Source organism: Rathayibacter sp. AY2B3 (assembly GCF_002931755.1).
GTDB lineage: Bacteria > Actinomycetota > Actinomycetes > Actinomycetales > Microbacteriaceae > Rathayibacter.
Map to the genome: position 1 here is coordinate 1 of NZ_PSUG01000023.1, position 56,431 is coordinate 56,431.

The following is a 56,431-nucleotide window of genomic DNA, read 5'->3' on the forward strand; positions in this document are numbered from 1 at the left end:
GATGGCCGACCTCGGTGAGCGAGCCGTCGGCGGACGTCGTCCCGTAGACGACCTCGACCGAGACGTCCTCCGGCGAGAGCTCGCCCAGGCGCACGCCCGCCCGCACGGCCAGCCGGTCCCCGCGCTGGGGCACCGCATCGATCCCGCCGGACTCGACAGAGGCCACCGCGACCCCGGGCCAGCCGGCGCGGACCCGCCGCTTCCACGCCGCCAGCTCCTTGGCCGGCTCGAAGTGGTCGGCGGCGACGGCGCGCCCGGCCTCGGCGGCCGGCGAGTAGAGCGCCTCGACGTACTGGCGCACCATCCGCTCGGCGGAGAGCTCCGGCGAGAGGGTCGCGAGGGTGTGCCGGATCGAGCGCACCCACCGCCGGGGCACTCCGTCGTGATCGCGCTCGTAGTAGCGCGGCACCACCTCGGTCTCGAGCAGCTCGTAGAGCGCCTCGGCCTCGAGCGTGTCGCGGGCCTCCGGGTCGAGCGCACGGTCGGAGGAGGGGATCGCCCAGCCGTTCTCGCCGTCGAAGTACTCGTTCCACCAGCCGTCGAGGATCGAGAGGTTGAGCGAGCCGTTGAGCGCCGCCTTCATCCCGGAGGTGCCGCACGCCTCGAGCGGGCGCAGCGGGTTGTTGAGCCAGACGTCGGTGCCCGGGTAGAGCAGCTGGGCCATCGCGATGTCGTAGTCCGGGAGGAAGACGATCCTGCGGCGCACGTCCGGCTCCTGCGCGAAGCGGACGAGCCGCTGGATCAGGCGCTTCCCCTCCTCGTCGGCCGGGTGGGACTTGCCCGCGATGACGATCTGGATCGGGTGCTGCGGGTGGGTGAGCAGCGCTCGCAGCCGCTCGGGGTCGTGGAGCATCAGGGTCAGCCGCTTGTAGGTCGGCACCCGCCGCGCGAAGCCGATGGTGAGCACGTCCGGGTCCAGCAGCTCGTCGAGCCAGGCCGGCGGGAGGCCGCCCGGATTCTGCTCGCGCCAGGAGCGGGCGGCCCGGCGGCGGGCGTCCTGCACCAGCTGCTCCCGCATCGCCCGGCGAGCGGCCCACAGCTCGGTGTCGCCGAGCGCCCCCGAGGCCCAGTCGGCCCGCGTCGTGTCGTCGGTGCCGAGCCGCTCCTCCGCGAGCCGCCGGAGGATCGGATCGGTCCAGGTCGCCGCGTGGACGCCGTTCGTGACCGAGCCGATCGGCACCTCCGCCGTCTCGAAGCCGGGCCAGAGGCTCGAGAACATCGAGCGGCTGACCTCGCCGTGCAGCGTCGAGACGCCGTTGGAGCGCTGCGCGAGCCGCAGGCCCATGTACGCCATGTTGAACGCCGTCCCGGAGTCCCCCGGCTCGGCGCCCAGCGCGAGCACGTCCTCGACCTGCACGCCCGGCAGCAGCTCCGTCGAGAAGTACTCCTCGATCATCCCGCGGTCGAAGCGGTCGATGCCCGCCGGAACCGGAGTGTGCGTGGTGAAGACCGTGCTCGCCCGCACCACCTGGAGAGCCTGATCGAAGTCCAGGCCCGCCCCGATCAGACCGGAGATGCGCTCCAGCCCCTGGAAGCCGGCGTGCCCCTCGTTGGTGTGGAACACCTCCGGAAGGACGCCTCCCGAGACCTCTGCCCAGAGCTCGAGCGCGCGGACCCCGCCGATGCCCAGCAGCAGCTCCTGCAGCAGGCGGTGCTCGCCCCCGCCGCCGTAGAGGCGGTCGGTGACGGAGCGGAGCGAGTCCTCGTTCTCGGGGATGTCGGTGTCGAGCAGGAGGAGGGTCACCCGGCCGACCTCCGCGCGCCAGACCCGGGCGTAGAGCGCGCGGCCCTCGGGGAGCGCCAGCACGATGCGGGCGGGCGAGCCGTCGGCGAGCCGGACGACGCGCAGCGGCAGCCCGTCGGGGTCGAGCGAGGGGTAGGACTCGAGCTGCCAGCCGTCGGCGGAGAGCTTCTGCGAGAAGTAGCCCGACCGGTAGAAGAGGCCCACGCCGGTGAGCGGCACGCCCAGGTCCGAAGAGGCCTTCAGGTGGTCGCCGGCGAGGATGCCGAGTCCGCCGGAGTACTGGGGCAGCGCCGCCGCGATGCCGAACTCCGGCGAGAAGTAGGCGATCGAGCGCGGGGCCGACTCCGCGAGCGACTGGTACCACCGCGGCTCGGTGCGGTAGCGCTCCAGCTCGTCGCGGAGGCGCCACGCCTCGTCGACGAAGCCCTGGTCCCCCGCCAGCTCGGCGAGGCGCTCCGGGCTCACCGCTCCGAGCAGAGCGGTGGGATCCGCTCCCCCGCGCCGCCACAGCTCGGGATCGACCCGCTCGAACAGCCGCCGGGCGGGCTCGTGCCAGGCCCAGCGCAGATTGCCCGCCAGATCGCCCAGAGCCGAGAGCTCGGGCGGGAGGACGGAGCGGACGATGAAGCGGCGGATCGCCTTCACGGCACCCCTCGACTCTCTGCGGACCCCGGAGCGCCCGGTCGCGGAGCACCGGGGCGGTCGCGCTCGGTCACCCTAGCGGACCCCGGCCACCGCGGATCGGCGGGACGCGGACCCGCCCCGACGCTCCGGGACGCGCTCCCCTGGTCCGTTCGCACAGGCCCGAGCGCGGGCGCAAGCGTCGTGTGCGAGCCGCCGCCGGTCGCTACTGTCGTGACGTGGCTCAGATACCTTTCGGCAAGGCTCAGAACGGCAAGGACGCACGGCGAGCGGGTCGCGGACGCGCACCCCAGGAGGCGTCGGCGCCTCCCGAGACGGCCGCTCCGGCGCCCGCTGCCGCCCCCGAGGCGACTCCTGCTCCCCCGGCGGCCGACAGCGCACCGGCCGCCCCGGTGACCGCCGACGCACCCGACGCGTCGCCGGCGCCCGCGACGACCGGCAGCGGCTACCGCGTCCGCGCCGAGCGCCTGCCGATCCTCGACCCGCAGCCGCGGCTCGAGGACGACCGCTGGCCCGCGAAGGCGTTCGTCGGCGAGGTCGTCCCGTTCGCCGCCACGGCCTTCCGGGAGGGGCACGACCTCATCGGTGTCGACCTCCTGCTGAGCTCGCCGTCCGGGTCCGAGTCGGAGCACCGCATGTCGCTCCTCGCGACCGGCACCGACCGCTACGGGCGTCTCGTGGCCCTCGACGAGGAGGGCGACTGGAGCTACCGGATCCGCGCCTACGCCGACGACTGGGCGACCTGGCTGCACACCGCCGAGGTCAAGATCCCGGCCGGCCTGGACATCGACGTCACCTTCGCCATCGGCGAGGGCCTGCTGCGCAGCGGCGCCGACGACGCCTCGCGGCCCGAGGGCGAGCGCGGCCTGCTCTCCGACACCGCCGCCCGCGTCGGCGACACCTCCCTGAGCGCCGAGGAGCGCCTCGCTGCGGCGACCGATCCCGCCGTCCACGGCGCGCTCGACGCCCGCCCGGTGATGAGCCTCAGCAGCGTCTCGGAGCCGCGCACCGTGCACGTGGAGCGCACCCGCGCCGGCGTCGGCGCCTGGTACGAGTTCTTCCCTCGCTCCGAGGGCGCGGTGCGCCACGAGGACGGGACCGTGACCAGCGGATCCTTCCGCACCGCGATCGACCGCCTCCCCGCCGTGGCCGCGATGGGCTTCGACGTGCTCTACCTGCCGCCGATCCACCCCATCGGCCGCTCCTTCCGCAAGGGCCCGAACAACACCCTCGACGCCGGCGAGAGCGACCCCGGCTCGCCGTGGGCGATCGGCTCGGCCGAGGGCGGGCACGACGCGATCCACCCGGACCTCGGGACCGAGGACGACTTCCGCGCCTTCCACGCCGCGGTCGAGGACGCGGGCCTCGAGCTCGCCCTCGACTTCGCCCTGCAGGCCTCGCCCGACCACCCCTGGGTGACCAGCCACCCCGAGTGGTTCACGACACTCCCCGACGGCTCGATCGCCTACGCCGAGAACCCGCCGAAGAAGTACCAGGACATCTACCCGATCAACTTCGACAACGACCCGGAGGGCATCCGCCAGGAGTCGCTGCGGGTCCTGCGCCACTGGATCGACCTGGGCGTGCGCATCTTCCGCGTCGACAACCCCCACACGAAGCCGCTCGACTTCTGGGAGTGGATCATCCACGAGGTCAACGCCGAGCACCCCGAGGTCGTCTTCCTCGCGGAGGCGTTCACGCGCCCCGCGATCATGCGCGCGCTCGGCAAGGTCGGCTTCCAGCAGTCGTACTCGTACTTCACCTGGCGCAACACGAAGGAGGAGCTCGGCGAGTTCTTCACGAGCATCTCCCACGAGACGGCCGACTACATGCGGCCGAACCTCTTCGTGAACACCCCGGACATCCTCACCGAGTACCTCCAGTACGGCGGCCGCTCGGCCTACAAGGTGAGGGCGGCCCTGGCCGCGACCGCGTCCCCGCTGTGGGGGGTCTACGCCGGCTACGAGCTGGTCGAGAACGTCGCTCGGCCCGGCGCCGAGGAGAACATCGACAACGAGAAGTACGAGTACAAGACGCGCGACTGGGCCGGCGCCGAGGAGTCGGGCCGCTCGCTGGCGCCGTACATCACGCGCCTCAACGAGATCCGGCGCTCGCACCCCGCGCTCGGGCAGCTGCGGAACCTGCACGTGCACGGCAGCGACGACGACGCGATCCTCGTCTACTCCAAGCACCTGCAGGCCGCGTTCACGGGCACCGGGACCGACGACACGATCATCGTCGTCGTCAACACCGACCCGCACTCGGCGCGCGAGACCACGGTCCACCTCGACCTGCCCGCGATCGGCCTCGACTGGAGCGCGACCTTCGAGGTCGAGGACCTGATCACCGGCGCCGTCTGGACCTGGGGCAGCGACGACTACGTGCGGCTCGACTCGTTCGTCGAGCCCGTGCACATCCTGAGCGTGAAGGCGGACGAGCGATGAGCGGAACCACTCCCGAGGGCACGAACCCCGCCGAGGAGGCGGGCCTCGGCGCGCACGCCGAGACGGTCCCGACGACGGGCACCAGCTCGGCGACCACCTCCGGCCACGGCGCGCACGTCGCCGACGCGGCGCCGGACGCTCCTCAGCACCCCGGAGCGGACGGCGAGAACGCGCGGAGCTACGCGGTCGAGACGGTCCCGGAGGCGCCGCAGCCGGTCGCGGCCGACGACGCCGAGGGCGAGGAGCCCGACGCCGACGAGGACGCGGTCTCCGCTCCGGTCGGCAGCGCCGCCGAGGACGCGGTCCACGACCACACGGACTCCGTCGCCGCCGACAGCGCCGCTCCCGTCGAGAGGACCGCCGGCAGCGTCGAGTCGACCGCGGATCCCGCGTCCGCCTCGGGCCCCGTCGACGGCACCGCGGCGATCGCGCTGCCCGACATCCCCGAGTGGGTGCTCCAGCAGCTCGCCACCGGCAGCAACGCGCTCCCCCACGACGTCCTGGGCCAGCACCTCGTCGCAGCGCCCGGGGTCTCCGACCCGGTGACGGTCGTCCGCGTGCGCCGCCCGCTCGCCGAGAAGGTCGCCGTGGTGCTCTCCACCGGCGCGCGCGTCGAGCTCAGCCACCTCAGCGACGGGATCTGGCAGGGCTTCCACGTCCTCGGTCCGCAGGCCTACACCGTCGAGGCCCGCTACGACGGCGGCGGCGAGTGGACCGCGGAGGACCCCTACCGCTTCTCGAAGACGGTCGGCGACTTCGACCTCTACCTCATCGGAGAGGGCCGCCACGAGCGGCTCTGGGAGGCGCTCGGCGCCCGCCACCGCGAGCACGAGGGGGTCTGGGGCACGAGCTTCGCCGTCTGGGCCCCGCACGCCCAGGCCGCTCGGGTCGTCGGCGACTTCAACGACTGGAACGGCGAGGGCCACTCCCTCCGCAACCTCGGCACGACCGGGGTCTGGGAGATCTTCGTGCCGGGCGTCGAGCCCGGAGCCTCCTACAAGTTCGACCTGCTGTCGCGCGACGGCCACTGGGTCCGCAAGGCCGACCCGATGGCCCGCGCCACAGAGGTGCCGCCCGCGACCGCCTCGAAGGTCCCCGTCTCGCACCACCAGTGGGGCGACTCCGGCTGGATGGAGAAGCGCGCCTCGGTCGATCCGCACACGCAGCCGCTCAGCGTCTACGAGATGCACCTCGGCTCCTGGCGTCCCGGACTGGGCTACCGCGACCTCGCGGACCCGCTGATCGAGTACGTCACCGAGCTCGGCTTCACGCACGTCGAGTTCATGCCGCTCGCCGAGCACCCGTTCGGCGGGTCCTGGGGCTACCAGGTCACCGGCTACTACGCCGCCTCGAGCCGCTTCGGCACGGCCGACGACCTCAAGTACCTGATCGACCGCCTGCACCAGGCCGGCATCGGCGTCATCGTCGACTGGGTGCCCGGGCACTTCCCCAAGGACGACTTCGCCCTCGCCCGCTTCGACGGCGAGCCGCTCTACGAGCACCCGGACTGGCGGCGCGGCGAGCAGATGGACTGGGGCACCTACGTCTTCGACTTCGGGCACACCCAGGTGCGCAACTTCCTCGTCGCGAACGCCCTGTTCTGGCTCGAGGAGTTCCACGTCGACGCCCTGCGCGTGGACGCCGTCGCCTCGATGCTGTACCTCGACTACTCCCGCAAGGAAGGCGAGTGGCTGCCGAACCAGTACGGCGGACGCGAGCACCTCGAGGCGATCAGCTTCCTCCAGGAGGTCAACGCCACGGCCTACAAGCTCCACCCGGGCATCATGATGATCGCCGAGGAGTCGACGAGCTGGCCCGGCGTCACCCAGCCCACCAGCTCCGGTGGCCTCGGCTTCGGGCTCAAGTGGAACATGGGCTGGATGCACGACTCGCTCGACTACATGGCGAACGACCCGCTCTGGCGCCAGTACCACCTGGGCGAGATCACCTTCTCGTTCGTCTACGCCTTCAGCGAGAAGTTCGTCCTGCCGATCAGCCACGACGAGGTCGTGCACGGCAAGGGCTCGCTGATCCAGAAGATGCCGGGCGACCACTGGCAGCAGCTCGCCAACGTGCGCGCCTACCTCGCCTTCATGTGGGCGCACCCCGGCAAGCAGCTGCTCTTCATGGGCCAGGAGTTCGGCCAGTACTCCGAGTGGAGCGAGGAGCGGGGTCTGGACTGGTGGATCCTCGACCAGCCGAGCCACCGCGGCCTCTGGAGCCTCGTCGGGCAGCTGAACCGCGTGTACCGCGACTCCCCGTCGCTCTGGGAGCTCGACCACGAGCAGTCGGGCTTCGAGTGGATCGACGGCGGCGCGGCGGCGGCCAACGTCGTCTCGTTCCTGCGGAAGGACAGCGAGGGGCGCCCCATCGCCGTCATCGCCAACTTCTCGGGATCGCCCGTGCACGGCTACCGCGTGAGCCTGCCCACGGCCGGCCGCTGGGAGGAGCTCGTCAACACGGACGCCGAGATCTACGGCGGCAGCGGAGTGGGGAACTTCGGAGCGGTCGAGGCGCGCGAGGAGCCGTGGGCGGGCCGCCCCGCGTCCGCCGAGCTGGTGCTCCCGCCGCTCGCCGTGCTCTATCTGCGCCCCGCCGACTGACCGGTCCCTGCACGGAAGAGGCCGCCCGCCGCGACGATCGTCGCGAGCGGGCGGCCTCTCGGCGTTCCGGCCGGGCTCAGTAGAGCAGGCCGGTGAGGCGCGCCCGCGCCTTGTTCACGCGCGGGTCGGTCTGGCCGACGATCTCGAAGAGCTCCAGGAGTCGCGCCCGGACAGCGGCCTTCCCGTCCGCGTCCAGTCGCGGGAACATCGAGAGCAGCCGATCGAAGGCGTCCTCGACGTGTCCGCCCGAGACGTCCAGATCGGCGACGGCGAGCTGCGCGTCGAGGTTCGACGGCTCGGCCGCGGCGGTCGAGCGGATGTCGTCGAGCGTGCGGCCCTGGAGGCGGGCCAGCAGCCGCACCTGGGCGAGCCCGGCGACGGCGAGGTCGTCGCGCGGGTTCTGCGCGATGGCGGTCTCGTACTCGGTGATCGCCGCGGCGTAGTCGCCCCGGTCGATCGCGTCGTAGGCCTCCTGGTGGTGCGGCGGCAGCGGCTCCGGCTCGGGCTCCGCGCCCTCGGCGGCAGCGGCTCCCTCCACCGGGACCGTGCCCGTGACGCCGTTCTGAGCGGCGAGCTGGAGGACCTGCTCGAGCAGGTCGCGCAGCTGCTCCTCGGCGACGAGACCGCTGAACAGGGGCACCGGGCGGCCGCCGATGATCGCGGCGACCGTCGGCACGGACTGCACCTGGAACGCCTGCGCCAGCTGCGGACTCGACTCCACGTCGACCCCGACGAGCACGAACGCGCCGGCGTACGAGACGACGACCTTCTCGAGCAGCGCGGTCATGCTCTGGCTCTGGTCCGACCAGGAGCCGCGCAGGTCGACGAGCACCGGCACGCGCGAGGAGAGCTGGACCACCTGGTCGAACTCGGCGTCGCCGGCGGTCAGCAGCAGCGGATTCGCGCCGGGCGCGCCTCCGGGAGCGGCGGGCGCGGCAGACGCGCCGGCCTCGGCGGCAGGCGGGGTCCGGCGGTTCACCAGCGACGAGAGGTCGACGGCGCCGCGGAGGTTTCCGGGCAGGGGCGGGACGGTGCTCACGGCAGCTGCACCACCGAGACGAGTCCCTGGCTCCATCCGAGCATCACGATCTTCTCCTCCGATCCGACGGGCGGTACGTAGAACAGCAGTTGGTAGCCGTAGGTGGTCTCGATGCCGGTCGTCGACTTGTCCGTGCCCAGCAGGGTCTGCGAGGCGCCGGAGGTCGAGACGGTCGAGCCCTCGGCGGTGGGGCGGACGGTCGACGTCTCGGCGATGCTCGCCGCGACGAGGGCCCCCGAGTCGTTCGTCGCGAGCGCGATCGTCGGCGACGTGCCGGCGGCGTTCGAGAACTCGATCGAGGCGGTGTCCGGCAGCGCCTCGCGGTCGGCGTTCTTCTTGTCGACGCCGACCTGGCCCCGGAGGGTGTCGCCGTCGGCCGCGAAGAGCTCGGCGTACTGGCTCGAGTCGCCGTTGGCGAGCACGTCCGCGTACGCGGAGCCGACCGTCTGCGGGGCGAGCTTCATCAGGCGCGAGTCCGGCGCGACGATCGACGTGCCGACGGTGACCGGCGCGACATCGGGGATGCGCGCGTTGGCCTCGAGCGAGATGGCGTAGTCGACCTTGTAGTCGACGCGCGGGCTCGCCTGGCTCATCATCAGCGCGATCGGGGCCTGGGTGGTGTCCGACGAGTTCTGCACGACGGCGGTCACGAGGCGCGGCCACGACTCCGTGTCCTGCGGGAGCACCAGGCTCACCGGGGAGGCCGGGATCGTCTGCGGCGGGTCGATCGTCCCGCCCTTGGTGACGACGTCGTAGTTGGTGGTGCGCTCCGTCAGCGCCTCGCCCTGGAAGCGCTCGGCCAGGATCCCGGCGTCCCGGGCGGCGTCGGCACGCGACGCGACGTCGGCGACCTCGGCGACGATGGCCTCCGCCTGCTGCGTGGTGACCACGGGCGTCGGCTCGGCCGAGACCGGCTCGGCCCCCGCGGTCGCCGTGGCGGACGCCGTCGGCGCCTCGCTCGCGCCCGCGGCCAGATCCGGCCAGTAGTCGGAGCTGCAGCCGGAGAGGAGGACGGTCGTCCCGAGGACGACGGGCAGCACCAGGGCCGCCCTGCGCCGCGAGGGTGCCGGCGACGCCGTGGAGGCCTGGATCCCGGCTCGCGGCCGGGGGCGGCGGGCCCCGCGCGGGATCCGGCCCTGCGGTCCCTTCCGACGCGGGCCGTGCTGGCGGCGCAGGTGGACGAAGGCCCAGATGTAGAGGACGAGTCCGAGCAGGAGGAACACGGCGCCTCCGAGGAGCAGCGGGCCGGCGAGGGGCGTCGCCGTGTCCACGGGCCAGCTGACCCGGACGGAGTCGGCGGCCGGCGCGGTGCCGTCGCTCGCGATGAGGATGGAGACGTCCTCCGGCACGTCGAGCGCCAGGGTCACGCTGCCGCTGCCCTCGAACTGCTCGAGCCAGAGGTCGGAGCCGCGGGGGTCGACGACGGCCGCATCGACGGTCTCGACGTCCGAGGAGAGCTGGACGCGCTCCCCCGTCTCCTCCGCGGAGGTGAGGGTGTCGTCGGCGCGCTCGTAGCCGATGGCGTCGTAGCTCGAACCGCCCACCCAGCCCAGCACGTCGGAGGTGGGGGCGTAGGCGACGACGAGGTCGCCGCCGCCCTCGACCGTGATCGTCTGGCGGCCCGGGTTGGCGCCCAGGGTGCTGCCGTCGATCACCGCGTAGGGAGCGGACGAGTCGAGCGCGGTCTCGGCGGTGAGGGACTCCGGAGGAGCCCAGACCGTCCGCTGACCGATGCCGAGCACGATCATCGCGGCAGCGATGACGGTGGCGATGATGGCGAAGACGAACCGCACGAAAGAACTCCTCCTGCGTTGCCGGATCGGGGTGACGGCCGGGGCCGGCTCGGGGTACGCAGCCGGACCGGGGCGCGACGGCAACAGACAAAGACAGTCCACGATAGCCGATGCCCTCGCTCCGATGCCCGGGAGAAGCCGAGAGTGCGGGCCGAGAGGCGCGCGGTGCGGGTGTCGCCCCGGCCGCGGCCTCCGCGCTGAATACACTTTCCGAGTGCCGCGAGCCCCACCGCGGTCCTGCTCTGAAGGAGACGACGTGGCGAACGACGAGGCCGAATTCACCCAGGTGTTCCGTGGCTACGACCGGGACGAGGTCGACAAGGCCGTCCAGGGCCTGCGCCGCGAGCTCATCCACTCGAACACCCAGGCGGCCGAGAGCGGCCGCGAGGTGAAGCGCCTCTCCTCCCGGATCGAGGGACTCGAGAAGGAGCTCCAGCAGGTCGGCACTCCCACCTACGCGGGCCTGGGCGCCAAGCTCGAGCACACCCTGCGCGTGGCCGAGGAGCAGTCCGAGCGGATCATCGCCCAGGCCGAGAACGACGCCTCCGCCCTGCGCCGCTCCACCCGCGACGACGGCGACCGCCTGCTCCAGGAGGCGCGCGACGAGGCCGAGCGCCTGGTGACCGAGGCGCGCCGCCGTGCGGACCGGACCCGCGACGAGTCCGAGGCGCAGGCCGCGGCGACGCTCGGCAAGGCCGCCGACGACCGCGACGTGATGACCCAGGACGCCGTCCGCGAGGCCGCCGCGATCCGCGGAACGGTGGCGACCGAGGCCGCCGAGACCCGCGCCACCGCCAAGCGCGAGGCCGCCGCGATCCGCTCCGAGGCCGAGCGCGAGGCCGCGGAGATGCGCGCCGTCGCCGCCCGCGAGATCGAGGTCGCCCGTGCCGAGGCCGCCCGTCTCGCTCAGGCCAACGAGCTCCTGCGGGCCGAGGTCGCCTCCGAGGTCGACCGGCTCCGGGCGGCCGTCGAGGCCGAGGTCGCCCAGGCCCGCGCTGCGGTCGAGGCCGAGGTGCTCTCGACCCGCGCCGCGCTCGACGCCGAGGTCGCCGCCGTCCGCGCCGAGGGCGCGCGCGAGATCGCCGACCAGCGCACGCGGCTCACCCAGGAGCGCGCCGAGGCCGTCGCCGTGCTCGACGCCGAGCTGGCGGGCCTGCGCGCCGCGTCCGCCGACGAGGCCGCTGCGCTCTCGCGCGAGGTCGAGCAGGCCCGGATCGACCTGGTGGTCGAGCTCGCCGCGCGCCGCGAGGAGGCCGACCGCGACGACCTGCTCCGCCACCAGGAGGCCGTCGCGCAGACGCAGCGCTACCTCGACGAGTCGAACCTGCAGCTCGCCGACGCCATCCGACGCGCGAACGACAAGCGCCTCGAGGCGGACGCGCTCCGCAGCGACGCCCTCGACGACACCACGCGACTGCGCCGGAAGGCCCAGGACGACTCCGACGCCCTCCTCGACGACGCGCGCGACCAGGCGCAGAAGCTGGTCGCGGACGCGGAGCGCCGCAGCCGAGAGCTGATGGACACCGCCGAGCGGCGCCTCGACGAGATCCGCACCGAGCGCGACGCGATCGCCGGCTACGTGTCCGGACTGCGCGGGCTCATCGGCCACATCGACGGGCTCGCGGACGACAGCGACGGCGACGACTCCGACGGCAGCGGCTCGGACGGCGGCAGCGGATCCGACGGCGGCTCGTCCGGCCGCTAGGCGGTCGCTGGGCGGTCGGGCTCAGCCGAGCTCGCCCGCCCACTCCGTCGGCAGCGGGGACGAGGCGGGCGCGACCACGCGCACGATCTCGTCGAGGACCCGGCGGGTCTGCGCCTCGCCGACCCAGAGGTGCTTCCCGCCCTCCACGGCCACGAGGTCCAGTTGCGGCACGCTCGCGAAGCGCTCGGCGGCCGCCTCGGGACGCAGGTAGTCGTCGAACTCCGGGACGAGCGCCACGAGCGGGCGGCCGTCCTCGCCCCAGGCGGCGACCTCCTCCGCGCTCGTGCGGTGCAGGGGCGGTGAGAGCAGGATCGCTCCCTCGACCGGGTGCTCCCTCCCCCACTTCAGCGCCAGCTCCGTCCCGAAGGACCAGCCGACCAGCCACGGGTGCGGCAGCCCGCGCTCCGCGACCAGCGTCATCGCGGCGGCGACGTCCGCGCGCTCGTCGGTGCCGTGCCCGAACGCGCCCTCGCTCGTCCCGCGCGGGGACGCGGTCCCGCGGGTGTTGAAGCGCAGGACCGCCAGATCGGCGAGGGCGGGCAGCCGAGCGGCGGCCTTCCTCAGGATGTGCGAGTCCATGAAGCCGCCGTGGGTGGGCAGCGGATGCAGAGTCACCAGCGTCGCGACGGGCTCGCGCTCCAGCGGCAGCGCGAGCTCCCCCACCAGGGTCAGCCCGTCGGAGGTGTGCAGCTCGACGTCCTCGCGGCGGGCGGGGAGGACGACGCCTCCGCGGATCTCGTGGGTCATCGTGCTCCTCGGATTCTCCAGCAGTGCGTGTGCCAGTGGCGGCGGCCGGCCAGGTCGGCCGCGTCGCCGAGGGCGCCGTCGGCGCGCCAGGTGACCAGGTGCGGCTGGCCGATGTCGATGGTGAGCCCGCAGCCCGGGCAGAGGTAGTTCTTCACGGCCCGTGCGGCGGAGACGGGCTGGACGTTCCACTCCCGGCCGGCGTGGGACTCGGTGCGCCGGAAGCCGGCGAGCATCTGCGAGAGGTCGCGCTGCTCGTCGTCGTCGTCTCGGCGGCTGCCCCGGGGTCTGTTGCTGCGCGGCATCCCCCCAGTCTAGGAGGCCGCCGCCGGGCCCCTCCCGTCAGTGGGAGCTGTCGTCCATCTCGAGCCGGGTCTCCTCGGCGTCGAGCATCAGCTGTGCCCGCCGGAGCGTCCGCGAGGAGTAGACGCCGCGCCCGCGGGCGTCCAGCAGCGCCTCCCGCTCGGCGAGCAGGACCGCCCGGCGCAGCCGCAGGTACTGCGCGTGCGGGCCGAGGGGCGCGTCCTCCGCGCGCCCGACCTGCTCCCACGCCACCTGCGAGCGCGTCAGAGTGTCGCGGCGCACGCGCTCGAGGACGCGCTCGCCCGCCTCGCCGTCGGGCAGCTCCGCCACCGCCTCGGGGAGGGCCTGGATGCCCGTGGCCGCGACCTCGTCGAGCAGCGTCGCGAGCTCGCGGCGGTCGGCCTCGCCGTCGGTGCCCTGGATGCCGGTGAGCCGGATCAGGGCGGGGAGCGTCGCACCCTGGAGGAGCAGCGTCACGACGGCGACGGTGAAGGCGATCAGGATCAGCTGGGAGCGGTAGGGAGTCTCGTCCGGCAGCGACTGGGCCGCGGCGAGCGTGACCACGCCGCGCATCCCCGACCAGGACAGGACGACTCCGCCGCGCCAGCCGAACGCCTCGCTCGTGGTCGCGGCCAGATCGGTCTCGCGCCGGAGGTAGAGCCGCTCCGCTCGCACCTGCCGCCGCCGGAAGCGCTCGTCGCTGGTGGCGCTGTTGCGCAGTCGCATGAGGCCCACCGCCAGGCGCCGGTTGATCCGCTCCGCCCGCCGACCGGAGCTGCGCAGCCACAGGAGCAGCGGCCACACGAAGAGGGTCCGCAGCATGATCAGGATGACCACCGTCGCCAGACCCAGCAGCACGGCGGTGCCCACTCCGAACTCGCCCGGGTTGACGACCCCCGAGACGATCGCCTTGATCTCGGCGCCCATCAGGAGGAAGACGCCGTTCTCGAGCAGGAACTGCGCCGTCCGCCAGTTCACCCGCTCGCTGATCCGCGACTGCGACGAGAGGAAGCGCGCGCTGTTGTGCCCCGTGTAGATCCCGGTGACCACGACGGCGAGCACTCCGGACGCGCCCAGCTCCTCGGCCGGGATGTAGGCCAGGAACGGCACGGCGAAGGACACGGCGGTGTCCAGCACCGGATCCCGCAGCTTCGAGCGCACGAAGACGGTGAGCACGCCCATCACCAGTCCGAGGGCGATCGCCATCAGGACGGAGTAGACGAAGAGGACGCCCACCTCGCCCACGTCGATCGCGTCGGTCGTGACGGAGGCGCCGACCACGGCCGCCGCGGCCGTCGCGGCCCGCAGCAGCACCAGCGCCGACGCGTCGTTCACGAGGCTCTCGCCCTCGAGCACCGTCACCAGGCGGGGCGGGAGTCCGAGCTTCTTGCCGATCGAGGTCGCCGCCACCGCGTCGGTCGGACTCACGACGGCGCCCAAGGCGATCGCCGCGGGCAGGCTCAGATCGGGGAACACGAGGTAGAGGAAGCCGCCGACCACGAGCGCGGTCACCACGACCAGCAGCACCGAGAGCCCGAAGATCGAGCGCAGGTTCCGACGGAAGTCGGTGAGCGGCACCTGGATGGCCGCCGAGTAGAGCAGCGGCGGCAGCACGCCCGCGAGGATCAGCTCCGGCTCGACCTCGATGTCCGGGACACCGGGAAGATACGACGCGCCGATCCCGATGACGACGAGGAGGAGCGGTGCGGCGATCCCGAGGCGGCTCGAGAACCGCGCGACGGTGACGACAGTGATGATCCCGACGACCCCGAGCAGCGCGTAATCCACGGCACCAGGGTAGCGAGACGCTCAGCCCGCCGGACGCGGTGCCGAGCGGAGGGGACCGATCAGTACCAGCCGACCGACTCGGAGTGCGCCCAGGCGCCGCAGGGCGAACCGTAGCGGCCGGAGATGTAACCGAGGCCCCAGGTGATCTGAGTGCTCGCGTTGGTCGCCCAGTCGGCGCCGGCCGTGGCCATCTTGCTGCCGGGGAGCGCCTGCGGGATGCCGTACGCGCCGCTGGATTTGTTCTCGGCGTAGACGTTCCAGCCGGACTCGCGGTTCCAGAGCAGGACGAGGCAGTCGTACTCGCTGTCGGCCCAGCCGCGCTGCACGATCATGTCGTACGCGATGGCCTTCGCCGAGCCGGGATCCGGAGCAGCGGCGCGCTGGACGGGAGCGGCGGTCTCGGCCTCGGCAGAGCCCGACTCCTCCTCGTCGGCCGTTGCGGAGGCGGTCTGCGTCTCGGTGGGGGTGGGCGTCGGGGTGGGAGTGGGCGTCGGCTTCGCCTCGGCGCCGAACGAGTCGCGCTGGACGGTCCGCTCGACGGCGTCCGCGACCACGAGCCGCTGTGCGGAGTCGCCGTTGAAGCGCGCCGGCGCCTGGTAGTACGGGGACGCGACAGCGCCGCTGGAGGGATCGACGACGTTCACCATGGCGAACGCGATCGAGGCCGTGAAGGCCAGCACCGTCACCGGGATCCGAGCCCAGGAGCGCCGCACCGGGGTCTGGTGCGGGACCGCCGGGCGACCGCTGGTGCGGTTCGCGGGCGTGTGGGCGACGGAGGTCTGAGGATGCTGAGCCACGATTACGAAAGCATAACGGACGATGACCTGATCGGCCAGCAGATCCGGCTCCGGTCAGCGGACCGCCAGCATGACGTCGACGACCGTGTCGAGCAGCAGGTCGACCTGCGCCTCGGCGTAGCCTCCGCGCTGCGGGGCGAAGGAGACGGTCCGCACGTCGTCGACGGTCAGCACCGATCCGTCGCGGAAGTAGCCCGAGATCCTGTCGGCGAAGGCGTCGACCTGGCGGATGTTGTAGCCCGTCGTGAGAGCGCCGGCCCGGGTGAAGCGCTCGCGGGGAGCACGGGCCAGCCGGTTCACGATCTCCTGGGCGGTCGCCCGCGCGTCGGCGAGCCACGCCTCCTCGCCCCGGGCCGCGATCGCGTACTGGCGCTCCCGCAGGGCGAAGGCGTCCTCGAGGCGCTCGAGCGCCGCATCGACGTGGGGCGCGGAGTAGCCGCCCTTGCGCAGGGTGAAGGCGGTGTGACGCAGGTCGGCGGCGCGCAGGTCCGCCGGCCCCCCGGAGAGCTGCGAGTAGGCCTCGCGCGCCGACGCGAGGAAGGAGTCGACCTCGGCGGTGTCGTAGCCGGGACGGGACTCGCGGGCTCGGGGGAAGGGAGCGGTCATCCCGACATCATGCCGCGCCGCGCGCCGGGAGCGGAATCGGCACGCCCCGGGAGGCGCCTGCTCAGTGGGCGAAGAGGAAGTAGAGCACGTAGGCCGCGGCGGCCGACGGCAGGATCGAGTCCAGCCGGTCGAGGACTCCCCCGTGGCCGGGCAGCCAGGAGCTCATGTCCTTGATGCCGATGTCGCGCTTGATCAGCGACTCCGCGAGGTCGCCGAGCGTCGCGGTGAGCAGCACCACGACCCCGAACACCGCGCCGACCCACCAGGGCTGGCCCAGCATCAGCAGGGCGAGCAGGACCCCGACGACGATCCCCGCGACGGCCGCACCGGCGAAGCCCTCCCAGGTCTTCTTCGGGCTGATCCGAGGTGCCATCGGGTGCTTGCCCCAGGTGAGTCCGCTCACGTAGGCGCCGGTGTCGACGACGATCACGAGCACCAGGAACGCGAACGCCCAGAGCTGGCCGCCGGGCTCGGCGACGAGGCGGATCGCGAAGGCGCCGAGGAAGGTCGTGTAGCCCTGGACGAACGCGCCGAGGCCGATGTCGAGGGCGAGGTCTCTGCGGCTGGAGGCCGTGCGCCGGAAGAGCTGCTCGCCCAGGCGCCAGATGCCGACGAGGACGGATCCGCCGAGGACCGTGGCCCACGCGGCGCCCAGGCCGCCGTAATAGGCGGCGGGAACGGCGACGACCGCGACGATCCCGGTCGGGATGCGCGGGATGTCGCGGCCGGCGTGACGCAGGGCGTTCGAGAGCTCCAGCGCCGCGAGCAGCACCACCACCCCCGCGAGCACCATGAAGAGCTCCTTGACCAGCAGCAGGCTGACGACCATCGCGCCGCCGCCGAGCAGGCCGATCGCGGTCGCGGACACGAGGTTCCGGCCGCTGCGCGCGGTCAGACGGTCGTTCGTCGCCTCGAGCTGGGCGCGGGTCGCCTCGAGCTGGCGCTCGACGTCGGCCCGGCCCTGCTGGGCACGCGCACGCAGCGCGTCGCGGGTGACCATCCGGGATCCCCGGGCACCCGGGACGTGCGGAGACGGTCTCTTCTCGCCGCCCTCGGGTCCTTCGGGGATCTCGGGCACCGCTACACCTCGAGCAGTTCGGATTCCTTGCGCTTGAGCGCCTCGTCGATCGCGTCGACGTGCTGCTTCGTGAGCGCCTCGAGCTCCTTCTCGCCGCGGGCGAGCTCGTCGTCTCCGACGTCGCCCTTCAGCGCGTCGAGGTCGTCCTTGCCCTTGCGGCGGATGTTGCGCACCGCGATCTTGGCGTCCTCGGCCTTGGTGCGGACGATCTTGACGAACTCCTTGCGGCGCTCGGCGGTGAGCTCGGGCAGAGTCACGCGGATGATCGTGCCGTCGTTGGTCGGGTTGGCGCCGAGGTTCGGCATGTCCCGGATGGCCTGCTCGATGTCGCGCAGCGAGCCCTTGTCGTAGGGCGTCAGGACGAGCGTGCGGGCCTCCTGGTTCTGCATCGAGGCGAGCTGGGACAGCGGCGTCGGGGTGCCGTAGTAGCTCACCAGCACCTTCTGGAACATGCCGGGGTTCGCGCGTCCGGTGCGGACCGTGGAGAAGTCCTCCTTGGCGACCTCGACGGCCTTGCCCATCTTGGTCTTCGCGTCGGCCAGTACATCCGAGATCACAGGGAGCTCCTTAAGAGAGGGAAGTGGTCAGTCTAGTTCGAGACGAGCGTGCCGAGCTCGGCGCCGCGGATGGCCTTCGCGACGTTGCCCGAGGGCTCCATGCCGAAGACCTGCATCGGCATGCCGTTGTCCATGCAGAGGCTGAACGCGGTGGAGTCGACCACCTTGAGGCCCCGCTGGAGCGCCTCCTGGTAGGTCAGCGCGTCGAGCTTCTTCGCGTCGGGGTTCGTCCGCGGGTCGGCGTCGTACACGCCGTCCACGCCGTTCTTGGCGACGAGGACCACGTCGGCGTGTGTCTCGAGCGCGCGCTGCGCGGCGACCGTGTCGGTCGAGAAGTAAGGGAGTCCGGCGCCGGCGCCGAAGATGACGACGCGGCCCTTCTCCATGTGCCGGATCGCCCGGCGGGGGATGTAGGGCTCCGCGACCTGCGTCATCGCGATCGCGGACTGCACGCGCGTCTCGGCGCCCGCCTGCTCGAGGAAGTCCTGGAGGGCGAGGGCGTTCATCACCGTGCCCAGCATGCCCATGTAGTCGGCCCGGCCGCGGTCCATGCCGCGCTGCGAGAGCTCGGCTCCGCGGAAGAAGTTGCCGCCGCCGACGACCACCGAGATCTCCACCTCGGTCGCGGCATCGGCGATCTCGCGCGCCAGAGCGCTGATCACATCCGGGTTCACGCCGAGCGTGCCGGCTCCGAACGCCTCCCCCGACAGCTTCAGAAGCACCCTGCGGCGCTTGCCCGTCGTCATCGCATCCGTCTCCGTCATGGACGTTTCCTCCCGTAGACCCGTACAAACCTATCCCGCGCGGAGCGGGCCCCGCGACCACGCCCGGGGCCGCGCCGGGCAGAACGAAGGGAGCCCGGGTCGACTGAACGACCCGGACTCCCCCCTGCAGTGCTGTTAGGCGCCGACCTTGAAGCGGGCGAAGCCCGACACGGTCAGGCCCGCGTCGCTCAGGACCTTGCTGACGGACAGCTTGTTGTCCTTCGCGTAATCCTGGTCGAGCAGGGCGACCTGCTTGAAGTACGCGTTCACGCGTCCCTCGATGATCTTCGGCAGGGCGGCCTCGGGCTTGCCCTCGCCGCGCGAGATCTCCTCGACGATGCGGCGCTCGTTGTCGACCTCGGACTGCGGCACGTCCTCGCGCGAGAGGTAGGACGGGTTCGCGAACGAGATGTGCTGGGCGACGGAGCGCGCGGTCTCGGCGTCCTCGCCCGCGTAGCCGACGACCACGCCGACCTGCGGGGGCAGGTCCTTGTTGGTCTTGTGGAGGTAGATCGCGAAGTGCTCGCCCGAGACGGAGGCCACGCGACGCAGCTCCACCTTCTCGCCGAGGATCGCGGCCTCGTCGTTGATGAGGTCGGCGACGGTCTTGCCGTCGGCGGGGGCCGCGAGTGCCTCCTCGACCGTGGTGGAGCCGGCGGCGACGACCGCGGCGAGCACGGCGTCGGCGAGGGCGATGAACTTCGTGCCCTTGGCGACGAAGTCGGTCTCGCAGGCGAGCTCGATCATCGTGGCGACGCCGTCCTTCTCGGCGGCGGCGACGAGGCCCTCGCTCGTGGAGCGGTCGGCGCGCTTCGCGTTGCCCTTGGCGCCCTTGAGGCGGAGGATCTCGACCGCCTTGTCCAGGTCGCCGTCGGCCTCGACGAGCGCGTTCTTCGTGTCGACCATGCCGGTACCGAGCTGCTCGCGCAGCGTCTTGACGTCAGCGAGGCTGAAATTTGCCATGTTCTCGGAACTCCTCTTGGTTCGGAAACCCTGTGGCGCCGTCACTCGCGGCGGCGGGCTCACGAAAGGAGCCCAGCACGCCGAGGTGACGGCGGTTCTTACTCGTGGTGAACGTGCACCGACCGAGCGGGGGCCGGACGACCGCGGGCGCGGCGTCCGACCCCCGTCACGGAACGGGGTGTCAGGCGGTGGCGGTCTCGTCGGTCGAGGTCGCGGTGGCCTCGGCCTCGTCGGTCGAGGTCGCGGCGGTGTCGGCCTCGGGGGCCTCCTCCGCGGCGGGGGTCTCGGCCTCGACGACGGCCTCGTCGGCGGTCTCGGCCTCGGCGTCGGCGACCTTCTCGGTCTCCGCGCCGGCCTGCTCGTTCGGCTCCTGCACGTCGGCGGCGGGCGCACCGGTGGAGAGCAGCTCCTGCTCCCACTCGGCCAGCGGCTCGACGGCGGAGACGTTGCCCTCGGCCTCGGGCTTCTGGTGGCGCTGGATGAGGCCCTCGGCCGCGGCGTCGGCGACGATGCGGGTGAGCAGGCTCACCGAGCGGATCGCGTCGTCGTTGCCCGGGATCGGGTACTGGACCTCGTCCGGGTCGCAGTTCGTGTCGAGGATGCCGATGACCGGGATGCCCAGCTTCTTGGCCTCGTCGATCGCGAGGTGCTCCTTCTTGGTGTCGACGACCCAGAGGGCCGACGGCGTCTTCGAGAGGTTGCGGATGCCGCCGAGCGACTTGTGCAGCTTGTCGAGCTCGCGCTTCTTGATGAGGAGCTCCTTCTTGGTGAAGCCGCTCTTCGACGTGTCGTCGAAGTCGAGCTCCTCCAGCTCCTTCATGCGGGCGAGGCGCTTCGAGACCGTCTGGAAGTTGGTCAGGAGGCCGCCGAGCCAGCGCTGGTTCACGTAGGGCTGGCCGACGCGGGTCGCCTGCTCCGAGATCGCGTTCTGCGCCTGCTTCTTGGTGCCGACGAAGAGGATGGTGCCGCCGTGGGCGACCGTCTCCTTGACGAAGTCGTAGGTCTTGTCGATGTAGGCCAGCGACTGCTGGAGGTCGATGATGTAGCTGCCCGAGCGCTCGGTCAGGATGAAGCGCTTCATCTTCGGGTTCCAGCGACGGGTCTGGTGCCCGAAGTGGACGCCGCTGTCGAGCAGCTGGCGCATGGTGACGACTGCCATGAGTCGTTCTCCTTGTCTCGGGGCCCGGGCGCACGACGGCGCCGAACTCCCGTTCGGTTGTCTGCGACGGCCGGTCGGCACGTCGCCCTGGCGCCCGGCGCACTCCCGCCCCGGCCGCGTGAGCGGAGAGGGACCGTGGGGAGCGGAGGCCGAATGGGCGCGCGTAGTCACCCCGACGAGCGAGGTGCTCCGTGGAGTCTAGCACCAGGACGGCCGCCTCTCCCGCTGCTGCGGGAGGGCGGCCGTCGGGGCACGGGAGGCCGGTGCTACTTGCGCGCCGACTTCATCACGGTGCGGATGTGCAGGGTGTCCATCTCCTCCAGCGAGCGGCCCTTGGTCTCGGGCACGAACATGAAGACGAAGACGAACGAGATCGCCGCGAAGGCGGCGTAGAGGCCGTAGGCGAGGGTGAGCGACACGTCCTGCGAGAGGATCGGGAAGGTCACCGTGATGGCGAAGTTCGCGATCCACTGGGCCGAGGCGGCGAGGCCGAGCGCGGCCGCGCGGATCCGGTTCGGGAAGATCTCGCCGAGGAGGACCCACACCAGCGGGCCCCAGGTCGCGCCGAAGAAGACGACGAACGCGTTCGCCGAGACGAGGGCGATCGGCCCCCAGGCGCCGGGCAGCGAGACGTCCTCGCCGCTGATCGTCGACTGGCTGAAGGCGATGGCCATCAGCGCGAGCGAGACCGCCATGCCGGCCGAGCCGACCAGCAGCAGCGGCTTCCGGCCGACCTTGTCGACCAGGAAGATCGCCACGAAGGTGACGACGACGTTCACGACCGAGGTGAAGACCGAGATCGCGAAGGAGTTGGACTCGTCGAATCCGACCGCGCTCCACAGAGAGGTGGAGTAGTAGAAGATCACGTTGATGCCCACGAACTGCTGGAACACCGACAGCAGGATGCCGACCCAGACCACCGGGAGCAGGCCGAGCGCGGGGCCGCGGAGGCTGGAGCGCTTCGCGTTCTCGGAGTCCTCGTCGATCTTCTTCTGGATGTCCGCGAGGGCCTCGTCGACCTCGTCGCGCGGCGTGACCGTCGCGAGGACCGCGCGGGCGTCCTCGGAGCGGCCCCGGGTGGCGAGGTAGCGGGGCGACTCCGGCAGCGTGAGCGCCAGGAGACCGTAGATCACGGCGGGCACGGCGCAGGCGATGAACATCCAGCGCCAGGCGGCGACGCCGAACCAGAAGGGCTCGGAGGCGCCGTCCGCGCCGTTCGCGATGAGGGTGTCCGAGAGCAGTGCGGCGAAGATGCCGAGCGTGATCGCCAGCTGCTGCAGCGACGCGAGGGCTCCGCGGATGGCCTTGGGCGCGATCTCCGAGATGTAGGTCGGAGCGATCACGGAGGCGATGCCGATTCCGAGGCCGCCGACCACGCGCCAGAGCACGAGGTCCCAGACCGCGAACGCCGCGCCTGCGCCGATGGAGGAGATGAAGAAGAGCCCGGCGCCGAGCAGCATGACCTTGATGCGGCCCCAGCGGTCGGCCAGGCGGCCCGCAAGGTACGCACCGAGCGCGCAGCCGAGCAGGGCGGAGGCGACGGCGAAGCCGATCAGGGCGGCCGAGAGCTGGAACTCGCCCTGCACCGCCTCCACGGCACCGTTCACCACCGACGAGTCGAAGCCGAAGAGGAAGCCGCCGACCGCCGCCGCGATCGCGAGGCCGATCACCTTCCTCTTCAGCTTCGCCGCCGAGGGGTTCGGGATGTCCGCTCTCCCGCTGGTCGTGTCAGATCGTCCGCTGGTCATGGTCGTCTCCGATTCTCGCGGCCGGTGGGGGCGGGGTGCCGCTCCCGAGCCGGATCACCGGCACGCTACTCCTCTCCGAGGGACCGCCGGGACGGGTTGCGCTCTCCCCCTGCCGGATGTCCTCCCTCCACAGCCGGGCCGGTAGTGCTCTCCTCCCCTGATCCGCTCTGCCGACCACCGGTCCTGACTCGGCTCCGGGAGGGTGGCCGCATGCTCCGATCCCCGCTCCTGCGCCCGGGCGTGTTCGCCCTCGCCGCTCTGCTCGTCGGGGCGCCCCTCGGCGCCTCGCCCTCCGGCACCTCGTCTCCCGGCCGGTCCGACCCGCGGTGGACCCCGCCCGTCGCGGGCTTCTCCGTCGTGGAGCCGTGGGGCGCACCGGCCCACCGCTACGCCCCCGGGCACCGCGGGATCGACCTCGCGGCAGCGGTCGGGCAGCCCGTGGTCGCGGTTGCGGCGGGCACCGTGTCGTTCTCGGGCAGGGTGGTCGACCGGTCCGTGGTGAGCATCGTGCACGCCGACGGACTGGTCTCGACGGTCGAGCCGGTCGACGGATCGGTGCGGGCGGGGCAGGTCCTCACTGCGGGCCAGCCCGTCGGAGCAGTGGGTGCGGGCGGCCACTGCGACGGGAGGTGCGTGCACCTCGGCGTCCGCGAGGGCGGCGACTACGTCTCGCCGATGCGGTTCTTCGGCGGGATCTCCCGGGCGGTGCTGCTGCCGCTGGACGAGGTGGAGCAGGGTGGGGAGCGCGTGACGCAGAAGGCTGCGTCCAGCGACTCGCGGATCCGGTCAGGCGCGGGGGTGGGCGAGGCGGTACGCGTCGCGGACGCGCTCGGTCGAGACGTGGGTGTAGATCTGCGTGGTGCCCAGGCTCGCGTGGCCGAGCAGCTCCTGGACGGCGCGGAGGTCGGCTCCCCCGTCGAGCAGGTGGGTCGCCGCGGTGTGGCGGAGGGTGTGCGGGCCGGACGGGCCGGAGCCCTGCCCGCCGTCGAGCAGCCTCGCCACGACGCCGTAGACCGTGCGCGGGGTGAGGCGCGCGCCCCGCCGTCCCAGCAGCAGGGCCCGGCTCCCGTCGCCGGTGGCGAGAGCGGGTCGGGCGCGCTCCAGGTAGTCGACGAGCGCCTCCTTCGCGGGCACGCCGAACGGGACGACCCGCTGCTTGGCGCCCTTGCCCGTGACGAGCACGGTGAGGCGGCCGAGGTCGAGGTCGCCCACGTCGACGGCGACCAGCTCCGAGACCCGGATCCCCGAGGCGTAGAGCAGCTCGACGATCGCGAGGTCCCGCAGCGCGACCGGGTCCTCCGTCGCGCCGCGCGCCGCGACCGTGTCGAGCAGCTGCTCCGCCTGCGGGAGCGTCAGGACCCGCGGCAGGGTCCGACCGGACTTGGGCGTCTTGAGGCGTGCGGCGACGTCGATCGGCAGCCGCTCGGTCCGCTGCGCCCACGAGGAGAAGGAGCGGACGGCGGCGGTGCGCCGGGCGAGGGTCGCGCGGGCGATCCCGGACTCGGACTCCCGCCACAGCCAGTCGCGCAGCAGCTCGAGGTCGAGCTCGGCGGTGCGGGGCCGCCCTTTCTCCTCCGCGTGGGTGACGAGACCCGCGAGGTCGGAGCGGTAGCCCTTCGCCGTGGCGGGCGAGAGAGAGCGCTCGTCGAGGACATAGCGGAGGAAGTGCTCGATCGAGTCGGCGAGCGTCTCGCCGGTCATGATCCGTCCGGCATCCGCGACCAGAGGTCGATGCGCCCCTGCTCGTCGAGCCCCTCGAGCCGCTCGATCAGGTCCGTGCCGAACCGAGTCGCGATCGGGGCCGGCGCCGTCGGCACGAACGAGGCGGCCACCGTCTCCGGGTGGACGTGGACGAGCGAGAGGCTCTGCGCCCCGTCGATGCCGGCGAGCTCCCGCTCGGGCGCCCCGAGGTCCATCGTGTAACTGGTGGCGCCGGCGACGAACACGGGCACGCCCGCGAAGGCCGCGGCAGTGGGGTAGTGCAGGTGCCCGCCGAGGATCGCGCGGACGTCGGTGCCGCGCACCACCTCCTCGAGGCGGTCGATCCCCCGCAGCTCGAGCACGGTCATCGCGCCGAGCGGTGTGGGCAGCGGAGGGTGGTGCAGGGCGAGGATCGTCCCGAGCGGCGCCGGCGCGGCGAGTTCGTCCTTCAGCCAGGCCAGCTGGGCGTCGGTGAGATCGCCGTGGTGGAAGCCGGGCACCGCGCTGTCGAGCGCGATGAGCCGGAGCCCGCCGAGGTCGACGACCTGGTCCACGGGTCCCGCGCCCGCCGGGTCCTGGTCGAGGAGCACCCGCCGGAAGGCTCCGCGCTCGTCGTGGTTGCCCATCACCCAGACGATCGGGCAGCCGAACCTCTCGCCCACCGGATCGAGCTGCGCGCGCACGCGCCGGTAGGCGTCCTCCTCGCCGCGGTCCGCGACGTCCCCGGTGACCACGATCGCGTCCAGGCGCCCGCCGCGCTCGGCAAGCCGGCCGACCGCCTGCGCGAGCCGGGCGACCGTGTCGACCTTCCCGTAGAGCGGAGCCCCGTCGGCCAGCAGGTGCGTGTCGCTCAGGTGCGCGATGACCCTGTCGGCCGCGCGGAAGTGCCCGAGCTGCGGGCGCTCCCCGCCGTGTCCTGCTGCCGTGGCGTCCATGCCGCTCCCCTCGCCGATGCCCCCTCAGCGTAGGGCGGACCGCCGACAGCGCCGCGGCGGCGGGGCCGCTCATCCGGGTGACCGCTCCCAGTCCCCGTCCTCGGAGCGGTGGACGCGTCCGTCGGCGAGGAGCGCACCCAGAGCCGACAGCGCCGAATCGAGCGATTCACCGGCGAGGCGGGCGACGGTTGCGGCGTCACAGCCTCCTTCGGAATCGACGACGGCCAGGACTCGCGTCTCAGCCGCGGTCAGCGCTCGGCGCGTTCCGTCCTCGTCACCGACTCCGAGCAGTTCGAGCACGTCCGGCGGCGAGGTGACACAGGTCGCCGCGTATTCGCGGAGGAGCCGGTGGCAGCCGGCGGAGGAGGCGCTGGTGACCGGGCCCGGGACCGCGCCGAGGGGGCGGCCCAGGGCGGCCGCGTGGCCGGCGGTGTTGAGGGAGCCGGAGCGGGCGCCGGCCTCGACGACGACGGTGCCGGCGGTCGAGGCGGCGATGAGGCGGTTGCGCTGCAGGAATCGCCAGCGGGTGGGAGTCGTGCCCGGCGGGACCTCGGTCGCGACGCCGCAGCCGGGGGTGGCGATGATGCGGTGGAGGAGGTCGGCGTGGGCCGTCGGGTAGAGGCGGTCCGCTCCCCCGGCGAGGAACGCGACCGTGCGACCTCCCGAGCCGAGGGCGGCGCGGTGGGCGACGGCGTCGATCCCGAAGGCGCCGCCCGAGACGACCGAGACGCCGCGGGTCGCGACGCCCGCGGCGAGTTCGGCGGCCACGTGCTCGCCGTAGCCGGTCGCAGCGCGTGCGCCGACGAGGGCCAGCCGGTGCGGCGGAGCGAAGGCCGCGGGATCGCCGCGCAGCCAGAGCAGGAGCGGCGCGTGCGGCCCGAGGTCGTCGAGCGACTCGGGCCACTCGGGAGCCCCGGGAAGCAGCAGCCGGGCGCCGAGGCGCTCAGCGATCTCGAGACGGCGGAACAGGAGCCTGCGGTCCAGGCGCGGCCGCCAGCGGGTCAGCCCCGACTGCAGCGCGGCGACCTCGGAGCCGAGCAGCGCGCTCGCCGGGTCACCCTCCTCGGAGGGAGCGCGATGCGGAGGCGCGAGGATCTCCTCCGCGGAGGAGGACGACACGACGTGCGCGAACGCCTCCGCCGGCCCGACCCGCTCGATGAGGAGGGCTGCGACGGAGTCGCCGGGCTCGGTCAGCGAGTTCCAGGCGCATCGAGCGGCGGCGTCCACGAGCTCGCTCCGCGCGCCGTCCGACTCGCCCGTCCTCTCGGCAGCTGACCCCGGATCGGCTGCGCTGCTCGGCAGCAGACGGCGGACGGCATCGAGCTCCGCGGCGTCGAAGAGGGAGTCGGGCCGGATCACGCGGCACCTCCTCGGAGGACGAGCGCGCGTGCCAGGTGGGCTGCGGTCGGCCGGTCGGCCGCGTCGAGGTCCGCGAGAGTCCAGGCCAGCCGCAGGACCCGGTCGTAGCCGCGCATGGTCACCAGACCGCGCTCGAGGGCCCGGTCGAGCGTGCGGGACTCGGCGCTGGTCGGGCGCACCGCGTCCGAGCGCAGCCACGCGCCGGAGACCTCCGAGTTGAGCGTCCACGGAGTGGAGGCGAGGCGGGCGCCGGCCAGGGACCGAGCAGCAGCGACACGGGCGCGGGCCTCGCCCGTCGACATCCCCGGCGAGTCGCGGCGCGCCGCCAGCTGAGCCGCGCTGATGCGGCGGACGGTCAAGCGGATGTCGACGCGGTCGAGCAGCGGGCCGCTGAGCCGCGCCAGGTACCGGCGGCGGACCGCGGGGGCGCAGGTGCAGGTCTCACCGGGAATGCCGAAGCGGCCGCACGGACACGGGTTGGCCGCGAGGACGAGCTGCACCCGCGCGGGGAACTCGGCGACAGCGTTCGCCCGGTGGATGCGGATCACTCCGGACTCGAGCGGCTGGCGCAGCGCGTCGAGCGCGACGGAGGAGAACTCGGGGGCCTCGTCGAGGAACAGCACGCCGCGGGTGGCGCGGGCGACCGCACCGGGACGGATGCGGCCGCTGCCCCCGCCGACGATCGCCGCGGATGAGGCGGAGTGGTGCGGACTCTCGAACGGCGGCCTGCGCACCAGCGCGCCACCGGTCGGCGCTCCGACGAGCGAGCGCATGCAGGTCGCCTCGAACGCGGCGGCGTCGTCGAGATCGGGGAGGATGCCCGGCAGGCGCGAGGCGAGCATCGTCTTCCCGGCGCCGGGAGGCCCGAGCAGGAACACGTGGTGCCCGCCCGCCGCCGCGACCACCATCGCCTCGGCCGCCTCTTCGTTGCCCACCACGTCGGACAGGTCGAGGCGGGCCTCCGGCTCGGCCAGCGTCGCGGGCGGCGGCGCGGCCTCGGGGAGCACCGGCACCTCCCACTCCGCTCCGTGCCAGACGGCGGCCGCCGCCAGCGAGGAGACCGCGATCACCTCGACGCCGTCGACCAGCTCCGCCTCGAGCCGGTCCTCGACGGGGACCATCACACGGCGCCTGCCCTCGCGAGCGGCCGCGAGCACCGCGGGCAGCACGCCCGGGACCGAGCGCAGCCGGCCGTCCAACCCGAGCTCGCCGATGTGGACGACCGCGGCGACCGACTCCGCGTCGACCTCCCGGAGTGACGCGAGAGCGGCCAGCCCGATCGCGAGGTCGAAGGCGGAGCCGTGCTTGGGCATCGCGGCCGGCGAGAGGTTCACCGTGATCTTGTACTCGGCGATCGTGCTGCCGGAGTTGATCGCGGCCGAGCGGACCCGCTCCTTCGCCTGCGCGAGCGCCGCGTCGGGCAGGCCGATGAGCACCATGCCGGGCGTGCCGTCTGCTGAGTGCGCCTCCACTCCGACCACGGCTCCGGCGAAGCCGACGAGGCCGACGGCGGACGTCCTTCCCAGGCCCATCACGCCACCGCCCGCAGGTGCCGGATCTGCGACGGGACTCCCCCGGGCGCGACGATGCCTACCGCGTCGATCCGCAGGTGGCGGGAGCGCTCGTGGTGCTCGTCGGCCCACGCGTAGGCGAGCCGGCGCAGGCGCTGCGCCTTGGCCCGCGTGATGGCCTCGACCGGCAGTCCGAAGCGCGTCGACGAGCGCGTCTTCACCTCCACCACGACCAGTGCTGATCCGTCGCGGGCGACGATGTCGAGCTCGCCCTCGCGGATCCTCCAGTTGCGGTCGAGGATCTCGAATCCGCTGTCTCTCAGGTGCGCCGCCGCGATCTCCTCGCCGCGCCGCCCCAGTTCGTCCTTGTCCATGCGTCCTCCTGCCGGAAGCGTGCAGGAGCAGGCGGGCGCGGCGGAGTGGAGGGTGACGGTTCCGGGGAGAACGTGCCAGATCGACGGCTGTGGAGGGAGGCCGGGCACCGGCAGGACGGCGGACGGCGGCTGCTCGACCTGCACGTGGCGGGACCGGGGGTCTCGATACGCCGCCGGAGGCGGCTACTCGACCAGCAAGGAGTTCAGAGGCGGCTGCTCGACCGGCGAAGACGGGCGGCTACTCGACCAGCACCGGGGCCGGAGCCTGCGACGACAGAGCCCTACTCGTCGAGTGCGAGCTCCTTGGGGAGCTCGAACTCCTTGCGGGACAGCTCCTCGACGTTGACGTCCTTGAACGTCAGCACGCGCACCGACTTCACGAAGCGGTCGGAGCGGTAGACGTCCCAGACCCACACGTCGCGCATGGTCAGCTCGAAGTAGAAGTCGTGCTCGGTGTCGCGGCGGACCAGGTCGACCTCGTTCGCCAGGTAGAACCGGCGCTCGGTCTCGACGACGTACGAGAACTGCGAGACGACGTCGCGGTACTCCCGGTACAGTGCCAGCTCGACCTCGCGGTCGTAGTCCTCGAATTCGTCCTCATCCATCGTTGGACAATCCTACGCCGCGCCGACGGGCCCGGACGCCGGGACCGCCTCCTTGGCGCTCTCCCGCGACTTCGACAGCCAGGTCACCCGGTGCAGCGGGGACGGTCCGACCCGCTCGATCCCCGCCCAGTGCGCCGCGCTGCCGTAGCCCTTGTTGCTGTCCCAGGCGTAGTCGGCGAAGTCGTCGTGGTGGCGCACCATCTGGCCGTCCCGGCCCACCTTCGCGAGCACGGAGGCGGCGGACACGGCGGCGCAGTCCCGATCGGCCTTCACGCGCGTGACGATCGTCAGCTCGGCCGCCCAGGTCCCCAGAGCGGGCGTCAGCCAGTCGTGGGCGCCGTCGAGGAGGACGACCGCGGTCGCGAGGTCCACGCCCTGATCGGCGAGGCGCTCGATCCCCCGCGACGCGGCGCGGCCGAGGCCGACGATGATCCCGGTCTCGTCGATCTCGTCCGCGGAGGACTCGCCGATCGCCCAGGCCGAGACCCACTTCGCCACTCCCGGCAGCAGCGCTTCGCGGCGGGCGGGAGCGAGCATCTTGGAGTCGCGGAGTCCTTCGGGGAAGCGCCCGCAGCGCGTGCCGATCGACACGACGCCGACCGAGACCGGGCCGGCGATGGCGCCGCGGCCGACCTCGTCGCAGCCGATGACCGTCTCGTAGCCCTGCCGGAAGAGGCGCCTCTCCTGGGTCAGCGTCGGCTCGGCGACGACCACCTAGCCCTGCCCGCTCTGCGCGTCGTCCGAGCCCTCCTCGGAGGCCTCGGTGTCGACTCCGCGGAACACCGACGGGTAGTCATCGAGCCACGCCCACTGCTGCACGGGCCAGGTCACGAGGATCGCGCGACCCACGACGTTGTCGATCGGCACGAACCCGCCGCCCGGCTTGTCGGTGTTGTAGCGGGAGTCGGCGGAGTTGTAGCGGTTGTCGCCCATCACCCAGAGCGAGCCCTCGGGCACCACGACGTCGAACGGGGTGGCCGAGACGGCCTGCACCCCGTCGGGGAGCTTCACGTATGGCTCGTCAATCGGGTTGCCGTTGATCTCGACCTGGCCGAGCGGAGTGCAGCAGGTCACGTGGTCGCCGGGCAGGCCGATGACGCGCTTGATGAGGTGGTCGTTGCTGTCGGGGGCGGTGAGGCCGACGAGCGCGAGAGCCGAGTCGACCGCGGCCTGGAACGGCGGCACGGAGGGCTCGGAGCTCGGCGAGAGCCAGCCGCCGGGATCGCGGAAGACGACGACGTCGCCGCGCGAGATCGGCACGACTCCGGGCACGAGCTCGTTCACGAGGATCCGGTCGTTCTCGACGAGCGTCTGCTCCATCGAGGAGGAGGGGATGTAGAACGAGCGGATCAGGAAGGTCTTCACCAGGAAGGAGACCAGCACCGCGACCACGAAGATGATCAGCACGTCGCGGAGGAAGAGCAGGACGCCCCGGCGCTTGCGCGGGCGCTTCTCGGACGGATCCGCCGAGTGGCGGGCGTGGTCCTCGCCTCCGGGGAGGCGGACCGGGGCCGTGCTGTCTGTCATCGCTCGCCGTCGCCCCTACTGTGCATCACCGGGTGGACTCCCCGGACGGATCGCCCCCGAGAAAGGGAGGAACCCCGGTCCATCATAGGTGGACCGGGGTTCCCGAGAAGTCGTGCGGATGCCGCTCAGGCGTCGCGCTTCTCCTTGATCTTGGCCTTCTTGCCGCGCAGGTTGCGCAGGTAGTAGAGCTTCGCGCGACGGACGTCACCGCGGGTGACGACCTCGATGTGGTCGATGACCGGCGAGTGCACGGGGAACGTGCGCTCGACGCCGACCTGGAAGCTCACCTTGCGGACGGTGAAGGTCTCGCGGACGCCCTCGTTGGAGCGGCCGATGACGACGCCCTGGAAGACCTGGATGCGCGAGCGGGAGCCCTCGACGATGTTGACGTGGACCTTGACGGTGTCGCCGGCGCGGAAGTCCGGGACATCGCTGCGGAGGGACGCCGCATCGACGGAATCGAGGATGTGCATGCTGTATCGCTCTCCGTGCCCGCCACAGGTCGAACACCGTTTCGTTGATGGAAGTCGGTCGTGCCCACGTCGTCGCGGCTCCCCTGTGGCAGAGCCTGCGCGAGGCACAAGCGCTCATTCTGCCATGCCGCGTCGATCCGCGTCAAAGCTGGGTGTTCCACGAGCAAGGCCCCGCAGCGGAACGACCCCTCGCGGGAGGCCTGTGCCCTCAGAGGACGATGGTCTGCCCGTCCTGGGGGCGCTCCGGGTCGAAGCCCTCGCCGGCGACGGGGCGGTGAGCGCCCTCGGCCTGCACGGACGCCGCCTCCGAGAAGGCGAGGAGAGTGGCGCGCGCGTCGGCGAGGAACCGCCACGCCGAGTGCCAGAAGGCGGCCACTCCGAGGACCACCGAGAGCAGGCCCAGCGCCCAGGCGCCGGGCGGGAAGAAGCCGAAGGCGATCAGGGAGAGGTGCCACGCGCCGACCACGGCCACGTCGCCCCACGCGGGGGTGCGCGTGGGCCGCACGGTCACCCGGAATGCGACGATCGCGGCCACAGCCGTGAGTGCGACCGCCAGAATGGGAAGGGCGATCACCAGGCCGAGCACGGTCCATCCGCTCGATCCTCCGAAGACCCCGTACCCGAAGAGGATCCAGAGGGGCAGCACGATCGCCGCCGGGAACTGCCAGGAACCGAATGCCCGTCGCGTGCGCATGCACCGACCGTACCCACCACCGCTGAACAACGGCTCAGCGGACCCCGAGAGGATCAGGATGATCGAGCTACGCACCCCCGCCGAGATCGAGGAGATGCGTCCCGCCGGCCGCTTCGTCGGCGAGGTACTGAAGGCCACCTCCGCCGCCGCCGCCGTGGGCGTGAACCTGCTGGAGCTCGACCGGCTCGCTCACGACATGATCCGCAGGGCCGGCGCCGAGTCCTGCTACATCGACTACCACCCCTCCTTCGGCGCGAGCCCCTTCGGCAAGGTCATCTGCACCTCCGTCAACGACGCGGTGCTGCACGGCCTGCCCTTCGACTACCGCCTGAAGGACGGCGACCTGCTCACCCTCGACTTCGCCGCCTCCGTGAACGGCTGGGTCGCCGACTCGGCGATCAGCGTCGTGGTCGGGACGCCGCGCGAGGAGGACCTCGCCCTCATCGACACCACCACCCGCGCGCTCGAGGCCGGCATCGCCGCCGCGCAGCCCGGGAAGAAGATCGGCGACATCTCCGCGGCCATCGCGGCCGTCGCGCGCGCCGAGGGCCTGTCCATCAACACCGACTTCGGCGGCCACGGTGTCGGCCGCACGATGCACGGCGACCCGCACATCCCCAACGACGGACGCGCCGGCCGCGGCTACCCGCTCCGCCCGGGCCTCGTCGTCGCGATCGAGCCGTGGTTCCTGCAGACGACCGACGAGATCTACACGGACAAGGACGGCTGGACCCTCCGCAGCCGCGACGGCTCGCGCGGCGCCCACATGGAGCACACGATCGCCATCACCGAGACGGGGAACGTCGTCCTCTCCGCTCGGGACTGACCGAGTAGTGGACAGCGACGCTATCCGATAGCGATACTGTCCGTGTGCGAATCTCGGAGCTCAGCCGCAGCAGCGGCGTCAGCCTGCCCACGATCAAGTACTACATCCGGGAGGGGCTGCTGCCGCCGGGCGACGCCGCCGGCCCCCAGCGGGCGGAGTACGGGGACGCCCACGTCGCCCGCCTGACGCTGCTCCGGGCGCTCATCGAGAGCGGCGGCGTCGGCATCGCCGGCGCGAAGCGGATCGCGGCCGCGCTCGACGCGGGCATCGGCCCGACTGCGGCGTTCGAGGTGGCGCAGGACGTGGTCTCCGTGAGCGCCGACTCGACGGCGTCCGCCACCGAGGCGTCGGTGCGGCGGATCGCCGAGACGGTGGGCGCCGACCACTGCGGCCACCCCGCCGTGGCGACGGCGGCCCGGGCGCTCGACGCGCTCGAGCTCTCCACCGGACCGATGAGCGCCCGCTGGCTCGAGGCCTACGCCCGCGCCGCCGCCCTCGTCGCCTCCGCCGACCTCGACGAGCTGCAGGCCCGCGAGAGCGTGAGCGAGCAGGCGGCCGTCGCCGCGGTCGGCACCGCGCTCGGAGACGTGGTGCTGCAGTCGCTCCGGCGCGTCGCCCAGGCTCGCGAGACGCAGAGCCGCTTCGGCGGCGGGGCCGAGGCGGTCCGATGAGCACGGCGACCGAGACGCCCGCGAGCACAGCCTCCGCCGCCCCGCACCGGCCCCTCCTGGTGCTCGCTGCCGCGATGGCGGTCGGCGCCCTCCTCTGTGTGATCGCACTGGTCGTCGATCCCCGCGAGCTCGGCGGGCAGCCGCTCTGGGCCAAGCCGCTGAAGTTCTGCCTGTCGATCGCGCTGTACGCCGTGACGCTCGCCTGGCTGATCGGGCTCGTGCCCCGCCGACGCCGCCTCGCCCGAGCGCTGGGCACGATCGCGGCGGTCGGCCTGGCGGTCGAGATGGTCGTGATCGGAGGCGCCGCCCTGGTCGGCGAGCGCAGCCACTTCGACGTCTCCACTCCCCTGCACGCTGCGCTCTGGGCCTCGATGGCCGTCTCGATCGTGGTGGTCTGGCTGGCGACGCTGGTCCTCGCCGCCCTCCTGGCGCGGGTGCCGCTCGGCGACCCGGCGCTGACGCTCGCCGTACGCGCCGGACTCGTGATCGGGCTCGTCGGGATGGGCCTCGCGTTCCTGATGACGGGCCCGTCGCCCGGCCAGATCAGCGACTACCAGGGCGTCGTCGGCGCGCACGCCGTCGGAGTCGCGGACGGCGGACCGGGACTCCCGCTGCTGGGCTGGAGCACCACCGGCGGCGATCTGCGCATCCCGCACTTCGTCGGGATGCACGCCCTCCAGGGGCTCCCGCTGCTCGCGCTGCTGCTCGGACGGCTGGCACCCCGGATCCCCGTGCTGCGCCCTGGATCGATCCGGCTGCGGCTCGTCGCACTGGCCTCGGCGGCCTGGGCGTCCGCCGTCGGCCTCACCTGCTGGCAGGCACTGCGCGGACAGGCGCTGACCGCACCGGATCCGATGACCCTCGCCGTCGCTACTGTGGCGGTGGTCGCCCTCGCTGGAGGCACGATCCTCACCCTCGCACGAACGGAGGCCCGCGCATGAGCCGGCTGCACCGCGGCTGGACGCCGCTCGGGATCGTCTACCTCGTCCTCGCCCTCGCCGGGCTGATCGGAACGTGGACCTGGAACGTGCGGGCGATGCAGGAGGGCGCGGACGTGCTGGCCGGCCTCGCCGCGGGCGGGCCGTGGGTGTCGTCGTTCTCGACCGACCTGCTGGTCGTCGCGATCGCGGCCGTCGCCTTCATGGTCGTGGAGGGCCGCCGGATCGGGATGCGCCGCGTCTGGATCCTGGTGCTGCTCGCGCCGCTGGTCGCCCTCGCGTTCGCGTTCCCGCTCTTCCTGGCCCTCCGCGACCGGCACCTGGCCCTCTCGACCCGGTGATCGCCGCCGCGAGATGCCACCTGTGAGGACGACACGCCGCGGCGCCGCGTCAGAGGTGGCATCTCGCAGCGGGGCTCAGGGCAGCAGTTCGGGGCGGACGCGGCGCGTGCGCTCGACGCTCTGCTCGTGGCGCCAGGTGGCGATCGCCCCGTGGTTGCCGCTGAGGAGCACCGGAGGGACGTCGAGGCCCCGCCAGGAGGCCGGCTTGGTGTAGCTCGGGTACTCGAGCAGCCCGTCGGAGTGGCTCTCCTCGACCAGGCTCGCCGGGTTGCCGACCACGCCCGGGACCAGGCGCCCGACGGCCTCGATCATCGCCATCACGGCGACCTCTCCTCCGTTGAGGACGTAGTCGCCGAGGCTGATCAGACGCACCCGCGCGCGCTCGGCCGTGTGGTCGACGACGCGCTGGTCGATGCCCTCGTAGCGGCCGCAGCCGAAGACGAGGGACGACTCCTCCGCGAGCTCGCGAGCGGTCGCCTGGGTGAAGAGCTCGCCCGCCGGCGAGGGGAAGATCACTACCGGATCCTCCGCCGAGGCGAGGATCGAGTCGAGCGCCTCGCCCCACGGCTCCGGACGCATCACCATGCCGGCTCCGCCGCCGTAGGGCGTGTCGTCGACGGTGCGGTGGCGGTCGTGGGTGAAGTCGCGGAGGTCGTGCACGCCGAGCTCGATCAGCCCGCTCTGCCGCGCACGGCCGAGCAGGCTGATGTCGAGCACGCCGAAGAACTCCGGGAAGATCGAGACGATGTCGATCCTCACGACCGGGGCTCCTCCTCGGAGGCGGCGTCGGAGGCGGCCGAGGGCTCGGCGCCGGCGGGCTCCTCGAGAGCGGCGTCCGTGTCAGCGGAGGGATCGGGCTCCGCAGCGTCAGCGGAGGCGTCCGGCTCGTCGGCGTCCGCGGGCGCGCTCAGCGCCGGATCCGCGAGGTCGACACCGCTGAGGTCGACCGCGGCGGGCTCCTCCTCGGGAGCCTCCTCGAACAGGCCGATCGGCGGCGTGACCGTGACGATCCCCGCGGCGGCGTCGACGGAGGGGACGATCGCGTTCACGAACGGCACCATCACCTCGCCGGAGGGGGTGCCGACGATGAGCAGGTCCTGTGCGGGGAAGTGGTCGACGCGGCGGACGGTGCCGACCTCGACGCCGTCGCGGACGACCTTCATGCCGACCAGCTGGTAGTCGTACCAGGAGTCGTCCTCGCCCGGCTGAGTCTGCACCTCCTCGTCGATCCAGAGGATCGCCTTCAGGAGGGTCTCGGCGGCGTTGCGGTCGTCGACGCCCCGGAAGAACGCGACGGGGTGGCTGTTGTACCAGCGCAGCTCGACGAGCTCGAGCTTCTTGCCGTGCCACTCGGAGGTGCGGGGCACCTGCAGTGTGAACGTGGATCCGGGAGTGAAGCGCTTGTCGGGCTCGTCCGTGTACAGCTCGAGCTTGATGGCGCCCTTGAGCCCGTGGGCCTTGGTGAGTCGGGCGACGCGGAGCTGCGTCGTGCCCGGTCCGGTGACCGACACCTCTACTTGTCGGTGTCGACGACGTCGACGCGCACGCGGCGCCCGTCGGCGAGCGCGGCGACGAGAGTGCGGACGGCCTTGGCGGTGCGACCGGAGCGTCCGATCACGCGGCCGAGGTCCTCGGGGTGCACGCGCACCTCGAGGACCTCTCCGCGCGGGGAGCTCGTGGCCACGACACTGACCTCATCGGGGTTCTCGACGATCCCCTTGACGAGGTGTTCGACGGCGGGAGCGAGCACTGACTACGCCTCGGTGGAGGTCTCGTCGGCGGTGTCCTCGACCGGGGCGGCCTTGGCCGGAGCCTCGGACTTCGGCTTGAGGACGGGCTTCTTCTTCGCGTCGACGACGAACGGAGCCTTGGGCTCCTTCACCTGGACGGTGCTGACGGCGTCGGCGTCGCCCTTGTAGCGGCCCCAGTCGCCGGTCAGCTTGAGGATCGCGGCGACCTGCTCGGTCGGCTGCGCGCCGACTCCGAGCCAGTACTGCGCGCGCTCCGAGTCGACCTGGATGAACGAGGGCTGCTCGGTGGGGTGGTACTTGCCGATCTCCTCGATCACGCGGCCGTCGCGCTTGGTGCGCGAGTCGGCGACGACGATGCGATAGTAGGGCGCCCGGATCTTGCCGAGGCGCTTCAGACGAATCTTGACAGCCACAATTCTCCTGTGTGGTCGTTGACCGGTGTCCGGTCGATGATGGATGAACTGAGCCGTGAGCGTGGGGGCACACCCGGCGGAAGCTCGAGGGGGTTTCGTCGGCGGTGAGTAGAGGGTCGACCGCCTCGGACCCGACGGATCATTCTGCCAGAAAAACCGCCCCGGTGCGGGCCCGGCACGCCGCCGCCGTCCGGCGCCCGCACGCGAGCGGGCCGGGCGGTGCCGGGAGAGCCGCCGCCGGGGGCTCGGCGTCCGCCCCGGCCGCAGGTGGCAGGATGGCGAGGCGCGTCCCGATCGGCGGACGCCCGGATCCGATGAGGACCACGCCATGGAGATCAGCTTCGCCGCATCAGACCGCTCCACGCTCGGGATCGAGTGGGAGGTCGCGATCGTCGACCGGCAGACGGGCGATCTCGCCAACGTCGCCGACGTGGTGCTGGAGGCGCTCCGCGGCGACGACGGTGCCCCGCACCCGCACATCACCGGCGAGCTCCTGCGCAACACGGTCGAGCTGGTCTCGGGCGTGCACACCTCCGTCCGCGACGCCGTCGCCGACCTGCAGGACCAGCTGCGGCAGGTGCGCGAAATCACCGACCCGATGGGACTCGACCTCGTGTGCTCGGGCACGCACCCGTTCGCGCAGTGGTTCGACCAGGCCATCACGGACAAGGAGCGGTACCACCGCCTCATCGACCGGACCCAATGGTGGGGCCGGAACATGATGATCTGGGGCATCCACGTGCACGTCGGCGTCGAGCACCGCGACAAGGTGCTGCCGATCCTGAACTCGCTGCTCGACTACTACCCGCATCTGCAGGCGCTCTCGGCGTCGAGCCCGTTCTGGGGCGGAGTCGACACGGGCTACGCCTCGAACCGCGCGCTGATGTTCCAGCAGCTGCCGACGGCGGGCCTGCCTCCGCAGTTCGGCGCCTGGGCGAACTACGAGGAGTACGTCGACGACATGATGCGCACCGGCGTCATCGACGACCACACGGAGGTCCGCTGGGACATCCGTCCCTCACCGCAGTGGGGCACGCTCGAGATGCGCGCGTGCGACGGCCTCTCCTCCGCGGAGGAGATCGGAGCGGTCGCGGCGCTGATCCAGTGCCTCGTCGAGCACCTCTCGTCGCGGCTGGACGCCGGCGAGGACCTGCCGACGATGCAGCCCTGGTACGTGCGCGAGAACAAGTGGCGCGCGGCCCGCTACGGCCTCGACGCCGAGATCATCCTCGACGCCGCCGGAGCCGAGCGGCTGGTCACCGACGACATCCGCGACCTGCTCGTCACCCTCGCGCCGGTCGCCGAGCGCCTCGACTGCGTGAAGGAGCTCGCCGACGTCGAGCTGATCCTGGTCGCGGGAGCGAGCTACCAGCGCCAGCTGCGCACGGCCGCGGCCAACGACGGCGATTTGAAGGCGGTCGTCCGGGCGCTCGCGGGCGAGCTGCGCGACGGATTGCAGGACCCCCGCTCGTGACGCGTCCCGTCCTCCTCGCCGCAGCCGCGATCGGCGCGCTGGCCCTCGGCCTCGCCGGCTGCTCGTCCTCGACGACGACCGGCCCGGCGACCGCGTCTCCCGCCGGCACCGCCACTCCCCTCCCCACCGTCACCGCCGATCCGCTGCCGCTCTCGATCGGCGGCTCCCTGCCCGCAGGCTCCCGCGTGACGATCGTCGGCGACAGCATCGTGCGCGGTCTGAACGTCGACCCCGAGCAGGCCTGGCCCGCACTCGTCGGCGACGACCTCGGCTGGGAGGTCACGAACCTGGGCTGCGACGGCGGCGGCTTCATCGAGCCGGGCGACTGCGGCGTCGCGATCGGCGACCGCGCGGAGGAGATCGCCGACACCCGGCCTGACGCGATCGTGCTGATCGCCAGCAGCAACGACCTGGGCTGGGATCCGGAGGACGTGGACGCCGCGATCGGGCCGGCAGTGGACGCGATCGTGTCCGCCTCGCCCTCGGCCCGGCTGATCGCGCTCGACTCGGTCTGGGGCCCCGACCCGCGCCCCTCCGATCTCGACGAGTACGACGCGGCTCTGGTCGAGGCCGTGACGGCCGCCGGCGGCGGTGCCCTGGAGTACCCCGACCCGCTCCGCGAGGACGGACTGCTCGGCGAGGACGGCGTGCATCCCACGGTCGAGGGCCAGCGGGCCCTGGCCGACGCTTTCGAGGTGGCGGCCGAGAAGTCCGGCCTCGCCAGGGCCGTGCCGACCGGCCAGCGCGCGACGGACGCTCCGGCGGCCTGACTCCGACGCGGGGCGCCGCCGTACCGGCGCCCCGACGGGTCAGCGCGCGGTGCTGTTCCGGCCGTCGCGCCAGCCGAGCAGGTCGCGCACGGGCGCGAGGTCGATGTCCGGACCGGTGATGCCGAGCGTGAACAGGCGGGCGCCCAGGTCGTACTGCTGGTCGAGCACGTCGAAGGAGGCGTCGCCGACTCCGCCGCGCACGCTCGCGCCGGTCGAGATCTCGATCGCCGCCGGATCGCGGTCGACGCGGCCGCACCACTCCGAGAGCACACCGAGCTTGCGCTCGAGCGTCGGGACGTCCGAGAAGCTGTGCCAGATGTCGGCGTGCTCGGCGACGATCCGCAGCGTCTTCTTCTCGCCGCCGCCGCCGATCATCACCGGGATGTCGCGGGTGGGCGCCGGGTTGAGCATCGACCACCGGCTGCGGATGCGCGGCATCGCCTCGGAGAGCTCGTCGAGGCGGGAGCCGGGGGTGCCGAACTCGTAGCCGTACTCCTCGTAGTCCCGCTCGAACCAGCCCGAGCCGATGCCGAAGATCAGACGGCCCTCGGCGCCCTTGGCGCTGATGTGGTCGACCGTGCGCGCCATGTCGGCGAGGAGGTCGGGGTTCCGGTAGCTGTTGCACGTGACCAGCGGGCCGAACTCGATGCGGCTGGTCTGCTCGGCCCAGGCCGCGAGCATGCTCCAGCCCTCGAAGTGCAGGCCGTTCGGCTCTCCGGAGAGCGGGAAGAAGTGGTCCCAGTTGAAGGCGATGTCGACGCCGAGGTCCTCGAGCTCGGCGAGCGTGTCGCGGATGACCTCGTAGGGGACGTGCTGCGGTGCGATCTGGACGCCGATGCGGACGGGGCGCGCGTGTGCGGTTGTCATGCCCTCACGCTAGCGAGCGGTGCGCGCCCTGGGGATCCCCGGCGTCGCTCCGAGCAGCCCCGCTACTCCCCCGCCGGATCCGGCGAGGCGGTCGGGGCCTCGTCGCTCGTGGAGCGCGCGAGCTTGACGACCGTGGCGCCGTCGTCGTCGAACAGGCGGAGCCGCCCGCCGTCGAGCGAGGCCATCGCCGCCCCCGAGAAGATCCTCGGCAGGGCGACGCCGTCGCAGGCGATCTCCGTGCTGGGCCCCGCCGAGACGGAGAGCGCGCCCTCTCCGTCGATCGACCACTCGCCCTGCGCGCCGTTGCAGCCGTCGGAGCCCGTCCAGGTGCCGTCCTCCGCGATCAGGAGGAACGGCACGTCGGGCGCGTCGTAGGACACGCCCGTCACCCAGCGGCCGACCAGGTCCTCCGGGGAGGGCGCGGTCATCGCGTCGACCCCGGAGCCCTCGGCGCAACCGGTGAGCCCGAGCACGGCCGCGAGGACGAGGACACCGCCCGCGCGTCCGGCCGAGACCCGCCTCATCGCCCGAGGAGCTTCTGCAGCTGCTCGAGCTCCTCCGGCGTGGGCTGGGCGCCCTTGCCGGCACCGCCGCCCAGGCCGAAGCCGGAGCCGCCCGCCTCGCCCGGGCGGGGCCCGGAGGTGATCGCGGCGTTCTCGGCGGCCCGCTTGGCGGGGTTGCCGGACTTGCTGCTCTTCTTCTTCTGCGGCTTCGGACGGCCCTGGTAGCCGGCTCCGGGCACGGGACCCATGCCGGGGACGGAGGGCATCCCGCCCTTGGCGACCGTCTTCATCATCTTGGCGGCCTGCTCGAAGCGCTGGACGAGCTGGTTGACGTCCGTGACCGTCATGCCGGAGCCGCGCGCGATGCGCAGGCGGCGCGAGCCGTTGAGCAGCTTGGGATTGACCCGCTCCGCCTTCGTCATCGACTGGATGATCGCCTCGGTGCGCACGATCTCGCGCTCGTCGAACTGGTCGAGCTGCTCGCGCATGCCCTTCGCGCCGGGCAGCATGCCGATCATCTTCTTGATCGAGCCCATGTTGCGCAGCTGCTGCATCTGGCCGAGGAAGTCGTCCAGGGTGAACGTGTCCCCCATGATCTTCTCGGCGATCTTGCGCGCCTCGTCCTCGTCGAACGCGGACTGCGCCTGCTCGATGAGGGTGAGCACGTCGCCGAGGTCGAGGATGCGGCTCGCCATGCGGTCGGGGTGGAACTGCTCGAAGTCGTCGAGCGACTCGCCCGTGGAGGCGAAGAGGATCGGGCGGCCGGTGAGCGAGGCGACCGAGAGCGCCGCGCCGCCGCGGGCGTCTCCGTCGAGCTTGGAGAGGACGACGCCGGTGAAGTCGACGCCCTCCTGGAAGGCCTTCGCGGTCGCGACCGCGTCCTGGCCGATCATCGCGTCGATGACGAACAGCACCTCGTCGGGGTTCGTGACGCGGCGGATGTCGGCGGCCTGCTTCATCATGTCGGCGTCGACGCCGAGGCGTCCGGCCGTGTCGATGATGACCGTGTCGTACTGCTTGTCGGTCGCGAAGCGGATCGCGTTCTGTGCGACCTTGACCGGGTTGCCGACGCCGTTGCCCGGCTCGGGCGCGTAGACCGCGACTCCGGCCTGCTCGCCGACGACCTGCAGCTGCTGCACCGCGTTGGGGCGCTGAAGGTCGGCCGCGACGAGCAGCGGGGTGTGGCCGTCCTTGCCGAGGTACTTGCCGAGCTTGCCCGCGAGCGTCGTCTTGCCCGCGCCCTGGAGGCCGGCGAGCATGATGACGGTCGGCGGGCGCTTGGCGAACTCGAGGCGGCGCGACTGCCCGCCGAGGATCGCGACGAGCTCCTCGTTGACGATCTGGACGACCTGCTGGGCCGGGTTAAGCGCCTTGTTGACCTCGTCGCCGAGGGCGCGCTCGCGGACCTTGCCGGTGAACTCCTTCACGACCTCCAGCGCGACGTCGGCGTCGAGCAGCGCGCGCCGGATCTCACGGACGGTGCCGTCGACGTCCGACGCGGAGAGCTTGCCCTTCGTGCGGAGGTTCTTGAAGGTCTCGACGAGTCGATCGGAGAGGGTGCCGAAAGTAGCCATGATGCCCGGAATTCTACCGGAGGCCCGGAGGGTCTGCGGGCGGGGACGCCGATCGGGCCGCGATCGGCGCGATCACGGCGGCCCGGATTAACTGGTCCCGGTCCAAGAAGCGGGTTAGGGTGGCCCGGTGATCGAGACACTGGTGGCGGGCGACTCCGCGGACCCCCTGGACTACCGCGACGGCTGGGAGCTCCAGCGACGCCTGCACGCCGAGGTGGTGGCGGGCCGGAGGCCGGACACCCTCGTGCTGTGCGAGCACTCCTCCGTCTACACCGCCGGCAAGCGCACCGAGGCGCACGAGCGCCCGGACGACGGCTCGCCCGTGGTCGACGTCGACCGCGGAGGTCGGATCACCTGGCACGGCCCGGGCCAGCTCGTCGGCTACCCGATCGTGCGGCTCGGCGAGCCCGTCGACGTGGTCGCCTACGTCCGCTCGCTGGAGGGCGTGCTGATCGCCGCGCTCGACGACCTGGGCGTGCAGGGGCAGCGCGTCGGCGGGCGCTCGGGAGTGTGGATCCCGAGGGACGGCGGCGCCGACAAGATCGCCGCGATCGGCATCCGCGTCGCCTCGGGCGTGACGATGCACGGCTTCGCCCTCAACGTCTCGAACAGCCTCGAGCCCTACGCCCGCATCGTCGCCTGCGGCATCGCCGACGCCGGGGTGACGACGCTCGAGCGCGAGCGCGGCGAAGCTCCTCCCATGGAGGCCGTGCGGGCGCGAGTGGCGGCGCGCTTCTCGGAGGCGGCCCCCGCCTTCTCCGCACGGGTCGAGGAGGTCGCCGCGTGAGCGCCGAGGCCGGCGGCCGCAAGCTCCTGCGGCTGGAGATCCGCAACGCCGAGACGCCGATCGAGCGCAAGCCCGAGTGGATCCGCACGAAGGCCTCGATGGGCCCGGAGTACCGGCAGCTGCAGTCACTGGTGAAGAGCGAGGAGCTGCACACGGTCTGCCAGGAGGCGGGGTGCCCCAACATCTTCGAGTGCTGGGAGGACCGGGAGGCGACCTTCCTCATCGGAGGCGCCCAGTGCACCCGCCGCTGCGACTTCTGCCAGATCGACACCGGGAAGCCCGCGGACTACGACGCGGACGAGCCCCGGCGGGTCGGCGAGTCCGTGGCCCGGATGAACCTCCGCTACGCGACCGTCACCGGAGTCGCCCGCGACGACCTGCCGGACGAGGGCTCCTGGCTCTACGCCGAGACCATCCGCCAGATCCACGCCCAGGCCCCGGGCACGGGAGTCGAGATCCTGGTACCGGACTTCACCGGCCGCGCCGAGCACCTGCAGCGGGTGTTCGAGGCGGAGCCGGAGGTCTTCGCCCACAACGTCGAGACGGTGCCGCGGATCTTCAAGCGCATCCGACCGGCCTTCCGCTACGAGCGCTCGCTCGACGTGCTCACCCAGGGCAGGGAGGCGGGGCTGATCACGAAGTCGAATCTCATCCTCGGCATGGGCGAGGAGCGGGAGGAGATCTCGCAGGCGCTGCAGGACCTCTACGACGCCGGCACCGACATCGTGACCATCACGCAGTACCTCCGCCCGACGCCGCGGCACCTGCCGGTGGACCGCTGGGTGCACCCGGAGGAGTTCGTGGCGATCAAGGAGGAGGCCGAGGACATCGGCTTCCTCGGTGTCCTCGCCGGGCCCCTGGTCCGCTCCTCCTACCGGGCCGGTCGGCTCTGGGCGCGCTCGATGGAGTCGAAGGGGCTGCCGGTTCCGGAGCACCTGCGGCACCTGGCCGACGCGGCGCTGGGCTTCTCGCAGGCGGTGTAGCCCGTCACCGGGACAGCTCAGGCGCGTCGTCCCGGACGGAGCCGCTCAGCTGACGAGCTGCTGGGCGAAGACGTGGGGGGTGAAGCCGGTGAGGTCGCCGATGCCCTCGCCCTGGCCGACGAGCTTGATCGGGATGCCGGTCTTCTCCTGCACGGCGAGGACGAAGCCGCCCTTCGCGGATCCGTCGAGCTTCGTGATGACGAGGCCGGTGACGCCGGCGTGCTCGATGAACGCCTCGGCCTGGCTCAGCCCGTTCTGACCGGTCGTCGCGTCGAGCACGAGCAGGATCTCGGAGATCGGCGCCTGCTTCTCGATGACGCGCTTGATCTTCGTGAGCTCGTCCATCAGTCCGCCCTTGGTGTGCAGGCGGCCGGCCGTGTCGATGATGACCATCTCGACGCCGGTGTCCTTCGCGAACTGCACGGTCTGGAAGGCGACGGACGCCGGATCCTGGCGCTCCTGCTGCGGGCGGACGATCTGAGCGTCGGCGCGCTGCGCCCAGGTGGCGAGCTGGTCGACCGCCGCGGCGCGGAAGGTGTCGGCCGCACCGACCACGACGCTCCGGCCGTAGTTGCGGAGGAACTTGGCGAACTTGCCGATGGTCGTGGTCTTGCCGACGCCGTTCACGCCGACCACGAGGATCACGGCGGGGCGCTCGCTGAGCTTGAGGGTCGTGTCGTACTTCGACAGGCGCTCCTCGAGGGACTCGCGGAGCATCCGCTGCAGGTCGCGCGGGTCGGTCGTGGAGTAGCGGGCGACCTTCGCGCGGAGGTCGTCGACGATCTCCTCGGTGATGTCGGGGCCGAAGTCGGCGGTGATCAGGGCCGTCTCGAGGTCGTCCCAGGTCTGGTCGTCGATCGTGCGCTTCTCGAACAGGCCGCGCAGTGCGCGACCGAGCGACCAGGAGGTGCGTTCTGCCATGGGTCCAGGCTACCGGCGGGCGCGGGCGGGTGCCGGCTGGACGGGCAGGTGCCGGCGGGCCGGAGCGGGCTGCGCACGTGCGATCTGCAGGACCGACGATCCCTCCGCCGCCGGTCTCGCGGAGGAGAGCGCTCTCCTTCTCGGAACCCCTGCAGATCGTCCCTGCACACCGCACGAGGTCCTGCAGACGGCACGAGGTCCTGCAGACCACACGAGCTCCTGCAGACAGCACGCGGGCCTGCAGACAGCACGCGGGCCTGCAGACAGCACGAGGTCCTGCAGACAGCACGCGGGCCTGCAGACAGCACGCGGGCCTGCAGACAGCACGCGGGCCTGCAGATCGCACGGCGCGCCGCCGCCTCAGGCCGGCGGAGCGGCCACGCGCTGGCCGACGACGGCCGAGACGCCGTCCTGGCGCATCGAGACGCCGTAGAGGGCGTCCGCGATCTCCATGGTCCGCTTCTGGTGGGTGATGACGATCAGCTGGCTCGACGTGCGCAGGTCCTCGAAGATGCTGAGCAGCCGGCCGAGGTTGGCGTCGTCGAGGGCGGCCTCCACCTCGTCCATGATGTAGAAGGGGCTCGGCCGCGACTTGAAGATGGCGACCATGAACGCCACGGCCGCGAGCGAGCGCTCCCCTCCGGAGAGCAGCGACAGCCGCTCGATCTTCTTGCCCGCCGGCCGCACCGCGACCTCGATGCCCGTGGTGAGCAGGTTCTCCGGGTCGGTCAGCCGGATGCTGCCCGTGCCGCCGGGGAAGAGGACGGGGAACACGTCCGCGAACGCCGCCTGCGTGTCGTCGAAGGCGGAGGCGAACACCGTCTGCATCGTGTCGTCGAGCTCCTCGATGATGGTGAGCAGATCGCGGCGGGTCCCGGTGAGGTCGGCCAGCTGCTCGGTCAGGAACGCGTGCCGCTGCTCCAGCGCGGCGAACTCCTCCAGCGCGAGTGGATTGACGCGGCCCAGCTGCCCGAGCTGCTTCTCGGCCTTCTCGAGGCGGCGGCGCTGCTCCTCGCGGACGTAGGGCCGCGGCTCCTGCTCCTCGTCCGTCTCGTCGGGGACGCCGACTCCGGGACCGTACTCCTCCACCAGCACGTCCTCGGCGAGCCCGAGCTCGGACGCGGCGCGCTCGAGCAGACCGGTGAGCTGCAGCCTCTTCTCGTAGATCTGCAGCTCGAGGCCGTGGACGCTCTCGGTGACGGACTGGAGCCGGTCGCGCACGCTCCCCTCCTCGCGACGGAGCCCCTGCAGCTCGGCGTTCTGCTGCGAGCGCGCCGCCTCGGCCGCGACGAGCTCGGCCCGGGCCTGCTGGACGGAGCGATCGACGGAGGCGAGGACGGCGGGGAGCGCGGCGGTCACCTCGGCCGCCGCGTCGCGCCGGCGGCGGCGGATGACGGCGCGGCGCGCGGCCTCGTCGGCGGCGGCGCGGTCGGCGGCCAGCTGGCGGGCCAGCGACTCCCCGCGGGACTGCTCCGCCCGCACCCGCTCCTTGGCGGTCTCGACTCCCAGGCGCGCCTCGATCTCGCGCTCGCGCGCGGTGTCGACGTCGCGCTGCAGAGCGTCCCGAGCGCTCGCGTCGAGCACCGGCCGGGGCCGGGCCCGGGCAGCGTCCAGGGCGGACCTCGCCTCCACGGCCGCGCGCTCGGCGTCGCCGACGCGCTCCGACGCGACCGCCAGCGCCCTGGAACCGCGGCCGTGCTCGGCGGTGGCCGCCTCGAGCTGGGCGCGCACACCTCCGAGCCGCTCAGTGTGCGCGGCGCGGGCGGCGTCGTGCTCGCGGAGGGCCGAGAGGGCGCTCGCGGCCTGCTCCTTGGCCCCGCGGAGCGCGCCGGTCTGCTCAGCGACCTCGAAGCGGAGCCGGTCGATCCCGCCCTCGACCTCCTCCAGCCGGCCCGCTGCCGAGTCGCGCTCGGAGACGAGCTCGATGCGGCTGCGCTGCCCGCCGGAGCCGGCGCTCTGCACGACGTCCGACACGACGGCGCCGTCGCGGGTCACCAGGAGCGTGCCGGGACCGGCTTCCGGGCGCAGCCGCCGCGCCGCGGCGAGGTCCTCCACCACGAGCACGCGCTCCAGGAGCGAGAGGACACCGGTCGGCGCCGTGACGAGGTCGACGGCGCGGACCGCTCCCTCGGGGACGGCGAGCTCGACCGGCGGGCGGGAGGCGTCGGCGACGAGCAGCTCGACGCGTCCGAGATCGCGCTCCAGAGCGGCGTCCAGAGCCGCGTCGGCCCGGTCGGCGGATTCGACCAGCACGGCGTCGGCGACCGCGCCGAGGGCGGCGGCGATCGCGGCCTCGGAGCCCGGTCGCACCTGGATCCGCTCGGCGACCCGCCCGCGCACCCCGTCGATCCGCGCGGCGATCAGCTCGGCCGAGCCGTCCGAGACGTCCAGGGCCAAGGAGAGCGCGCCGGTGCGGGCCGCCAGCGCCTCGCGCTCGCGCTCCAGGGCGTGCAGCTCCTCACGCAGCCGCTCGATCTCGCTCTCGGCGGCCGAGACCGCGGACTGGGCGTGCTCGTAGCCCTCGTCGAGGCTGCCGTCGGGACCCCGGCCCGCGTCGTCCAGCTCGGCCTCGAGAGCGTCGAGTGCCCGCCGCGCCGCCTCCTTCCGCCGGTCGGCCGAATCGAGGGTGTTCTGCGCGCGGAGGACCTCGCCCCGCACGGAGGCGAGACGGGAGGAGGCGGTGTCGGCCTGCCCGGAGAGGGTGGAGAGCTCGAGGTCGTAGCGCGAGACGAGGGCCGCCTGCGCGGCGATCTCCTCGTCGACCCTGTCGAGGGCTGCGCGGGCCTCCACGGTCCCGCGCTGCGCCTGCACCCAGGCGGCCTCCGAGTCGAGGACCGACTGCCGCAGGCGCTCCAGCTCGACCCGCGCCTCCTCCACCTGCGCCGGCGTGACGCGCGGCTGGATCTGCGGCTGCTCGGACTCCAGCTCGAGCATCGCGAGCCGCTGCCCGGCGAGCGCCGACAGGTTCCGCAGCCGCTCCTGCACCGACTCCAGCTCGAAGGAGGTGCGCCGCGCGTCGTCGACAGCGTCGCCGACCGCCTCCGCCTCGATCCTCGCGCGCCGCAGCGTCGCCTGCTCGAGCCGCTGCTGCAGAACGACCCGCTCGCTGTGCCGCTCGCTCTCGGAGCGCGCGAAGCCGTCCAGAGCGGTCCGGAGCGCGACGACGTCGTCGGCGAGGAGGCGCGCGCGGGCGTCGCGGACCACGGCCGCGATGGTCTGCGCCTGGCGGGCCACCGCGGCCTGCCGCCCGAGGGGCTTGAGCTGGCGCCGGATCTCGCCCGCGAGGTCGGACAGGCGGGTGAGGTTCGCCTGCATCGCCTCGAGCTTGCGGAGCGTCTTCTCCTTGCGGCGGCGGTGCTTGAGGATCCCGGCCGCCTCCTCGATGAAGCCGCGCCGCTCCTCTGGAGTCGCGTGCAGCACCGCGTCGAGCTGCCCCTGCCCCACGATGACGTGCATCTCGCGCCCGAGACCGGAGTCGCTCAGCAGCTCCTGCACGTCGAGCAGCCGGCAGCCGCGTCCGTTGATCGCGTACTCGCTGCCCCCGTTGCGGAACAGGGTCCGGGTGATCGTCACCTCGGTGTACTCGATCGGCAGGGCGCCGTCGGAGTTGTCGATGGTCAGTGCGACCTCGGCCCGGCCGAGGGGTCCACGGGTGGAGGTGCCCGCGAAGATGACGTCCTCCATCTTGCCGCCGCGGAGGGTCTTCGCTCCCTGCTCCCCCATCACCCAGGCGAGGGCGTCGACGACGTTGCTCTTGCCCGAGCCGTTGGGTCCGACGACGCAGGTGACCCCCGGCTCGAAGGCGAACGTGGTCGGCTGAGCGAAGGACTTGAACCCCTTGAGGGTCAGGCTCTTCAGGTACACCCGGCCGCCTCGCTCCCGTCCACAACGCCTCCACGGTAGCCGACGGCCGCCCCGGGACCGGGAGGCGGAGCCCGATCGGGCCGCGACGCCGGGCGGACGGAACGGGCCGGACGGGCCGCTCCCGGCGCTCGGGAGTGCACACTGGGGTGGTGAACCGCTCCTCCGACCCGACGCTGCGCGTCCGCGAGCTCGTGATCCCGGAGCGAGTGGAGGCGGCCGGCTGGGGCGACTTCCTCGCCTTCACCGCCATCGGTGACGCCGTCGAGGCGGAGGGGACCGGCACCGCGGATCTGGCGTTCCCCGCCGAGACGGGCCTCGGGGAGTGGCAGCAGCGCGAGCACTCCCCCCGCCGCGCCTTCCTCGCGGAGTCCGGCGGACGTCCGGTGGGCAGCGGCGAGCTGCACTGGAGCACCGCCCCGGACGACGAGGCGGCCTGGGTGTCGATCTCGGTCCTCACGGCGGAGCGCGGGCGGGGAGTCGGCACGACGCTGATGGAGCACCTGAGCAGCGAGGCGGCCGCGCTCGGCCGCCGGGTCCTGCAGACCTGGACGGCCCATCGGGCTGATGCGGCCGACCCGCGGATCGCCGCGCTCTCGGGAGCCGGGTCCGTCCCCTCCGGCGACCCCGGGTCGCGCCGGCTCGCGGCCCGCGGCTGGACCCTGGAGCAGGTGGAGCGGGTCAGCGTCGCCCGCCTCCCCCTCGACGGCGCGCGGACGGCCTCGCGACGGGCCGCCGCGGAGGAGCACTCCTCCGGCTACGAGCTGCTGCACTGGCGGGGCGCGACGCCCGGGGAGCGGATCGAGGACCTCCTGCTCCTGCGCACGCGGATGTCGGTCCAGGCCCCGTCCGCGGGTCTGTCGGTCCCGGAGGAGACGTGGACGCGGGCGAGGCTCGCCGCCCACGAGACCGGCGCCGCGGCCGGAGGACGCATCGAGCTGACCTCCGCTGCGCTCGAGCGCGCGAGCGGCCACCTGGTGGGCTACTGCACGGTCGACGTGATCCCCGGCCGCGCGGCCCTCTGGGGCGACACCCTCGTCCTGCCCGAGCACCGCGGCCACCGGCTGGGGATGCTGCTCAAGCTCGACGCCCTCGAGCAGCTCGCGCTCACCGCTCGGGACTGCCGCGCCGTCTACACCTGGAACGCCGAGGAGAACCGTCCGATGCTCGCCGTGAACGAGGCCGTCGGCTTCACCCCCGTCGCCCACGAGGGCCAGTGGAGGAAGGAGCTCGCATGACCCCGCTCGTCGAGCCGGGACCACCGCTGACCGCCGCCGAGCGCGAGCGGTTCGCGCGGCAGATCCGCCTGGGGCCGATCGGGGAGCTCGGGCAGCGACGCCTCCGGAACGCACGGGTGCTGATCCTCGGGGCGGGCGGCATCGGGTCGCCGGTGATCACGGCGCTCGCCGCCGCCGGAGTCGGTCGGCTCGGCATCGTGGACGGCGACGTCGTCGAGCTCTCGAACCTGGCGCGGCAGACGGCGCACGACGACTCCTCTGTGGGCCGGTCGAAGGCGGAGTCCGCCGCGGCGACCGCGCGGCGGCTGTCCCCGGGGATCGACGCCCGCGCGTTCCCCGTCTCGCTGACCTCGGCCAACGTCGACTCGCTCGTCGCCGGATGGGACGTCGTGGTGGACGGCTTCGACACCTTCGGCGCCCGCTACCTGGCCTCCGATGCGACGACCCGAGCCCGGGTCCCGCACGTCTGGGGGTCCGCGCTCGGCTTCGACGGCCAGCTGTCGACCTTCTGGGCCGCGGCTCCGGGCGGCGGAGTGACGCTGCGGGCGCTGCACCCCGAGGCCGAGGACGCGGGCGACAGCTGCGCGAGTGTCGGCGTGCTGGGCGCGCTCTGCGCGATGATCGGCTCGGCGATGGCGGCGGAGGTCGTGAAGCTCGTGACCGGGGCGGGCGAGCCGCTCTTCGGCCGCGTGCTGGTGCACGACGCCCTCGACGCCTCCTGGGCCGAGCTCCCCCTCGAGCGGCGGGTGCCCCCGGTGCCGGAGCGTCGGGCTGCGGCCGGGTCGATCACGGCGGCCCAGCTGCGCGAGCGGCTGGCCGGACCGACGCCCCCGACCGTCGTGGACCTCCGCGAGGACGACGAGGACCGCTCGGTGGCGGTGCCGGGAGCGGTGCGGATGCCGATGTCGCGCTTCGATCCCGCGGCGCTGCCGACGGGTCCGCTCGTGCTGCACTGCGCCTCCGGCATGCGGTCGCGGCTGGCGGCGGAGCGGGCGGCAGCGGCGGGCGTGGCGTCCGATTCGCTCGACGGCGGGATGGCGACATGGGCGCGCTGAGCGCCCTCTGACGCGCAACGGCCTCCGGGTCGTCGACGGGGCCGTGTGCTCCGTCGCGGTCGACCGGGATCGGCGATGTCCGGTGCTCGTCCCGACGAGGAATCGTGCTTCCTCGCGGGATCTCGTCGAGCGCCGTCGGATGCTGAGAGGTGGCGCCGTGGTCACGGCCGCCGTCCCGAGGAGAGCATCGATGTCGTCCCACACCCTCCGCTCCGCACGGCGCGCGGCCCTCCTCGATCCGTTCGACCCCGTCCCGAGGCGAGCGGGGCGGTGATGCCGCAGTCCTGGAGCGCCGCCGAGAGACGGCTCCGGCGCCTCGGCTGGATCCCGCGGCGGCCACTCCCCCACGGTGCCGTCGTCGACGCGATCACCTCGCCCCGGCTCAGCCTCAGCCGTGCGTGGCTGCAGAGCGGGGAGTTCGAGATCCTCCCCCACCCCGGCCGGCTCCGCGTGCTGTTCAGCGCCGACGGGATCGGTCGCGTGAGGATCGGGGACGTCGACCACCGGCTCCCGCCCGGCAGCGCCCTGATGACCCGCGCCTCGACCGTCCAGTACGCAGCGGCGGTGAGCCCTTGGGCCCGCTTCGAGTGGCAGCTGCGTCCGTCCGTGCTCCAGGGCAGCGGGTTCTCCTCGATCATGGACACGGTGCTGGATCTGCCCGAGCCCTACTGGCGGGCTCTCACGGGTGCTGCGAACACGGTCCTCAACTTCGACGTCGAGCCGTCCGACGCGGCCTTCGAGCACTTCGAGATCGCGAGCGAGCACCTCATCGCCTCGGCGTTCTCGGCGCTCCTGCCCGCTCTCGACCGCGAGGACCGTTCCGCGGCGGGCGTCCTCGCCGCGGGCACGCGACTGATCGAGCGCCACTACCGCGACCGCTCCTTCACGGTGGAGACGCTGGCGGAGACCCTCGGAGTGTCGGTCAGCCACCTGCACCGCGCGTTCTCCTCGGCCGGCACCACCCCGCGTCAGCAGATCGAGCGGTGGCGCGCCTTCGAGGCGCAGCGCCTCCTCGACGAGCTCGGCTCCCGGTCGGGGGCGGATTTGGACCGCGTCGCGCAGTCGGCCGGGTTCAGCTCGCGCGTCCACATGCAGCGGACCTTCCGACGGATCGACGACGCGGGATGACGCCGACGGCGACGGAAACTCCACGGGCGGGCATCGAACGTCGTCGCACCCCGTTCCTCGTCGATCAGAGGTCCGGTCTTGGGCAGGATCAGCGCGTCGGACACCCCTGACACCTCCGACAGAGACGGACACCCCATGACACACATCGACTCAGTGGACCCGAGCGCAGAGCACTCCGGCACCCCGGACTCCTGGACCGTTCCGACCTCGGGGCGACCGGCCCGCCGGACGATCGTGCAGGGCGCGGCATGGACCATCCCGGTGGTCGCCGCCTCCGTGGCCACGCCCGCCTTCGCCGCCTCGACCCCACTCGCGCTGGCCTTCGACGCCCCCGCCTACACCTTCACCGCGTGCACGACGCGCAGCGTGTCGGTCCTGGCGACGACCGGTGGCTCCCCGGCGGCGGGAGCCGCGGTCACGATCACGCTGCCCGGCGGCCTGACCAGTGGCGGCGCGCAGACCGTCTCGGCGACGACCGGCTCGGACGGACGGGTCAGCATCCCGGTCACGGCCGGCAACGTGGCCCAGAGCGGCCTCACCCTCACCGCCGTCTCCGGCGCCACGACCGCCGGCGCGACGGCGAGCACCACGGCGACCGAGGGGAGTGCCATCCGGTACGTCCTCAACAACGAGGGGGCGTCGACGACGTCCAACGGCAGCGTCCCCTCGGGAGCCTCGCCCGTCGGACCCCGGCTGTACCTGACGGCGTCCGGCGATCTCTACCACAGCTCGACGAAGCTCGCGAGCGGCGTCACCAGTGCCCAGGGCTTCCGGGACCAGCAGAACCGCGACGTCGCCGATTTCGTCGCCGACGGCGTCTTCTTCCGGTTCGTCTCAGGCGACGCCGCGCCGAGGGCCATCGGTACCGGTGTGCCGAGCGGATCGACGGTCCACGCGCCGGCTTTCTACGTCACGCCGGACGGCGAGCTCCGGCGCGCCGAGGGAACACTCCTCACCACGGGAGTGACGAGTGCGGACTCCTTCCGCGACGGAGGCAACCTGGACGTCATCGACGTGGTCGCCGGAACGGAGATCGTCCGCTACGTCTTCGCCACGAAGAACCAGGTCATCGCCACGGGCGTTCCTGCAGGATCGACCGTCCTGGCGCCCGGGTACCACCTGACGCCGGACGGACGCCTCTTCAACGGCGGCCTCCTGATCACCACCGGGGTGACCAGTGCCGACGCGTTCCGCGATCAGCAGAACCGCAACATCGCCGACGTGATCCAGAACGGCGCGCTCGTCCGGTACGGCGTGTTCGCGGACGTGACCGCGCCGCAGACGCGGATCGCGTCCGGCGTGCCCTCCGACGCGACCGCCTACGCGCCGGACTGCTACGTGACGAAGGACGGCCGCGCGTTCAACGGCGGGCAGCTGATCGCCACGGGAGTGGCGTCGGCGTTCAGCTTCCGCGATGTGCAGGGCCGCACGGTCTTCGACACGATGACCAACGCGATCTGCCCGTGATCCGGTCGGTCGGCCGCTGAGCCGAGCCGAGGCCGCGGGGCCGGCGACGCGCAGGTGGGACGCGTCGGATCGTCGCGGTCCCCCGCTCTCGAGACGCGCTCGCCGTCGGCGGTCGAGCCGTCCGCAGCTGCGCCGGGGCGCCTGGATCACTCCGGGAGTCCCGGCGCAGCCGCGACCGATCACCACGATCTCGGTCCGCCTCCAGAGGATGGCGACGACCGTACGAGCGCCGGTGTCGGCGGGTCAGCCGCCGGCGAACGGCGGCAGGACGTCGACCGCGGAGTCCGGGCGGAGCGGGGTCGCCCGGTCCGCCGTCGACACTCCGTCGACGAGGTACGTGCACCGCGCGAGCACGTCGGCGGCCGTGGGCGCGGAGGCGACGAGGCGCTCCTCGAGCGCGCCGAGATCGGGCACCTCGTCGAGCTCGTCGGAGGGGCGGCCGAGGGCGGCCTTCGCCGCGGCGAAGTAGCGGACCCGCACGCTCACCCGCCGATCGCGCTCATCGTGCGCTCGGGCTGGACGAAGCCCACGACGTTCATCTCGTGGCCCGCGGGCTTGGCCCACATGGCGCCGCGCCAGAGCTGGGCGACCTCGTGGTCGTCCGCCCCCGCTCGCATCGGGCCGAGCAGATCGGTCTCCTCGTTCGAGAAGAGGCAGCTCCGGACGCCGCCCTCGGCGGTGAGCCGGGTGCGGCGGCAGTCGCCGCAGAAGTTCTCGGTGACGGAGGCGATGATCCCCACCTGGCCGAGCACGACGGATCCTCCGGCCTCGCGCACGTCGAAGAGCTCGGCCGGCGCTCCGTCGCGCGGGGCCGCGTGGGGGCTGAGGGTGAAGCGCTCCGAGAGCAGGGCGCGGATGTCCGCCGCCGTGATCATGGTCTCCCGGTCCCAGCCGTGGTCGGCGTCGAGGGCCATCTGCTCGATGAAGCGGAGCTGGTGGCCGCCCGCGAGGGCCCAGGCGAGCAGCTCCGGAGCCTCGAGGTCGTTGATCCCGGGAAGGAGCACCGCGTTGATCTTCGTCTGATCCAGGCCCGCAGGGCCGAGCGCGTCGATGCCGGCGAGCACGCGGTCGAGGAACGGCCGCCGGGTGACCTTCGCGAACGTCTCCGCGCAGATCGAGTCCAGCGAGACGTTGACCCGGTTCAGGCCGGCCTCGGCGAGCGCCACCGCCCGACCCGAGAGCCCGATGGCGTTCGTCGTGAGCGAGATCTCGGGGCGCGGCTCGAGCGAGGCCACGTCGCGGATGATGTCGACGAGGTCCTTCCGCAGCAGCGGCTCCCCGCCGGTGAAGCGGATCTGGCGGACGCCGAACTGCTCCACGGCGATGCGCGCCAGGCGGAGGATCTCCTCCCGGCTGAGGAGGGAGGCGGGCGGCTGGAACGGCAGGCCCTCGGCCGGCATGCAGTAGGTGCAGCGCAGATTGCACTTGTCGGTCAGCGAGATCCGCAGGTCGTCCGCGACACGCCCGTAGCTGTCGAGGAGGAGCGGGGTGGCGGGGCGGTCGGCCGGAAGGACCGCGCTGCGCTGACGGGGCCGGAAGCCGGGGATCCCCAGTGCTGTGCTCATCCGCTCACACTACGCCGCGGAACCGGGCGCGACCCGGCAAGATGGACTCGGCCCCGCCGCCGGTCGGGCACCGCCGCTCGCGAGAGGACACGATGACCTCGATCGACCTGCACGCCGCCCGGGTGCGGGCGCTGCTCGCGCCACTGGCCACGCGGGGCGCCCGCGAGACGCTGAGCCTGGATCCGGTCGCCGTCGCCGCCGATCCGGGCGCGTACGACCGCCGGGTCCTCGCCCGCTCCGTCGACTCCCCGCTCGACCTGCCGCGCTTCGACAACTCGCAGATGGACGGGTTCGCGGTGCGGGCGGCCGACCTCGACGCGGCGGCCCCTGAGCATCCCGTCGCCCTGCCCGTCTCGGCGCCGATCCCCGCGGGCGACCGTGCGCCCCGGCACGAGCCCGGCACCGCGACCCCGATCATGACCGGCTCGCCGCTGCCGGAGGGGGCCGACGCCGTCGTCCCGGTCGAGCGCGTCGATCCTCCGCGCTTCCCCGCAGAGGGCAGCGTCGCCTTCGCGCACCCGGTGGTGCCGGCGACCTTCGTCCGCGCCCGGGGCAGCGACGCCCGTCGCGGCGAGCTCGCCCTCCCGGCCGGCACGGTCCTCCGCGCGGCCCACTACGGACTCCTCGCCTCCCTCGGGCTGACCGAGGCGGAGGTGCTGCCGCGCCTCCGGGTGCTCGTCGTGCCCACCGGGAACGAGATCCGACCGGCCGGCGCGGTGCTCGAGGAGGCGCAGATCCACGACGCCAACGGCGCCCTGCTGGCCGAGGCCGTCCGCGAAGCAGGTGCGCTGCCGACCGTCGCCGCTTGCACGAGCGACCGGGCCGAGGACCTCCTGGCGCTGCTCGAGGAGCACGCGGGCGCGGCCGACCTGGTGATCACGGTCGGCGGCGTCAGCGCGGGCGCCTACGAGGTCGTCCGCGACGCGCTGGGGCCGGCGGGCTCGGAGTTCGGCCACGTCGAGATGCAGCCGGGCGGCCCGCAGGGCCTCGGGCTCGTCCGCGTGGCCGAGGGCCTGCACCTGCCGATCGTCTCGCTGCCCGGGAACCCGGTGAGCGCCCTGGTCTCGTTCGAGGTCTTCCTCCGTCCCGAGCTGCGCTCTCTCGCGGGACGCGTGCCCGCCGAACGGCCGCGGCTCCGTGCGCGCCTGGGCACGGCCCTCGACTCGCCCGCTCACCTGCACCAGATCCGTCGTGGCGTCCTCGACGACGAGGGGCTCGTGCATCCGGTCGGCGGCCCGAGCTCGCACCTGCTGGCGTCCTACGCGCGGTCCACCGTGCTCATCCACGTCCCCGTCGGGACGGACCACGCAGCGACCGGCGACACGGTCGAGATCTGGAGGATCGATGACTGAGAGCGATCGGCTCACCCACGTGCGCGGCGACGGAGCCGTGCACATGGTCGACGTGAGCGCGAAGGAGGTGACGGCGCGCACCGCTGTCGCCGAGGGGTACGTCGTGACCTCGCCCGAGGTGGTGCGGCTGCTCGAGCAGGGCGAGCTGCCCAAGGGCGAAGCGCTCGGAGTCGCGCGGATCGCCGGGATCCTCGGCGCCAAAGCGACCTCGACGCTCATCCCGCTCTGCCACCCGCTGGCGCTGGACGGCGTCGACGTCGACCTCGAGCCGCAGGACGACCGCGTCCGGA

General features: G+C 72.8%; 51 protein-coding genes and 2 pseudogenes (1 of these 53 cut by a window edge). 18 read left to right on the forward strand and 35 right to left on the reverse strand.

The window, feature by feature from the left end; translation table 11 throughout:
• Nucleotides 1-2,389, reverse strand: a 2,389-nt coding sequence (gene glgP, locus C5C24_RS09240) for an alpha-glucan family phosphorylase (RefSeq protein WP_104304794.1), incomplete at its 3' end; no start/stop codon positions are given.
• A gap of 470 nt (nt 2,390-2,859) precedes the next feature.
• Between glgP and C5C24_RS09245 the strand changes: the two genes are divergently transcribed.
• Entirely contained in the window at nt 2,860-4,830 is a 1,971-nt protein-coding gene (locus C5C24_RS09245) for an alpha-1,4-glucan--maltose-1-phosphate maltosyltransferase (RefSeq protein ID WP_258065126.1), read from the forward strand.
• Entirely contained in the window at nt 4,827-7,433 is a 2,607-nt protein-coding gene (gene glgB, locus C5C24_RS09250) for a 1,4-alpha-glucan branching protein GlgB (protein WP_104304795.1), read from the forward strand. The genes C5C24_RS09245 and glgB overlap by 4 nt, the downstream gene beginning before the upstream one ends.
• Before the next feature lie 76 nt (nt 7,434-7,509).
• Here glgB and C5C24_RS09255 read toward each other — a convergent pair whose 3' ends face one another.
• A complete protein-coding gene (locus tag C5C24_RS09255) occupies nt 7,510-8,472 on the reverse strand; it encodes a tetratricopeptide repeat protein (protein WP_104304796.1) in 963 nt (320 codons plus the stop codon).
• Nucleotides 8,469-10,265 (reverse strand): hypothetical protein, encoded by a 1,797-nt coding sequence (locus tag C5C24_RS09260; RefSeq protein WP_104304797.1) that lies wholly within the window; start codon nt 10,263-10,265, stop codon nt 8,469-8,471. The genes C5C24_RS09255 and C5C24_RS09260 overlap by 4 nt, the downstream gene beginning before the upstream one ends.
• 256 nt (nt 10,266-10,521) lie before the next feature.
• Between C5C24_RS09260 and C5C24_RS09265 the strand changes: the two genes are divergently transcribed.
• Entirely contained in the window at nt 10,522-11,970 is a 1,449-nt protein-coding gene (locus tag C5C24_RS09265; protein ID WP_104276006.1) for a DivIVA domain-containing protein, read from the forward strand.
• A gap of 21 nt (nt 11,971-11,991) precedes the next feature.
• Here C5C24_RS09265 and C5C24_RS09270 read toward each other — a convergent pair whose 3' ends face one another.
• The 11 genes from C5C24_RS09270 to C5C24_RS09320 form a co-directional block, all read right to left on the reverse strand.
• Complete coding sequence (locus C5C24_RS09270; protein ID WP_104280526.1) at nt 11,992-12,717, reverse strand: alpha/beta hydrolase; 726 nt, start codon at nt 12,715-12,717, stop codon at nt 11,992-11,994.
• Entirely contained in the window at nt 12,714-13,019 is a 306-nt protein-coding gene (locus C5C24_RS09275) for a hypothetical protein (RefSeq protein WP_181110258.1), read from the reverse strand. The genes C5C24_RS09270 and C5C24_RS09275 overlap by 4 nt, the downstream gene beginning before the upstream one ends.
• 37 nt (nt 13,020-13,056) lie before the next feature.
• Complete coding sequence (locus C5C24_RS09280) at nt 13,057-14,805, reverse strand: sodium:proton antiporter (RefSeq protein WP_104304798.1); 1,749 nt, start codon at nt 14,803-14,805, stop codon at nt 13,057-13,059.
• 59 nt (nt 14,806-14,864) lie between these two features.
• Nucleotides 14,865-15,602 (reverse strand): lytic transglycosylase domain-containing protein, encoded by a 738-nt coding sequence (locus C5C24_RS09285; protein WP_258065124.1) that lies wholly within the window; start codon nt 15,600-15,602, stop codon nt 14,865-14,867.
• A 54-nt stretch (nt 15,603-15,656) separates the two neighbouring features.
• A complete protein-coding gene (locus tag C5C24_RS09290) occupies nt 15,657-16,208 on the reverse strand; it encodes a DivIVA domain-containing protein (protein ID WP_104280524.1) in 552 nt (183 codons plus the stop codon).
• 61 nt (nt 16,209-16,269) lie between these two features.
• On the reverse strand, nt 16,270-17,208 hold the full coding sequence (locus tag C5C24_RS09295; RefSeq protein WP_104304800.1) for a phosphatidate cytidylyltransferase: 939 nt from the start codon (nt 17,206-17,208) through the stop codon (nt 16,270-16,272).
• Nucleotides 17,209-17,288: 80 nt separating this feature from the next.
• Entirely contained in the window at nt 17,289-17,843 is a 555-nt protein-coding gene (gene frr / locus C5C24_RS09300) for a ribosome recycling factor (protein ID WP_104267270.1), read from the reverse strand.
• Nucleotides 17,844-17,875: 32 nt separating this feature from the next.
• Entirely contained in the window at nt 17,876-18,589 is a 714-nt protein-coding gene (pyrH, locus tag C5C24_RS09305; RefSeq protein ID WP_374952923.1) for a UMP kinase, read from the reverse strand.
• A gap of 153 nt (nt 18,590-18,742) precedes the next feature.
• Nucleotides 18,743-19,570, reverse strand: a complete 828-nt coding sequence (gene tsf / locus C5C24_RS09310; RefSeq protein ID WP_104223895.1) for a translation elongation factor Ts — start codon at nt 19,568-19,570, stop codon at nt 18,743-18,745.
• Between the two features lie 181 nt (nt 19,571-19,751).
• The gene (gene rpsB / locus C5C24_RS09315; RefSeq protein ID WP_104276000.1) at nt 19,752-20,729 is read right to left on the reverse strand and encodes a 30S ribosomal protein S2; all 978 of its coding nucleotides are present in this window, start codon (nt 20,727-20,729) and stop codon (nt 19,752-19,754) included.
• Nucleotides 20,730-20,995: 266 nt separating this feature from the next.
• Nucleotides 20,996-22,477 carry a sugar porter family MFS transporter gene (locus tag C5C24_RS09320; RefSeq protein ID WP_104223897.1) on the reverse strand — a complete coding sequence of 494 codons (1,482 nt, stop codon included), beginning with the start codon at nt 22,475-22,477 and terminating at the stop codon, nt 20,996-20,998.
• 210 nt (nt 22,478-22,687) lie between these two features.
• On the opposite strand from C5C24_RS09320, the pseudogene C5C24_RS18635 reads away from it, so the two are divergent.
• Nucleotides 22,688-23,140 (forward strand): annotated as a pseudogene (locus C5C24_RS18635) (murein hydrolase activator EnvC family protein); the annotation flags it as partial.
• Nucleotides 23,141-23,263: 123 nt separating this feature from the next.
• On the opposite strand, the gene C5C24_RS09330 reads toward C5C24_RS18635, so the two are convergent.
• From C5C24_RS09330 to C5C24_RS09375, 10 genes are all read right to left on the reverse strand, one after another.
• Nucleotides 23,264-24,178, reverse strand: a complete 915-nt coding sequence (locus C5C24_RS09330; protein ID WP_104304801.1) for a tyrosine recombinase XerC — start codon at nt 24,176-24,178, stop codon at nt 23,264-23,266.
• Complete coding sequence (locus C5C24_RS09335) at nt 24,175-25,113, reverse strand: phosphodiesterase (protein WP_104275997.1); 939 nt, start codon at nt 25,111-25,113, stop codon at nt 24,175-24,177. Before C5C24_RS09335 ends, C5C24_RS09330 begins: the two co-directional genes overlap by 4 nt.
• A gap of 69 nt (nt 25,114-25,182) precedes the next feature.
• Nucleotides 25,183-26,472 carry a DNA-processing protein DprA gene (gene dprA, locus C5C24_RS09340; protein WP_104275996.1) on the reverse strand — a complete coding sequence of 430 codons (1,290 nt, stop codon included), beginning with the start codon at nt 26,470-26,472 and terminating at the stop codon, nt 25,183-25,185.
• On the reverse strand, nt 26,469-28,004 hold the full coding sequence (locus tag C5C24_RS09345) for a YifB family Mg chelatase-like AAA ATPase (RefSeq protein WP_104276077.1): 1,536 nt from the start codon (nt 28,002-28,004) through the stop codon (nt 26,469-26,471). The genes dprA and C5C24_RS09345 overlap by 4 nt, the downstream gene beginning before the upstream one ends.
• Nucleotides 28,004-28,357: a YraN family protein gene (locus tag C5C24_RS09350; protein WP_104275995.1), complete on the reverse strand. Its 354-nt coding sequence runs from the start codon at nt 28,355-28,357 to the stop codon at nt 28,004-28,006. The genes C5C24_RS09345 and C5C24_RS09350 overlap by 1 nt, the downstream gene beginning before the upstream one ends.
• A 281-nt stretch (nt 28,358-28,638) precedes the next feature.
• The gene (locus tag C5C24_RS09355; RefSeq protein ID WP_055792576.1) at nt 28,639-28,962 is read right to left on the reverse strand and encodes a DUF2469 domain-containing protein; all 324 of its coding nucleotides are present in this window, start codon (nt 28,960-28,962) and stop codon (nt 28,639-28,641) included.
• A gap of 12 nt (nt 28,963-28,974) precedes the next feature.
• Nucleotides 28,975-29,676, reverse strand: coding sequence for a ribonuclease HII (locus tag C5C24_RS09360; RefSeq protein WP_104304802.1), 702 nt, complete (start codon nt 29,674-29,676; stop codon nt 28,975-28,977).
• On the reverse strand, nt 29,677-30,489 hold the full coding sequence (lepB, locus tag C5C24_RS09365; RefSeq protein ID WP_104250528.1) for a signal peptidase I: 813 nt from the start codon (nt 30,487-30,489) through the stop codon (nt 29,677-29,679). It lies immediately after the preceding gene.
• A 125-nt stretch (nt 30,490-30,614) separates the two neighbouring features.
• A complete protein-coding gene (gene rplS, locus C5C24_RS09370; protein WP_104223904.1) occupies nt 30,615-30,962 on the reverse strand; it encodes a 50S ribosomal protein L19 in 348 nt (115 codons plus the stop codon).
• A gap of 208 nt (nt 30,963-31,170) precedes the next feature.
• Nucleotides 31,171-31,656, reverse strand: coding sequence for a hypothetical protein (locus C5C24_RS09375; RefSeq protein WP_104280501.1), 486 nt, complete (start codon nt 31,654-31,656; stop codon nt 31,171-31,173).
• A 58-nt stretch (nt 31,657-31,714) separates the two neighbouring features.
• Here C5C24_RS09375 and map point away from each other — a divergent pair, with 58 nt between their 5' ends.
• From map to C5C24_RS09395, 4 genes are read left to right on the forward strand one after another with little or no spacing between them, the layout of a single operon-like run.
• On the forward strand, nt 31,715-32,482 hold the full coding sequence (map, locus tag C5C24_RS09380; RefSeq protein ID WP_104280500.1) for a type I methionyl aminopeptidase: 768 nt from the start codon (nt 31,715-31,717) through the stop codon (nt 32,480-32,482).
• A gap of 44 nt (nt 32,483-32,526) precedes the next feature.
• Nucleotides 32,527-33,153: a MerR family transcriptional regulator gene (locus C5C24_RS09385; protein WP_104280499.1), complete on the forward strand. Its 627-nt coding sequence runs from the start codon at nt 32,527-32,529 to the stop codon at nt 33,151-33,153.
• A complete protein-coding gene (locus tag C5C24_RS09390; RefSeq protein WP_104304803.1) occupies nt 33,150-34,094 on the forward strand; it encodes a hypothetical protein in 945 nt (314 codons plus the stop codon). The genes C5C24_RS09385 and C5C24_RS09390 overlap by 4 nt, the downstream gene beginning before the upstream one ends.
• Nucleotides 34,091-34,432: a DUF2834 domain-containing protein gene (locus C5C24_RS09395; RefSeq protein ID WP_104280497.1), complete on the forward strand. Its 342-nt coding sequence runs from the start codon at nt 34,091-34,093 to the stop codon at nt 34,430-34,432. Before C5C24_RS09390 ends, C5C24_RS09395 begins: the two co-directional genes overlap by 4 nt.
• 75 nt (nt 34,433-34,507) lie before the next feature.
• Here C5C24_RS09395 and trmD read toward each other — a convergent pair whose 3' ends face one another.
• The 4 genes and pseudogenes from trmD to rpsP all read right to left on the reverse strand — a co-directional run bounded on the left by trmD (nt 34,508) and on the right by rpsP (nt 36,596).
• Nucleotides 34,508-35,191: a tRNA (guanosine(37)-N1)-methyltransferase TrmD gene (trmD, locus tag C5C24_RS09400; protein WP_104304804.1), complete on the reverse strand. Its 684-nt coding sequence runs from the start codon at nt 35,189-35,191 to the stop codon at nt 34,508-34,510.
• Between the two features lie 125 nt (nt 35,192-35,316).
• A pseudogene (gene rimM, locus C5C24_RS09405) lies at nt 35,317-35,943 on the reverse strand (ribosome maturation factor RimM); the annotation flags it as partial.
• Nucleotides 35,944-35,945: 2 nt separating this feature from the next.
• Nucleotides 35,946-36,182: an RNA-binding protein gene (locus C5C24_RS09410; protein WP_068210678.1), complete on the reverse strand. Its 237-nt coding sequence runs from the start codon at nt 36,180-36,182 to the stop codon at nt 35,946-35,948.
• 3 nt (nt 36,183-36,185) lie between these two features.
• Complete coding sequence (rpsP, locus tag C5C24_RS09415; protein WP_104275986.1) at nt 36,186-36,596, reverse strand: 30S ribosomal protein S16; 411 nt, start codon at nt 36,594-36,596, stop codon at nt 36,186-36,188.
• A 328-nt stretch (nt 36,597-36,924) separates the two neighbouring features.
• Between rpsP and C5C24_RS09420 the strand changes: the two genes are divergently transcribed.
• Together C5C24_RS09420 and C5C24_RS09425 are read left to right on the forward strand one after the other, a co-directional pair.
• Entirely contained in the window at nt 36,925-38,070 is a 1,146-nt protein-coding gene (locus tag C5C24_RS09420) for a glutamate--cysteine ligase (RefSeq protein WP_104304806.1), read from the forward strand.
• A complete protein-coding gene (locus C5C24_RS09425) occupies nt 38,067-38,840 on the forward strand; it encodes an SGNH/GDSL hydrolase family protein (protein WP_104304807.1) in 774 nt (257 codons plus the stop codon). Before C5C24_RS09420 ends, C5C24_RS09425 begins: the two co-directional genes overlap by 4 nt.
• Before the next feature lie 39 nt (nt 38,841-38,879).
• Here C5C24_RS09425 and C5C24_RS09430 read toward each other — a convergent pair whose 3' ends face one another.
• The 3 genes from C5C24_RS09430 to ffh form a co-directional block, all read right to left on the reverse strand.
• Nucleotides 38,880-39,707 (reverse strand): LLM class F420-dependent oxidoreductase, encoded by an 828-nt coding sequence (locus tag C5C24_RS09430; RefSeq protein ID WP_104223915.1) that lies wholly within the window; start codon nt 39,705-39,707, stop codon nt 38,880-38,882.
• 62 nt (nt 39,708-39,769) lie between these two features.
• On the reverse strand, nt 39,770-40,231 hold the full coding sequence (locus tag C5C24_RS09435; RefSeq protein WP_104280492.1) for an META domain-containing protein: 462 nt from the start codon (nt 40,229-40,231) through the stop codon (nt 39,770-39,772).
• Nucleotides 40,228-41,784, reverse strand: a complete 1,557-nt coding sequence (gene ffh / locus C5C24_RS09440) for a signal recognition particle protein (RefSeq protein WP_104275982.1) — start codon at nt 41,782-41,784, stop codon at nt 40,228-40,230. Before ffh ends, C5C24_RS09435 begins: the two co-directional genes overlap by 4 nt.
• A gap of 127 nt (nt 41,785-41,911) precedes the next feature.
• On the opposite strand from ffh, the gene lipB reads away from it, so the two are divergent.
• Nucleotides 41,912-42,571, forward strand: a complete 660-nt coding sequence (gene lipB, locus C5C24_RS09445; protein ID WP_104275981.1) for a lipoyl(octanoyl) transferase LipB — start codon at nt 41,912-41,914, stop codon at nt 42,569-42,571.
• A complete protein-coding gene (lipA, locus tag C5C24_RS09450; RefSeq protein ID WP_104304808.1) occupies nt 42,568-43,554 on the forward strand; it encodes a lipoyl synthase in 987 nt (328 codons plus the stop codon). The genes lipB and lipA overlap by 4 nt, the downstream gene beginning before the upstream one ends.
• Before the next feature lie 45 nt (nt 43,555-43,599).
• On the opposite strand, the gene ftsY is transcribed toward lipA, so the two are convergent.
• Nucleotides 43,600-44,475, reverse strand: a complete 876-nt coding sequence (ftsY, locus tag C5C24_RS09455) for a signal recognition particle-docking protein FtsY (RefSeq protein ID WP_068253475.1) — start codon at nt 44,473-44,475, stop codon at nt 43,600-43,602.
• Nucleotides 44,476-44,835: 360 nt separating this feature from the next.
• The gene (gene smc, locus C5C24_RS09460) at nt 44,836-48,339 is read right to left on the reverse strand and encodes a chromosome segregation protein SMC (RefSeq protein WP_104304809.1); all 3,504 of its coding nucleotides are present in this window, start codon (nt 48,337-48,339) and stop codon (nt 44,836-44,838) included.
• A gap of 149 nt (nt 48,340-48,488) precedes the next feature.
• On the opposite strand from smc, the gene C5C24_RS09465 reads away from it, so the two are divergent.
• The 4 genes from C5C24_RS09465 to C5C24_RS09480 all read left to right on the forward strand — a co-directional run bounded on the left by C5C24_RS09465 (nt 48,489) and on the right by C5C24_RS09480 (nt 53,224).
• Nucleotides 48,489-49,574 (forward strand): GNAT family N-acetyltransferase, encoded by a 1,086-nt coding sequence (locus C5C24_RS09465; protein WP_146082569.1) that lies wholly within the window; start codon nt 48,489-48,491, stop codon nt 49,572-49,574.
• The gene (locus C5C24_RS09470) at nt 49,571-50,629 is read left to right on the forward strand and encodes a ThiF family adenylyltransferase (protein WP_104304811.1); all 1,059 of its coding nucleotides are present in this window, start codon (nt 49,571-49,573) and stop codon (nt 50,627-50,629) included. Before C5C24_RS09465 ends, C5C24_RS09470 begins: the two co-directional genes overlap by 4 nt.
• 273 nt (nt 50,630-50,902) lie before the next feature.
• Nucleotides 50,903-51,757, forward strand: a complete 855-nt coding sequence (locus tag C5C24_RS09475; RefSeq protein ID WP_181110194.1) for an AraC family transcriptional regulator — start codon at nt 50,903-50,905, stop codon at nt 51,755-51,757.
• A 135-nt stretch (nt 51,758-51,892) separates the two neighbouring features.
• A complete protein-coding gene (locus C5C24_RS09480; protein WP_104304813.1) occupies nt 51,893-53,224 on the forward strand; it encodes a hypothetical protein in 1,332 nt (443 codons plus the stop codon).
• 243 nt (nt 53,225-53,467) lie between these two features.
• On the opposite strand, the gene C5C24_RS09485 is transcribed toward C5C24_RS09480, so the two are convergent.
• Entirely contained in the window at nt 53,468-53,710 is a 243-nt protein-coding gene (locus tag C5C24_RS09485) for a MoaD/ThiS family protein (RefSeq protein ID WP_104275975.1), read from the reverse strand.
• Entirely contained in the window at nt 53,707-54,789 is a 1,083-nt protein-coding gene (gene moaA, locus C5C24_RS09490) for a GTP 3',8-cyclase MoaA (RefSeq protein WP_104275974.1), read from the reverse strand. The genes C5C24_RS09485 and moaA overlap by 4 nt, the downstream gene beginning before the upstream one ends.
• A gap of 92 nt (nt 54,790-54,881) precedes the next feature.
• On the opposite strand from moaA, the gene glp reads away from it, so the two are divergent.
• Entirely contained in the window at nt 54,882-56,141 is a 1,260-nt protein-coding gene (gene glp, locus C5C24_RS09495; protein WP_104304817.1) for a gephyrin-like molybdotransferase Glp, read from the forward strand.
• On the forward strand, nt 56,134-56,431 hold the 5' portion of the coding sequence (gene moaC, locus C5C24_RS09500) for a cyclic pyranopterin monophosphate synthase MoaC (RefSeq protein ID WP_104304814.1). The gene runs 182 nt beyond the window's last position; the window shows 298 of its 480 coding nt (coding positions 1-298); its start codon is at nt 56,134-56,136; the stop codon falls past the right edge of the window. The genes glp and moaC overlap by 8 nt, the downstream gene beginning before the upstream one ends.

What these genes read in the sequence shown, in the direction of transcription:
- glgB (WP_104304795.1), top strand. Translation starts at nt 4,827, where the DNA reads ATGAGCGGAACCACTCCCGAGGGCACGAACCCCGCCGAGGAGGCGGGC.
- C5C24_RS09270 (WP_104280526.1), bottom strand. Translation starts at nt 12,717, where the DNA reads ATGACCCACGAGATCCGCGGAGGCGTCGTCCTCCCCGCCCGCCGCGAG.
- C5C24_RS09275 (WP_181110258.1), bottom strand. Translation starts at nt 13,019, where the DNA reads ATGCCGCGCAGCAACAGACCCCGGGGCAGCCGCCGAGACGACGACGAC.
- C5C24_RS09290 (WP_104280524.1), bottom strand. Translation starts at nt 16,208, where the DNA reads ATGACCGCTCCCTTCCCCCGAGCCCGCGAGTCCCGTCCCGGCTACGAC.
- C5C24_RS09295 (WP_104304800.1), bottom strand. Translation starts at nt 17,208, where the DNA reads ATGGTCACCCGCGACGCGCTGCGTGCGCGTGCCCAGCAGGGCCGGGCC.
- pyrH (WP_374952923.1), bottom strand. Translation starts at nt 18,589, where the DNA reads ATGACGACGGGCAAGCGCCGCAGGGTGCTTCTGAAGCTGTCGGGGGAG.
- tsf (WP_104223895.1), bottom strand. Translation starts at nt 19,570, where the DNA reads ATGGCAAATTTCAGCCTCGCTGACGTCAAGACGCTGCGCGAGCAGCTC.
- rpsB (WP_104276000.1), bottom strand. Translation starts at nt 20,729, where the DNA reads ATGGCAGTCGTCACCATGCGCCAGCTGCTCGACAGCGGCGTCCACTTC.
- C5C24_RS09320 (WP_104223897.1), bottom strand. Translation starts at nt 22,477, where the DNA reads ATGACCAGCGGACGATCTGACACGACCAGCGGGAGAGCGGACATCCCG.
- C5C24_RS09330 (WP_104304801.1), bottom strand. Translation starts at nt 24,178, where the DNA reads ATGACCGGCGAGACGCTCGCCGACTCGATCGAGCACTTCCTCCGCTAT.
- C5C24_RS09335 (WP_104275997.1), bottom strand. Translation starts at nt 25,113, where the DNA reads ATGGACGCCACGGCAGCAGGACACGGCGGGGAGCGCCCGCAGCTCGGG.
- C5C24_RS09345 (WP_104276077.1), bottom strand. Translation starts at nt 28,004, where the DNA reads ATGGGCCTGGGAAGGACGTCCGCCGTCGGCCTCGTCGGCTTCGCCGGA.
- C5C24_RS09350 (WP_104275995.1), bottom strand. Translation starts at nt 28,357, where the DNA reads ATGGACAAGGACGAACTGGGGCGGCGCGGCGAGGAGATCGCGGCGGCG.
- C5C24_RS09355 (WP_055792576.1), bottom strand. Translation starts at nt 28,962, where the DNA reads ATGGATGAGGACGAATTCGAGGACTACGACCGCGAGGTCGAGCTGGCA.
- lepB (WP_104250528.1), bottom strand. Translation starts at nt 30,489, where the DNA reads ATGACAGACAGCACGGCCCCGGTCCGCCTCCCCGGAGGCGAGGACCAC.
- rplS (WP_104223904.1), bottom strand. Translation starts at nt 30,962, where the DNA reads ATGCACATCCTCGATTCCGTCGATGCGGCGTCCCTCCGCAGCGATGTC.
- C5C24_RS09375 (WP_104280501.1), bottom strand. Translation starts at nt 31,656, where the DNA reads ATGCGCACGCGACGGGCATTCGGTTCCTGGCAGTTCCCGGCGGCGATC.
- map (WP_104280500.1), top strand. Translation starts at nt 31,715, where the DNA reads ATGATCGAGCTACGCACCCCCGCCGAGATCGAGGAGATGCGTCCCGCC.
- C5C24_RS09390 (WP_104304803.1), top strand. Translation starts at nt 33,150, where the DNA reads ATGAGCACGGCGACCGAGACGCCCGCGAGCACAGCCTCCGCCGCCCCG.
- C5C24_RS09395 (WP_104280497.1), top strand. Translation starts at nt 34,091, where the DNA reads ATGAGCCGGCTGCACCGCGGCTGGACGCCGCTCGGGATCGTCTACCTC.
- C5C24_RS09420 (WP_104304806.1), top strand. Translation starts at nt 36,925, where the DNA reads ATGGAGATCAGCTTCGCCGCATCAGACCGCTCCACGCTCGGGATCGAG.
- C5C24_RS09430 (WP_104223915.1), bottom strand. Translation starts at nt 39,707, where the DNA reads ATGACAACCGCACACGCGCGCCCCGTCCGCATCGGCGTCCAGATCGCA.
- C5C24_RS09435 (WP_104280492.1), bottom strand. Translation starts at nt 40,231, where the DNA reads ATGAGGCGGGTCTCGGCCGGACGCGCGGGCGGTGTCCTCGTCCTCGCG.
- ffh (WP_104275982.1), bottom strand. Translation starts at nt 41,784, where the DNA reads ATGGCTACTTTCGGCACCCTCTCCGATCGACTCGTCGAGACCTTCAAG.
- ftsY (WP_068253475.1), bottom strand. Translation starts at nt 44,475, where the DNA reads ATGGCAGAACGCACCTCCTGGTCGCTCGGTCGCGCACTGCGCGGCCTG.
- C5C24_RS09470 (WP_104304811.1), top strand. Translation starts at nt 49,571, where the DNA reads ATGACCCCGCTCGTCGAGCCGGGACCACCGCTGACCGCCGCCGAGCGC.
- C5C24_RS09475 (WP_181110194.1), top strand. Translation starts at nt 50,903, where the DNA reads ATGCCGCAGTCCTGGAGCGCCGCCGAGAGACGGCTCCGGCGCCTCGGC.
- C5C24_RS09480 (WP_104304813.1), top strand. Translation starts at nt 51,893, where the DNA reads ATGACACACATCGACTCAGTGGACCCGAGCGCAGAGCACTCCGGCACC.
- moaA (WP_104275974.1), bottom strand. Translation starts at nt 54,789, where the DNA reads ATGAGCACAGCACTGGGGATCCCCGGCTTCCGGCCCCGTCAGCGCAGC.
- glp (WP_104304817.1), top strand. Translation starts at nt 54,882, where the DNA reads ATGACCTCGATCGACCTGCACGCCGCCCGGGTGCGGGCGCTGCTCGCG.